The organism is Pseudomonas sp. LS2P72 (assembly GCF_054897865.1).
In genome coordinates this window covers 2788727-2846397 of the sequence record NZ_CM142708.1, presented here as the reverse complement: position 1 = coordinate 2846397, position 57671 = coordinate 2788727, and the positions used below count along the sequence as shown (strand labels likewise).

Sequence of the window (57671 nt, the reverse complement as noted above, 5' to 3'; positions counted from 1 at the left end):
GCTCCACTGTCAGGCCTTGCTCAATCACCGCTTGGGGCAAGCGCCCGACTACCCGTTGCAAGCGGTTCTGGACGTCGACCTGCGCCATGTCGGGATCGATGCCCGGCTTGAAGGTGATGGTGGTTTCGGCACTGCCATTGGCACTGTTGGATTCGTAATACAGCAAATCCTTGAGGCCGTTGAGCTCCTCCTCGATCAGACTGGTGATGTTCTGATTGATGATCTGCGCCGAGGCACCGGGGTAGCTGGCACTGACACTGATTTGCGTCGGTGCCACGTCCGGGTATTGGCTGACCGGCAAGGTGCCCAGGGTCAGCACTCCCGCCAGCGCAATGAACAACGCGATGACCCAGGCGAAGTTCGGACGGTTAATGAAAAAATCGGGCATCGGTAAGATCCTGGCTGACAACCGTGGGTAAAAGCGTCACGCCCTCAGTTATGGGCCTGCTGTTCGGCCAAGGTGATTATGTTGACCTTGGTGCCGGCACTGAGCTTGTCGGCGCGCTCGATCACCACTTGCTCACCGGCCGCTAGTCCCTGGGTGATCTGCCAGTCGGAACCGAGCATTGCGCCGGTGCTGACCACGCGTTCGCGCACCACCCCTTGGGCGTCCACCAGCATTAACCTGGCCTGGCCGTCGGCACCGCGCTGCACCGCTTGCTGCGGCACGAACAACGCTTGCGGATCGATCCCCGCCGGCGCTACGACCCGCACATACATGCCCGGCAGCAGTACGCTGTCCGGGTTAGGAAACTCGCCGCGCAAGGTGACTTGGCCGGTGCTTCGATCGACCGAAATATCGGAGAATATCAGCTTGCCTTGTCGAGTTTGTGCCGGATTGCCGACCTGTACCGTAACCTTGGCTGCACCCGCACCAGTGAGCGTCAGACGACCACTGGCCACGGCTTGCTGCAAGGCCACGATCTGCTCGACGGACTGGGTAAAGTCAGCGTAGATCGGGTCCAGTTGCTGAATCCGCGCCATTTGCGTGGCTTCGTCCTGGCCTACCAGTGCGCCCTCGCTGACCAGGGCGCGGCCGATACGGCCACTGATCGGCGCTCGTACCTGACAGTAACCGAGGTTGAGTCGGGCGGTCGCCACATCGGCTTGAGCGGCCAGGCGGTTAGCCTTGGCGCTCTTGAGGTCAGAGACCGCGTCGTCGAATACCTGCGGGCTGACGGCGTTGATTTCCACCAGTTGTTTGTAGCGCTGTACGTGAGCGTTGGCGCGATAGACATCCGCCTCAGTCTTGGCCAGGGCGCCTTCGACCCGCATTAATGCAGCCTTGAGCGGCGCAGGGTCGATGCTGAAGAGCAGTTGACCAGCCTTGACGTCGCTGCCCTCTTCAAAATGACGAGTCAACACAACACCGGCAATCCGTGCGCGCACCTCGGCGATGCGCACCGGTTCGATTCGGCCAGGCAGGTCTGAGGTCATGGCAAACGGTCGGGGTTGCACGGCAAGCGTCTTGACCTGCGGCGCCGACGTACTGTGTTCAGCGGACTGATCCTGTGCTCCACAGCCGTTCAATGCCAACACGGTCGCCAGCACCCACGTCGGTTTTATCGTCGCTAAAGCCTTACGCATTATCAGTCCTTGTTCAAAACAAAAACGGGCTTGCCGTTCCATGTCGGCAACCCTGTGCATCGGCAGATCATTAACGTGTGGAGCGCTCATTGATCGAGCTCGCTGCCTGGAACAGGATTTGTGCGACGAAATCGATTTCCTGTTCGGTGATGATCAGCGGCGGCAAGAAGCGTACGGTCGCACCGTGGCGTCCGCCGAGCTCGACGATCAGACCGTACTTCAGGCAAGCCTGCTGGAAAGCCTTGGCCCGGACCGCGTCGACCGGCGGGTGACCCTGTACATCGAGTGCGCCTTGCGGGTCGACGATTTCCATGCCGAGCATCAAACCACGACCGCGAACATCGCCAATCCAGGCGAATTCGCTTTGCAGCATCTGTAACTGGTTACGCAGATGCGCGCCAGCGGTTTCGGCGTGCGCCACCAAGCCTTGATCGCGGATGAAGCGCAAGGTCGCGGTGCCAGCGGCCATTGCCAGTTGATTGCCACGGAACGTGCCGGCGTGGGCACCCGGCTGCCAGACATCCAGCGAATCGTTGTAGACCATGACCGACAGCGGCAGACCGCCGCCGATCGCTTTGGACAAGGTAATGACGTCAGGCGTGATACCCGATTGCTCAAAGCCGAACATCCGGCCGCTGCGGGCGATGCCGCACTGGATCTCGTCGACGATCAGCGGAATTCCGTGGGCCTTGGTCAATCGACGAAGCTCCTGAAGCCAGCGATCCGGCGCGGCAATCACCCCGCCCTCGCCCTGGATCGGCTCCAGAATCATTGCTGCCGGTGCGGTGACACCGCTTTCCGGGTCGTTGAGCAAATGTTCGAGGTAACGCACGTTCAACGTCACACCCTGATCACCGGCCACACCGAACGGGCAACGGTAATCGTGGGGGAACGGCAGGCGCTGAACACCTGGCATCAAGGCGCCGAGGGCATTCTTCGGCGACAGGTTACCGCTGATCGCCAGCGTCCCTAGGGTCATACCGTGGTAAGCCCCTTCAAACGCCAGCACCGAATGGCGTCCGGTGGCGGTGCGAGTCAGTTTCAGCGCTGCTTCGACCGCGTCGGCCCCGCTTGGGCCGCAAAACTGGATGCGTGCATTACGCGCGAATTCTGTAGGCAGACAGCCAAAAATTTCTTGTACAAAGGCGTCCTTGACCGGGGTCATAAGGTCCAGGGTATGCATTGGCACACCCGCGGCCATGACCTGGGTGATGGCTTCAATGATCACCGGGTGGTTGTGGCCCAACGCCAGAGTGCCGGCGCCGGCCAGGCAATCGACGAACACTTGTCCGCGACTGTCCTGCACATAAATACCATGGGCTCGTTCGAGCACTAGCGGAATGCGCCGAGGGTAACTGCGGGCGTTGGATTCCTGCTGTTGCTGACGTTCCAGCATCGGCGTCGAATCAAGGCAGTAAGGGCTCGCCAGACCGGTGTGCAACAGGCGTAGCTGTGGCGCGCCACCCGACGTGACATTCGAAAAAGCACTCATGATTTCCTCCAGGGAGGCTGGGTTTGGAAAGGAACAGGGCTGCCTGAAAACGAACGTTTCAGGGAACGACAGCCGTGAAACCGGACGCGGGGAATCAGCTTCCCCGCGCCCTTGGATTTACATGTCGTAACGCAGAACCAGACCCACAGTGCGCGGTGCACCGACATCGATGATGTCGCCGCCGCGGTTGTTGGTGATGTATTCCTTGTCGAAGGCATTTTTCACGTAACCGGATACGGCGACGTTCTTGGTGAGCTTGTACTCGGCATTGAAGTTGGCCAGCCAGTAAGCGTCGCTCTTGCGCTCATTAGTGACTTGACCCGCGTCATCGAACTCATACTCCGACGGCGAGGTGCTCTGGTAAATGACGTCGGTGTTCAGGGTCAACCGGTCATTCCAGCGATAGGTACCGCCCAGCGACATCTTGTACTTGGGCGAATAGAGGAAGTCCTCGCCACTCATGTCCCTGCCATCGCCCGTGACGAAGTCCTTGTACTTGCCATCGGTAACGGAGGCACCGGCCGTCAGGGTCAGCTGTTCGGTGAAGTCCTTCTCGACGGAGACTTCCAGGCCCTTGATGTCACTGCGCCCGGCGTTGAACACGTGAACGGACTCGGTGTTCGGATCCAGCACACTGACCTGCTGGTCTTTCCAGTCGGTGTAGTACAAGTTAGCGCGGGTACGCAGGGTCTGATCGAAGAACGAGCCGCGGTAGGACAGTTCGTAGTTGGTGGTGTATTCCGGATCGTAAGCTTCGTGACCGGTACCGGTACGAACGTTGACGCCACCGCCGCGATAGCCCTTCTGCACCATAAAGCCTACGTACTGATTGGCAGCCAGTTCATAGTCGATACCCAGCTTCGGTAATACGGCATCGAACGACTTGCTGGTTTTGCCCGAGGTGGAGAAGTCGTCCTGTTCAATATCGGTGTCGTTCGTCTCGTGGTCGTAGCGCAGCCCGGTGATCAGTGTCCAGCGCGGGGCGAACGTCCAGTTGATTTCACCAAACACCGCCTTGTTTTCTATCGTCGTATCGCCCTTGACGGTGCCTACCAGTTCGTTGTCAAACAACAACCGGTCGTGGAAGTTGTTGGTGTTGTGGCCGTAGTAGACACCCATGAAGCTCTTCACCGTGTCACCGGTGTAATTCAGGCGCAGCTCCTGATTGAACAGGTCACCATCCTGCTTGCGCAGAACGACCTCGTTGGCATCGGCTGTCTGGTCGAAGTCCAGGCGGGAGTCATAGTCCGAACTGGTATTGGCGGTGAGGCTGGTAATGGACCAGTTGTCGTCCAGGCGGTAATCCACCTTGGCGCTGACGGTGTCTTGTTCGAGTTTGTCGAAAGCCTTGGTGTCGGACGACACGTCGTAATAGCGGACCTTGCCGTTTTCGCGCATGACCGAGTTATCGCCCTTGCGGCTTTCACCGTGGGCGTAAGTCAGCAGCACATCCAGATCGTCGTTCGGCAGGATCAGCAGCTTGCCACGGGCATTGTAGGTGCGGGTCGGGTTGGCATCATTATCGAGTGCGATGTTGTCGATGTAACCGTCACCGTCCTGGTAATCCACGGCGATACGACCAGCGATCTTGTCATCGACGATCGCGCCACCACCGGCAAGCGCCCCTCCGCTCTCACCGTAGTTGCCCATGTTGCCCTGTAATGAAAGGCTCGGTTCGAAAGTCGGGTTCTTGGTCTGGATGACGACCGCACCGGCCAGCGAGTTGCGGCCCTGGGTAGTGGACTGCGGACCGAGGAACACTTCGACCTGCTCGACGTCCCACAGCGGCATCGGGCTGAGGGTCAGTGCGCGGTTCGGTTGCACGGCGCCGTCGACGAACACCGAAACCGCACCGTTGAGCGTGGCCGGGCCCTGGTCTTCGAAACCGGATACCGGCACGCCTCGAATACCCCAGTTTTCGTTGCCGGACTGGTTGTAGACACCCGGCGTACGGGCGAACACATCAACCAGGTCGTGGTCCTCTTTCTCGCGCAGTTGCTTGCCGGTCACCACAACGACACTCGACTGGGTTTTCTCCAGGGAGCGGTTGATTTTTTCACCCGTCACCGTGATCGGAGCGATCTCCATTGTGTTCGACTGCTCGGCCGCCCATGCGCTGTTAGCCAGGCAGACCGCCGAACCCACAGCCAACGCAATTGTGTTCTTTTTGAAATTCACGCCCCGCTCCCATGCGACAGATATTTTTTGTTTTTCCGGCTGACCACATGCTCATTCGGGCCAGCGGTGCGGAGTCTAATCCAAAAAAAAACTTAAAGAAATACTATTGATAATCTATCTCATTAACATCTAATATGCCGCCGTGTATCAGAGCGAATACATTTCAGTCGAACGCTGCAAAGGCGGCCTCTGCCCTGTTTTCAAGGCCTGCCCAAGCCGTCCGACTGGCCGAATAAAGATAAAAAAGGATGCGCAAAGGATGACCTCAATCGAACACCTGAGCGAGCGCTCCGAGTCTTTCTCCATTGCTCCAGCGGATGGCAACGAGCAGTCGTTACCCGTGTTGGTGCAGGCGACGCCGGGGCAGTCGATTCATAATCTCGACCCGTCAGTTCGCGACGCGTTGCCCCATGCGCTGACCACCACTGGCGGCGTGCTGTTTCGCGGCTTCACCGTCGCCACACCCATCGACTTCAAGCGCTTCGCCGCCAGTTTCGGCGCACCGCTGGCCAGTTACGAATTTGGTTCCACGCCGCGCAGCAAAGTCTTCGCCGGGGTCTATAGCTCTACCGAATACCCGGCCCATCAATTCATTCCCTTGCATAACGAGCAGGCCTACACCCGACCGTGGCCTTCGCGAATCTGGTTCCACTGCATCAAGGCCAGCGAAACCGGTGGCGAAACCCCGATCGCTGACAGCCGCCTGATCTACCAGCGCATGCCCGCCGAGATCCGCGAACTGTTCGCCAGTCGCGAGCTGCTTTATGTACGTAACTACAGCGACGCGCTGGATCTGCCGTGGCAGAAAGTGTTCAACACCGAAGACCGTGCCCAGGTCGAGCGCTATTGCCGGGACAACGACATCGAGTGGGAATGGAAAGCCGACGGCGACCTGCGCACACGCCAGCGTTGCGCGGCCGTGCTGCAGCACCCTGATACCGGTGAGTGGGTCTGGTTCAATCAGGCACACCTGTTTCATGTCTCGGCCATCGAGCCGGGCGTGCGCGCCAGCCTGCTCGCCGCGGTGGGCGAAGAAAACCTGCCCCGCCATGTTTACTTCGGCGACGGCTCGGCGATTCCCGATGAGGTGCTCGATACCGTGCGCGAGGTCTATCGCCAGACCGCCATCAGTTTCCCCTGGCAACCCGGCGACATCCTGATGCTCGACAATCGACTGGTCGCACACGGCCGCAATCCTTACACCGGTGACCGCAAAGTCATCGTTGCCATGGCGTGAATCCCACCATGTTTTCATTCAATCACTGGATCGAAGTGCTGGAAGCCAATGCCCGGCACTTCCCGCAACGTGCTGCCCTGCACTTCTTGCCGGACGGCGTCGAGATTGGCGAAACCCTGACTTTTGCCCAACTGCACGAACAGAGCCAGTCGCTGGCGGCGGCACTGCAAGCGCGCTATGTGCCGGGTGATCGTGTGCTGTTGATGTTGCCCAGCAGCCTCGACTACGCCCGTGCGTTCTGTGCCTGTTTGTATGCCGGCCTGATCGCCGTGCCGTTGTTCCCGCCACCGTCGCGCAAACCGCGCCACCTGGATCGCGTGCGCAACGTTGTGGTGGATGCACAGCCGGCCCTGATTCTGGCACCCGCGGATCATTGCCAGGGTTTGCTTGAACTGGTGGAAGGCAAGGTCGACGTGTCGACTGTTCAGGACCTCGGTCTGCCGCCGGCCAGTGAATGGATGCGTCCGGATGTCGACGGTGCAACCGTGGCTTTTCTGCAATACACCTCGGGTTCCACCGGCACACCCAAAGGCGTTGAAGTGCGTCAGCGCAACCTGATCGCCAACGTCGAACTGATGCGCCAGGCCTATGGTTTCGATGAGCATGGCGGCATGGTCAACTGGCTGCCGCTGTACCACGACATGGGTTTGATCGGCGGCATGCTGGCCCCGCTTTACAGCGGTATGCCCTGCTACCTGATGGCTTCACAGACTTTCGTCAACGCGCCGTCGACCTGGCTTCAGGCGTTGAGCCGCTACCGCGCCACCGTCAGTTTTGCCCCCAATTTCGCCTATGCCCTGTGCAACCGGGTGGTCAGTGACAACCTGATCGCCCAGCTCGACTTGAGTACCTGGCAACACGCAATCAACGGCGCCGAGCCGATCCACCCCGGCACCCTTGAAGCCTTTGCCCAACGCTTTGGCGCTTGCGGCCTCAACCCATTGGCGATCAGTCCTGGTTATGGCCAGGCCGAAGCCACGCTGTGCGTCAGCGCCACGCCAGCCGACGCGCTGCCGGTGGTGCTTCGCTTGGATAAAGCAGTGCTGGAAACCGGTCGTGTTGCTCTGGCGGCCACCGATGCCGCCGCCGTGGAATTCGTCGCCTGCGGTTACCCGCAGGCTTTGCATGACATTGCCATCGCCGATCCTCAGAGTCACGAGCGCTGCGCCGACGACCGCATTGGCGAAGTCTGGCTGAGGGGCCCGAGCAACGCCGAAGCCTATTGGAAAAACCCTGAAGCCAGCCGCGAAGCCTTTGAGGCGCAGATTGTCGGCGAGCCGGGACATTACTTGCGTTCCGGTGACCTGGGCTTCATGCACGAAGGTCAGGTGGTGATTTGCGGGCGTCTGAAGGACCTGCTGATTCTCAACGGACGCAACCTGTACCCCCACGATATCGAATTCGCCATTACCGATTCCGAGCCGGGCATTCGTACGGGACGTATCGCCGCGTTTTCGGAAATGGACCCGCTGCTGGGCCGCGAGAAACTGGTGATCGTCGCCGAGCCACAACGCAAGTTCGTCGACCCGGCGCATCACCCGACGCTGTTTGCGTCGATGCAAAACGCCGTGCGCGAAGCCGCCGACTGCAGCATCGATCAAATTGTGCTGGTGGAAGCCGGCACCATCCCGATGACCACCAGCGGCAAGATTGCACGTCAAGGCGCGCGCAAACAATTGGCCGCCGGCACGTTGAGTGTCATCGCCCAGAGCGGTGGGCAGACCGCACCAAACAGCGAAACCCTTGCCCTCAATCAACTGAAGCACCTCGTGGGCACGCCGCAACGCGCGCAAACTGCTTGCCGCCAATGGCTTGAGCAAACCTTGCGCGAGGTCAATCCGTACCTCGCGGCAGACTTCGATCTCAGCCTGATCGGTCTGGGCCTGGATTCCATCAGCGTGGCCGACTTCGCCGCCCGCCTGCACAAGGATCTGGGCTGGAACCTCGATATTCAAAGCCTGTTCGGTGAACAAACCCTGGCCGAATGGGCGCTGGCCTTGCAGGTATACCTGAGCGAATCGGCCCCGGCGCCCAGCGCCTCGACTACCCTTGCAAACGTCAGCCAAAGTCGCCAATCCTTCGCCCAAAGCCGCCTGTGGTTCTTGCGTCAACTGAACCCGGACGACACTCGGCACAACCTGGTGTTGCGCCTGAGTCTGCAAGGCTCTCTGGATATCGAGACCCTGGCACTACGGCTGAACACACTGGTCAACCGTCACAGCGTATTGCGTACGGTGTATCGCGACGGGGTCAATGGCCCGCAGCAACAGGTGTTGCCGGCCAGCGCCGTGCCACTGACCTGGCACGACCTGCGTAACCAGAGCGAGCCGCAGCAACAGCAAGCACTCCACGATTGTCTGGCCAATGAACACGCCACGCCGGTTGCACTGGAAACCGGCCCGCTGCTGCGCGCGCAACTGCTCAGCCGCGACGACGAGAGCCACGACCTGCTGCTGACCCTGCATCACATCGCTTTCGACGGCCGCTCGGCGCAAGTGTTGCTGGCGGAACTGGCCGGTGTCACCGACACCGGCCAACCCGTGCAGTACCTGGATTTCGCCCACTGGGAAGCCGAACACTGGAGCGCACAACGTATTGCTGCCGAACAGGACTTCTGGCGTGAGCATCTGGCGCATGTACCGCAAACCCTCGACCTGGGTGGCAGCGGCCAGACTCAGGGCGAGCACAGCCTGAACTTCACCGTGCCTCAGGCCACCTGCGATCACCTCGCAGCCATGGCCCGCGAACACGGCATGACGCTGTTCATGCTGTTGCTGACCAGCTATCAACTGGTGCTCAAACAATTGGGTGGCCAGGAGCAATTTCTGCTGGGTACCGACGTCAGCGGCCGGCCGTTGGCGGAACACAACGACGTCATCGGTTTCTTCGTCAACCAGTTGACCCTGCGCTGCGACCTGCGCGGTGAGCCGACCCTGGCCGGTTTTCTTGAGCGGGTCCGCGATGGCGCGCGACAGGCCTACGCCCATCAGGGCCTGCCTTTCGATCTGGTGGTTTCGGCACTGGCCCCGGAGCGCCGTCCCGGTCACTCGCCGCTGTTCCAGGTCAAGCTCAACTATCAACCATCGCGGGTAACACCGACCGATATCGCCGGTGCGCACATGACCACGCTGGACGTGGCGCAGGCACCGGGCGATTTCCACCTGGTGCTCGATCTGGTGCATGGCGCCGAAGGCATCGACGCAACTCTGAAATACCGCGGCGACTGCTTCGATCAGGATCGCGCCTTGCGCCTGCAACATCTGTGGACGCGTCTGTTGGGCGAAACCCGCAACCTGCTGGACGAGCCGCTGCCGGCACTGGCCGTACACCTCGACGCATGGGATCAAACGTTTCAGCGCGAGCGCCAGCAGTCCCAAGCCCTGGCCGGGCGCAGCCAGCTGATGCAAACCAAACGTCGCTCCTTGTCCCTTTAACCCAGATCCATTAACCCAGTTGGATGCCTTTATGACTATCGTGCCCCCATCGTCTCGCGCCCTCGGCGCTGTGCGCCGCAAAGCCATGAACGTCTCGGAACAGCAACTGGTCAGCGAGCGTTTGCTCAGCCCCGAGCACGCCTTGCCGCTGGTGATCGAGCCGGCGGTCAGCGGCGTCGATCTGGTTGCCTGGGCAACCCGGGAACGTGAAAGCCTGGAGAAGAAACTGCTGCAATACGGCGCCCTGCTGTTTCGCGGCTTCTCCGTATTGTCTGTGGAGCAATTCGATCAGGTGATCGCCGCCCTCTCCCCCGGCGCGCTGGAATACATGTTCCGCGCCTCGCCGCGCACCCGGGTCGGCGGCAACATCTACACCTCGACCGATTACCCGGCCGACCAGATGATTTTCCCGCACAACGAACATTCCTATTCGCCACGCTTTCCGCTGCGTTTGTTCTTCTATTGCCATATCCCGTCCGAAACCGGTGGCGAAACGCCGATCGGCTCGACGCGTGCCGTGAAGGCGGGCATCAGTCCCGAGATCGAAGCACGTTTCCGTGAAAAAGGTGTGCTGTACGTGCGCAACTATGGCGACGGTTTCGGCCTGCCGTGGCAGACCGTGTTCCAGTCCGAAGACCGCAGCGAAGTGGAAGCCTACTGCGCCAGCGTCGGCATCGAAGTGGAATGGAAAGAAAACAACCGCTTGCGCACCCGCCAGCGCGGGCCGGCGTTGGTGCGTCACCCGCGTACCGGCGAAGAAGTCTGGTTCAACCACGCGACCTTCTTCCACATCAGCACCCTGCCCCCGGCGATCCGCGATTCGCTGCAAAGCAACTTCAACGACCTCGACCTGCCCACCAACACCTTTTATGGCGACGGCGAACCGATCGAACCGCCAGTACTGGAGTCCCTGCGAGCAGCCTACCTCGACTCGCTGGTGCGGTTCAGTTGGCAGCAGGGCGACGTGTTGTTCATCGACAACATGCTCGCGGTACACGGTCGTGAACCCTTCACCGGCAAGCGCGCGATCATGACCGGCATGGCCGAAGCCCTGCTGCAGAGTGACGTTGCCGTCTGACTTTCAACGGGTACACCAACTGCTCGCCCGAGGCTTGCCTGACATCTGTCCGGCGAGCCTCGGCGCCGCTGTCGTGGCCCAGTTTCAAGCCCCATTTTTAGTCGAGTTGAACATGAGCGGACTTCAAGGTTTTCGTATTTCGCCGCAACAGGCATCCGTGTACCCGCACATCAACGACGCGGTCGAACACTCGTTCAGTTGCCATTTGCAGTGGTCGTTATCCCGGCCGGTGGACGTCGACGCACTGAACAGCCGTCTACTGACATTGATGGCCGACAGTGAAATCCTGCGCACGCGCCTGACGCCGGTGCCGGGCCTGCGCCACCCGGTGCAAGTGATTCACGACAACTGCGCACTGGCCGTGACCGTTCAGGACTTGCGTCAGCACAGCTGCGCCGAACAGGAAATCGAGCTGACCCGCCTTGCCATGCAGGCCCGCGACTGGACGAATCCGCTCGCCGTGACGCTGGTGCAACTGTCGAACGAACAATCGGTGCTGGACCTGGCCGCAGCCAGCAGTCACTTCGACCTTGCCAGCCTGAAACTGCTGGCGGGCATCTTGCTGCAAGACACCCAACCCGACCTGTCCGAAGCGCTGCAATACGCCGATTACGCCGAGTGGCGCTGGAGCCTGACGGAAGACGAGCCGGACCATCCGGGCGTGAACTTCTGGAAACCATTGAGCGAAACCGAACAGCCGACCTTGCAGCTGTCGCTTGAAGCCACCCTCGGCAGCGGATTTGCGCCGGCACACATGGAGATCGCAGTGCCCACCGATCTCGCCCGCCATCCGTCCCTGACCTCAAACCTGATGCTGACAGCCTGGGCCACAGTACTCGGACGACTCGCCGGCCAGCAGCAGGTCCCGATCACATTGATCCATGAAAGCCGTGGCCCGGAACTGGAAAACGCCTTGGGCTTGTTCGAGCAGTGCCTGCCGGTGCGCATCGATCTGGATGCTCAGACGACCCTGCTGGAGCAAAGTCAGCACGTCGGCGCGATGATCGAACGCACGGCTGGCTGGCAGGACTATTACAGCCAAAGCCTGACGGGAGGTTACGCCTTCGCCTGGCGCTCGGGCGATATCCAGGAGCGTCATGCCAGCGCAGTACTGAGCCCGATAAAGGCTTGCCTGGATGTCCGTCAATTGCCCGACAGCCTGCGCGTTCAAGTGGTTTACGACCGCCACACGTTAAGCCGTGAAGCGGCGGCCTGTCTCGCCGAACAATGGCGGCAACTGCTGCTGGGCGCGCTGGCCGAGCCGCAGCAAGCCTGGGCTCATCTGCCACTGAACGGACCGCGTCAGGCACAGATTATCGGTGCCCAATCGAGCTTGCCGTCGATTGAACCGGTGACCTTGGTCGAGCTGATTTCCCGTCAGGTTCAGCAGCAACCGAACGCTATCGCGCTCAGCGACAAGGACGGCGACCTGAGCTACGCCCAGCTCGATGCCTGCGCGACTTACCTGGCCCATCAACTGGCGGCGGCCGGGATCGGTCCGGGCGTGCCCGTCGGCATTCTGTTCGCCCGCAGCAACGCCGCCATCGTCGCCATGCTCGCGGTATTGAAGGCCGGTGGCGCTTACGTGCCGGTTGATCCGACCTACCCGGCGGATCGCCGCGCCTACATGCTCGCCGACAGTGCCATCGCACACATCGTGGTCAGCGCCGAGCTGGCCGACAGCGTGCCCGCCAGCCTGCAACGCTTCGTGCTGGATGACCTGACGACCGCCAACACCAACGACCTGCCGCCTCTGCCCATGCCCGGTGCAGACGACTTGGCGTATCTGATTTACACCTCCGGTTCCACCGGCGCACCGAAAGCCGTGGAAATCAGTCACGGTGCACTGAGTTTCTCCACGCAGGTACGCATGGCCGCTTATGAGGCGCCGGTGCGCGCCTACCTGCTGCTGTCATCGTTTGCCTTCGACAGCTCGGTCGCCGGGATCTTCTGGACCCTGGCCCAGGGCGGGCGTCTGGTATTGCCGGCGACGGGTGAAGAATTGGAGATGGCCCGTCTGGCGCAGCTCATTGCCCAGCATCGGGTCAGCCACGGTCTATCGCTACCATCGCTGTATCAGGCGTTACTCGATCAGTTGCAGCGGGCCGGGGCAGCCGACAGCCTTGAGTGCTGGATTGTCGCCGGTGAAGCCTGCCCGCCATCGTTGATCGCCCAGCACAGCAAGACCTTGCCGCACGCGCGACTGGTGAATGAATACGGCCCCACCGAAGCCACGGTCTGGGCCACTTATGAGGTGCTGGACCCGAGCCGGACATTGACCATTGGCCGGCCGATTGCCGGCATGGACCTGCGCGTACTGAACGAACACGGCGTCACCAGCGGCATCGGCGAACCGGGCGAAATCGTCCTCGCCGGCCCCACCCTGGCGCGGGGTTATCGCAATAAGCCCGAAGAAACCGCCAAAGCCTTTGTCACCCTGGCCGATGGCACCCGCGCCTATCGCACCGGCGACCTGGCCTGCTGGCTGGCGGACGGACGCCTGGCGTTCCTCGGCCGCAAGGACCATCAGGTCAAGTTGCGCGGCTACCGCATCGAACTCGGGGAAATCGAGCGTCAACTGTGCAGCCATAGCGACGTGCGCGAAGCTGCGGTGATCGTGCAAGAGCACGCCGCCGGCAAGCGTCTGCTGGCCTACATTCTGGCGGCGCATGGCTACGCGCCGGACTCGGAAGCGATCAAGCGCTTCCTCGGTGAACGCCTGCCGTCATACATGGTGCCGGCCCGGGTGCTGACCCTGTCGACCTTCCCGCGCACGCCCAATGGCAAGCTCGACACTCGCCAGTTACCCGACCCGGACCAGTTCGACGAAGGCGCCCACGTAGAACCGCGCAATTCGCTGGAAGCCACCCTGCAAGCCATCGTCGCCAAGGTCCTGAAACTGCCGACGGTGAGTGTCACCGAGAACTTCTTTGCCATCGGCGGCGACTCGATCCTGAGCCTGCAAGTGGTGGCCCAGGCCCACGAGCAAGGCATCGCGCTCTCCGCCAAACATGTGTTCGAGCGCCAGACCATTGCCGCCATGGCCGAAGTCGCACAGCCACTGGCCGCCGTCGCCGCCGAACCGCAAGCCGACAGCACCGAGTTCAGCGCTTCGGGTATGTCCGATGACGAAATGCAAGCGCTGATGGCTGAACTGAACGAGGCCGACCTGTGACCGGTTTCCCTCGCCGCCGCGCCATCGCCGTTGCCCCTTCTTTTGCAGGACGCTTTCAATGACCACCGAAAAAACCACCGCCAATCCGATTGAAGACATCTACCCGCTGTCGCCGTTGCAGCAAGGGATGCTGTTCCACTCCCTGCTGCACGAAGATTCCGGCGTGTACCTGATGCAGGATCGCTACCGCATCGGCGGTGCCATTGATGAAGTGGCGTTCCTTGAATCCTGGCGCCAGGTGGTGGCGCTGCACCCTTCCCTGCGTGCCAGTTTCCAGTGGAAAACCCAGAAGCAACCCGTGCAGGTGATCCATCGCGACGTCAAGGTTCCCCTGGACACCCTCGATTTGCGTGGGCTCGCACCGCATGAACAGGAAGCGCGGATCCGCACGTTGCTGGAAGACGAGCAAAAAGTCGGTTTCAACCTGTCGAAGCCTCCACTGATTCGCTTCCGTCTGGTGCGATTGGCCGATGAGTCCTACGAATTCATTCGCAGTTTCCACCACATCCTGATGGACGCCTGGTGCATTTCCCTGGTGACCGTGGACTTCCTCAAAGTCTACGAGGCGCTGTGCAACGACCGCACACCGGAGCTCAAGAGCCCGCGCCCGTTCCGCGATTACATCCAGTGGCTGCAACGCCAGGACGCTGGCAAGGCCGAGCAGTTCTGGCGCGGTCAGTTGCAAGGGCTGAATGCACCGACGCCATTGACCGTGGACAACGGCGTGGCCCGCGACCGCTACACCGACGCGGTGCTGGTGGACGATCAACTGATTCACCTGACCGAACCAGAAACCCAGGCGCTGGCGGCATTCTGCCGTAGCCGCAGGATCACGCCGAACACCTTCTTCCAAGGTGTCTGGTCGCTGTTGTTGTCACGTTACAGCGGTCAACGGGACGTGCTGTTCGGCGTCACCGTCGCCGGTCGTCCGGCAGAGCTGACCGGCGTTGCAGAAATGATCGGCCTGTTCATCAATACCTTGCCGCTGCGGGTATCGGTGGACCCGGAAGCATCGTTGGGCAGTTGGCTGAGCGCGCTGCAAGGGCTGAACGTCGACATGCGCGACTTTGAGCACACCCCCCTGACCGACATTCAAGGCTGGAGCGATTTCCCCCGGGGCGAAACCCTGTTCGACAGCATTCTGGTGTTCGAAAACGCCCCGATCGACGAGCAGATTCTGGAAGGCGGTTTCCAGTTCAGCCTCGAAGGCATGGACCACAGCGTGCACACCCACTACGGCTTGACCGTGGTGATCCTGCCCGGCGAGCAGCTAGGCATTCGAGTGTCTTACGACCGCGAGCGTTTCGAGGCTCCGACCGTGCAGCGCTTGCTCGGCCATATCGCCAGTCTGGTACGCAGCATGCTTGCCGCACCGGAGGCGTTGCTGGGCAGTTTCGAACTGCTGGCTGCCGATGAGCGCCAGCAACTGCTGGGTGAGTGGGCGGTCAATCCCCACGACTTCCCACTGGATCATAGCTACGCCGAACTGTTCGCCGTCCAAGTCGCCCAACGCGGCGGGCAGATTGCCGCGATCTGCGACGGTGAGTCCCTGACCTATGCCGAACTGGATCAGCGATCCACTCGCCTGGCCCACGCCTTGCGCGAATCCGGTGCCGGTGAAGATCAACTGGTCGCGCTGGTCGCCCCCCGTGGTCTGGCGCTGTTGACCATGATGATTGCCGTATTCAAGGCCGGCGCCGCGATGCTGCCGCTTGAAATCAATCATCCGCCGGAACGCCTGCGGGAAATCCTCAGCCTGTCCCGCGCGCCATTGCTGCTGGCCAGTGAAGGGTGCAGCGCGCTGCTCGATCAATTGCTCAGCGGCCTCGATCAGGCGCCAAAGGCCCTGTTCGCTGAAGCCTGCTGGATCGATGGCAACGATACGTCGCTGCCATTGGCGGGCAGCCCGGACAGCCTGGCCTACGTGCTGTTCACCTCGGGTTCGACCGGTACGCCCAAAGGCGTGATGATCGAACAACGGGGCATGCTCAATAACATCTTCGGCAAAGTGCCGGCGCTGGGGTTGAGCGCCGAAGACCGGATTCCACAGACCGCTTCGGTGGCGTTCGACATTTGCGTGTGGCAGTTCCTCGCCGCGCCAGTACTGGGCGCCACGGTACACATCCTGCCGGACGACGTGGCGCATGACCCACAACGCCTGCTGCAAGTGATCGCCAGCGAACGCCTCAATGTGCTGGAAATCGTCCCGAGCCTGATGCGCACACTGCTTGCGCTGTGCCCCTGCGATCTGCAACTGCCCGACCTGCGCTGGGTGCTGCCCACGGGTGAAGCGCTGCCGCCGACCGTGGCCCGGGACTGGTTTGCACGTTTCCCGGATATCGCACTGATGAACGCCTACGGCCCGGCCGAATGCGCCGACGACGTGGCCTTCCAGCCGATCTTCGAAGCACCGGACGCTAACGTCAGCCATATGCCCATCGGCCAGCCGACCGCCAACAACCGCTTGTACGTGCTGGATGAAGCGTTGCGGCCGGTGCCAATGGGTGTGCCTGGGGAGATCTGTGTGGGGGGCGTCGGTGTCGGCCGCGGCTACCTGCACGATCCCCAGCGCACCGCTGATGCGTTCATCGACCATCCTCAGCTGGAAGGTCGCCTGTACCGCACCGGCGACCTCGGGCGCTGGCGTGCCGATGGCGTGATCGAATACCTCGGCCGCCGCGACCAGCAGGTGAAATTGCGTGGACACCGGATCGAACTGACCGAAATCGAACACCGTCTGGCCCAGCACCCGAACGTGCGCGAAGCCGCCGTGCTGCTGCGCGAAAACAGCGTTGGCGAAGCCTGGCTGGTGGCCTACTGGTCGGCCCATGACGATACGTTGGGCAACGACGGGCTAACCGAACACCTGCGCGCACAACTGCCGCCATACATGGTGCCGGCCGCGTTCGTGTGCCTGGAGCGCTTGCCGCTGAACAACAACGGCAAGGTCGATCGCAAGGCCCTGGCCGCCCAGGAACTGAGCTGGCAGGCCGACACCCAGGAAAGCATCGCACCGCGTAACGAGCTGGAAGCCGCCGTGGCGAAAATCTGGGCCGAGGTGCTGGGGCGCGACACCGTTGGCGTGGAAGACAACTTCTTCACCCTCGGCGGTCACTCGCTGCTGGCCACTCAGATCGTCGCGCGCCTGCGCAGCCATTTCAAACTCGACCTGCCGTTGCGGGTGCTGTTCGAACAACCGACGGTAGCGCTGCTGGCCGTCGCCATCGCCGCGCGCCAGGCTGACGCCGCCGCACCACAAGCCGTCGCGATCAGCGTGCCAAAGGCCCAGGTCCGTCCAGCGCTGCTGCCGTTGTCGTTCTCGCAACAGCGCCTATGGTTCATCGAGCAACTGACGCCGGGCACGACGCTGTTCAACATCCCGTTCGCCCTGCACCTCAAAGGTGAACTCAACGTCGCAGCGCTGCACGCCAGCCTGAATGACTTGCTGGTGCGTCATGAAATCCTGCGTACCGGCATCCGCAGCACCGATGGCGTACCCAGCCAGCACATCAGCGAATCGCTGAACATTGCATTGCCGTTCGATGATTTGTCGGGCCTGGGCGCGACGGCTCTTGAAGGTGCGCAGTTCAATGCCCTGCAAGAAACCTTTGAGCAACCGTTCGACCTGACTTCACCGCCACTGCTGCGGGCGCGTCTGCTACGCGTGGCGCCGGGTGAACACGTGCTGGGTATCGCCCTGCATCACCTGGTCTCTGACGCGTGGTCGGCGACCATCGCCCTGCGCGAGCTGGCCCTGGGTTACGAAGCCCGTTGCAACGGCACCCCCGCTCAACTGCCGGCATTGCCGGTGCAATACGCCGACTTCGCGCTGTGGCAGCGCGAACACCTACAAGGTGCCGAGCTCAAGCGCCAGCTCGATTACTGGACCACCACGCTGGATCGACGCAACAGCGAAGGCAGCCCATTGCTGGCACTGCCGACCGACCATCCACGGCCGTCGATGCAAACTTACCGTGCCGGGATCGTACAGCGTGAACTCAGCGCCGACCTCAGTGGTCGGGTGCAAGCCTTCGCCAGTCGCCTGGGCACCACGCCGTTCACCGTGTTGTTCGCCGGTTTCGCGGTGTTGATGCACCGTTTGAGTGGCGATGCCACGGTGCTGATCGGTACCCCGGTCACCCACCGTGAACAACCGGGCACCGAAGGCCTGCTCGGCATTTTGCTGAACAACCTGGCGATCCGTGCCGACTTTGAACCACAAGCAGATTTCACCGCGCTGGTGGGTCAGGTGGCCAAGCGCTTGCGCGAAGGCTTGCAGCATCAAGACCTGCCATTCGAGCAACTGGTGGACAGCCTGCAACTGCCCCGCAGCCTCAGTCATGCGCCGCTGTATCAAGTGATGGTCGCGCAGCAATTGGCCATGGAGTCGCGCTTGCGCTTCCCGGGGCTGGAGTTCGAAGCCCTCGATACGCCGCTCAAGCACTCCGAATGCGATCTGGATTTGCACGTGCTGTGCCCGGCCAATGCGCCGATTCAACTGGAGTTGATGTTCGCCCTGGACCTGTTCGCCGCCGACAGCGCCCGCCAGACCCTCGCCCGCCTGGAGCACTTGCTCGAGCAAATGCTCGCCGAGCCGCAACGTCCGGTGGCTGCCCTGCCACTGCTGATGGCCACGGAATGGCAGCGCACGGTGGTCGAGTGGAACCGCACCGAGATGGAGGTGCCACAGCACCTGACCTTCGCCCAGCTGTTTGAACAGCAAGCCGAACGCACCCCGGAGCGCGACGCGCTGTGTTTCGAAGGTCGCAGCCTGAGCTACGCCGAACTGAACCGCCGGGCCAACCAGGTGGCGCATTACCTGCGCAGTCGCGGTGTGGTCGCCAATCGTCCGGTGGCGTTGTGTGTCGAGCGGTCGCTGGAGTTGTTGATCGGTTTGCTCGGCATTCTCAAAGCGGGTGGCGCCTACGTGCCGCTGGACCCAACCTATCCGGTGGATCGTCTGGCGTACATGCTCGAAGACGCGCAACCGGCGTTGTTCCTCGGCCAGCAAGGCTTGATGGAACAGTTGGGCGCCGAACTGCCGCGTCTGCGGCTGGACAGCGACGCCGCCCTGTTCGCCGATCAACCGGACAGCAACCTCACGCCACTGGCCGGCCCCGATGACCTGGCCTACATCATGTACACCTCCGGCTCGACCGGTAAGCCCAAGGGCACGCTGGTTACCAACGGCTCGGTGGTCAACCTGGCCTGGGCGCGCATCCATGGTTTGTATCGCCGCTATACCGATCAGCCGATGCGCACCAGTTTCAACTACTCGTTTGCCTTCGACAGTTCGGTGGCCGAGCTCATCTTGCTGCTCGACGGCCATAGCCTGTACCTGACTCCGGAAGACGTGCGCTACGACCCTGAGGCCCTGGCGCAGTTTTTCCGTGAAACCCGCCTGGAAGCCTTCGAATGCACCCCGGCACAGCTCAAGGCCCTGCTAGAAAGTGACGGCGTGCGTCGTGGTGAAGTGTATTTGCCGCGCTTCGTGCTGTTCGGTGGCGACGCGGTGGATGCGCAGCTTTGGCAGCGTCTGCCGTCGATTGCCGGCAGCCGCTTCTTCAACACCTACGGTCCGACCGAATGCACGGTGGATGCGACCGGTTGCGCCGTCGATGACTTCCCGCAGCGTCCGATCATCGGGCGGCCAATCGCCAACGTGCGCACGTACGTGCTCGATGCCTTCCTCAATCCGATGCCGGTCGGCGTTCCGGGGGAACTGCACATCGGCGGTGCCGGCGTGACCCTGGGCTACCTCAATCGCGCCGAACAGACCGCGAAGGTGTTTATCGAGGACCCGTTCTCGCCGCTGGCGGGTGCACGGATGTACAAGTCCGGCGACCTGGTGCGCTGGCTGCCCGACGGCCAGCTCGAATACCTGGGGCGCATGGACCATCAGGTGAAAATCCGTGGTTTCCGTGTCGAGCTGGGTGAAATCGAGGCCTTGATCGGCGCCCAACCGGGTGTGCGTCAGGCGGTAGTGCTGGCCCGTGAAGACGTGCCCGGCGACAAGCGGCTGGTGGCTTACGTCACCTGCGATCAGCAGGCCGACGTCAACGCCTGGCGCAAAACCATCGGCGCCGCCCTGCCCGACTACATGGTGCCTTCAGCGTTTGTGCTGCTCGATGAGTTGCCGCTGACCGACAACGGCAAACTCAACCGCAAGGCCCTGCCAGCGCCGGACATTCAGGCTGAACCCGACGCCCAGGACCCGCCACGCACCGTCGCCGAACAGCAACTCGCCACTCTATGGTCCGAGTTGCTGAACGTGCCGCTGACCCAGATTGGTCGCGACAGTCACTTCTTCTATCTCGGCGGTCATTCGCTGCTGGCGGCGGTGCTGTTTGCCCGTCTGCGCCAACAGTTCGCCACGGTTCCACCGTTGCGGGCAGTGTTCGAACACCCAACCCTCGAAGCACTGGCCGCCCTGTTGGGTGAACCGCTGCAAGCGCCAGCGGCGACCTTCGTTCCGGTGGCACGTCCCGCCCGTTTGCCGTTGTCGTTCGAACAACAACGCTTGTGGTTCCTCGAACAATTGAGTGCGGGCGGTGGCGAATACAACGTGGTCAGCGCCGTGCAGTTCGACGGCGAGCTGAACACCCAGGCCTTGCAATCCGCCTTGAACAGTGTGGTTCAACGCCACGAAATCCTGCGCAGCCGCATCGTGCGCGAGACCGATGGCGAGTTGGGGCTGATCATCGAACCGCAGGTCAACCTCACCTTGTGCGTGGCGGCACTGGACGCGGCCACCGACGACAGCTGGCAACAGCTGACGGACGAGGCCATCCACGCCGAAACCGGGCACCGTTTCGACCTGGCCAGCCAAGTGCCGATCCGCGCCACGCTGATGCAACGCAACGGCCGCGCCCAGGCGTTGCTGTTACTGACCGTGCATCACTGCGCCACCGACGATGCCTCCAGCCAGAACCTGCTGGATGAATTGGCGCAGTTCTACGCCGCGCAATGCCAAGGCGCCGTCGCCACACTGCCGAACCTGGCGTTGCAATACCCGGATTACGCGCTGTGGCAGCGTGAATCAGGGCAGCAGGCGTTGTTCCGCAGTCAACTCAAGTACTGGCGCACGCAACTGGAAGACGGCAACTACCTGTTGGACCTGCCCACCGAACAAGGCCGGCCAAACCAGCTCGACCCGGTTGCCGGCGCGGTACAACTGCAACTGCCGTCAGAACTGGTGGGACGCTTGCGGCAGTTCGCCCAGCAACGCGGCGCCACCCTGTACATGTTGATGCTCAGTGCGGCGCAGTTGTTGTTGGGACGTTACGCCAACCAACGCGACGTGCGGATCGGCAGCCCGGTCGCCCAGCGTCCGCTGGCCGAACTGCAGCCGCTGATCGGTTGCTTCGTTAACACACTGGTGATGCGCGCCGATCTCGATCCGGCGCTGGATTTCGAAGGGTTGCTGAGCCAGGTGCGCAACAACGTACTGGACGCCCAGCAGCATCAGGACGTGCCGTTCGATCAGGTCGTTGAGCACTTGGCGCCGGAACGCAGCCTCGCTCAGACGCCGTTGTTCCAGGTGTTGTTCGTGATGCAGAACGCCGACACTTCGGCCAGTCACTGGCCACATTTGCAGGTCCGCGAACGAGCGGTCACCGCTCAGGCGACCAAGTTCGATCTGAACTGGGAAGTGCATGACGGCGAGGTGCTGTCGGTGTTGCTCGAATACCGTGCCGCGCTGTTCAGCGAAACCACGGCCCGCCGTTGGTTGGCGCAATGGCAACAATTGCTCGAAACCATGCTCGATGCTCCCCAGGCCCGCCTTGGCGACTGGTCACCGTTGACGGTGCCGGAGCGCCAACGCCAATTGGTTGAGTGGAACGCGACCGAACGTCATTACAGCGGCCCGACCAATCTGCACACGGCCCTGACCCAGCAAGCGGCCCTCAGCCCCAACGCCCCGGCGCTGGTGTTCGAAGGCCAGCGCCTGAGTTATGCCGAGCTGGATCAGCGCGCGCAAACCGTCGCCCGGGCCTTGCGTGCGGCCGGTATTGGCAGCGGCGCCATCGTGCCGGTGTGCATGGAGCGCTCCGTGGAGATGGTTGTGGCCTTGCTCGGCATCGTGCATGCCGGCGCGGCGTGGTTGCCGCTGGATCCGGAATTGCCGGCGGCGCGTCTGGCATTTTTAATCGCGGACGCTGATGCCCAGGTCACCTTGACCCAGGCGCAGTGGCTGGCGCGCCTGCCGGTCGGGCACACCGCCTGGACGCTGGATGCGTTGCCAACAGCAGAAAGCGCTGAACCGATCAGCGTCAGCCCGAGCGATCTGGCCTACGTGCTTTACACCTCCGGTTCCACCGGCCAACCGAAAGGCGTGATGAACGAACACGGCGCCTTGATGAACCGTCTGCACTGGATGCAGGACGCCTTCCCGATTGGCCCGAATGACCGCGTCTTGCAGAAAACCCCGTACAGCTTCGACGTGTCGGTGTGGGAATTCTTCTGGCCGTTGATCACGGGTGCCACGCTGGTGGTCGCTCGCCCGGACGGCCATCGTGACCCGGCGTACCTCAGCCAATTGATCCAGCAAGAGCATGTCACCACCCTGCACTTCGTACCGTCGATGCTGCGTGCGTTTGTCGAAGAGCCAAGCCTGGTCAACTGCCGCAGCCTGCGTCAGGTGTTTGCCAGCGGTGAAGCCCTGCCGGTGGACCTGGTGCGCCGCTTCATGAGCCAACACCCGGCGGCACTGGTCAACCTCTACGGTCCGACCGAAGCGGCGATTGACGTCTCGGTATGGCGTTGCTCGGCGGACGACCTGATCGTGCCAATCGGCAAGCCGATCGCCAACCTGCGCCTGTACATCCTCGACGAGGCCATGCAGCCACTGCCCATCGGCAGCATCGGCGAGTTGTACATCGGCGGGGTCGGCGTGGCGCGCGGTTACCTGAAACGTGCGGACCTGACCGAGGAACGTTTCCTCGCCAGCCCGTTCATCGACGGTGATCGCCTGTACCGCACCGGCGACCGCTGCCGCTTCCTCGCCGATGGCAACATCGAATACCTCGGCCGTCTCGACCATCAGGTGAAACTGCGCGGTCAGCGGATCGAACTGGGGGAGATCGATGCTGAACTGCTGGCACAGTCCGGTGTTCGCGACGCTGCCACACTGTTGCTGGATCAGCGTCTGGTGAGTTTCTGGTGCGGTGTAGCCGAAGAAGCCTCGCTGCGTGCGGCATTGAGCGACAACTTGCCGTCGCACATGCTGCCAAGCCTGTGGGTGCAACTCGACAGCTTGCCGCTCAACAGCAACGGCAAACTCGATCGCAAGGCGCTGGCCGCCCTGCCATTGCCGCAAACCAAAAGCGACCAGCCACGCAGAGCGCCGCGCAACACCACTGAAACCGTGCTGTGCGAGTTGTTCAGCGAAGTGCTGGAATGCCCGTTGGTGGGGATCGACGATCATTTCTTCCACCTCGGCGGCCATTCCTTGCTGGCCACCCGACTGGTCGCCCGGGTTCGTGAACGCCTCGGTGCCAGCCTGCCGCTGGCGCTGGTGTTCGCCCAGCCGACGGTGGCGGCGCTGGCCGGTCATCTGCGCGCGGCGATGCCGGGCGAACTGATCACCGCCCAACCGCGTCCGGCACAGTTGCCGCTGGGCCTGGCGCAGCAGCGGTTCTGGATGCTCAGCCGTCTGGTACCGGATTCGCGTGAATATCACATGCCGTTCGCCCTGACCTTGCATGGCGAGCTTCAGGTTCAGGCCTTGCGCGAGGCATTCGAACAAGTCAGCGAGCGCCATTTGGTGCTGCGCAGCCGCATCGTCGAAATTGAAGGCGAGCCGCAGTTGCTGATCGACAATCAGGGCCCGGCGCTCGCGGTCACTTCGGTCACCACACAAGACTGGGCGGCAGCATGCGCCGATGCTCAGAACGAGCTGATGGCACCGTTCGAACTGGCCACCACCGCACCTTGGCGTGCACACCTGTTGCAACGTCAAGGCAGCGACGAAAGCCTGTTGCTGGTGTGTCTGCATCACAGCGCCACCGACGGTTGGGCGATGCAGTTGCTGATCGACGAACTGGCCCAGGCCTACAGCGCCGGCCTGAACGGGCAGTCGCCTGCCTGGACCGCGCTGGACGTCGACTATGTTGATTTCGCCCTGTGGCAGCAGCACCCGGACACCCAGGCTCGGCGCAATGACAGCCTGGATTACTGGAAAAACCATCTCGGCCAGGACGACTACCAACTCGATCTGCCCCTCGACCATCCACGCGGTGCCGAAGCGGATCGTCGTGCCCAACTGCTGACAGTCAGCCTCGGCGCTCAGCGAGCGGAAGCAATCCGTCAGTTCGCCCGTCAACGCGGCACCACCACTTATGTCGTACTGGCCACTGCCTTGAGCGCCTTGCTGGCGCGCTATAGCGGTCAGCGTGAAATTCGCCTCGGCACCCCGGCCGATCAGCGCGATCAGCCGCAAACCCAGGCACTGCTGGCGTGTCTGGTGAATACGTTGGTGATTCGCAGTGAAGTCGATCAACAGGCCCCGGCCGAGCAATTGCTGGCCAGCCTTGAAGCCGATTTGCGCGCCGCCCAGGCCCATGCCGACCTGCCGTTCGCCACATTGGTCGGCGCCGTGGCCCAGCGTCGCGACCTCAACCGCACACCGCTGTTCCAGGTGATGCTCTCCCTCAACCACGGCCGCATGGACAGCAACCAATGGCCGGGCCTGAACATCGAAGAGCAGACGCTACCGGTGATCGACGCCAAGTTCGAACAGAGCTGGGAAGTCCAGGACGATGGCAGCGACATGATCCTCGCGCTGGAATACCAGGCAGCGCTTTTTGACGAGTCGACGATGCAGCGCTGGAGCACGCAATGGTGTGCGCTGCTGGACGCGCTGGTGGCGACGCCGGCCCGGACGCTGGTCGAGTTGTTCCCGCAACAACAGGATCAGCAGCAACTGGATCGCTGGAACGCGACCGAACGTCATTACAGCGGCCCGACCAATCTGCACACGGCCCTGACCCAGCAAGCGGCCCTCAGCCCCAACGCCCCGGCGCTGGTGTTCGAAGGCCAGCGCCTGAGTTATGCCGAGCTGGATCAGCGCGCGCAAACTATGGCCAAAGCCTTGCGCGCTGCCGGTATTGGCAACGGCGCCATCGTGCCGGTGTGCATGGAGCGCTCCGTGGAGATGGTTGTGGCCTTGCTCGGCATCGTGCATGCCGGCGCGGCGTGGTTGCCGCTGGATCCGGCATTGCCGGCGGCGCGTCTGGCATTTTTAATCGCGGACGCTGATGCTCAGGTCACCTTGACCCAGGCGCAGTGGCTGGCGCGCCTGCCGGTCGGGCACACCGCCTGGACGCTGGATGCGTTGCCAACAGCAGAAAGCGCTGAACCGATCAGCGTCAGCCCGAGCGATCTGGCCTACGTGCTCTACACCTCCGGTTCCACCGGCCAACCGAAAGGCGTGATGAACGAACACGGCGCCTTGATGAACCGTCTGCACTGGATGCAGGACGCCTTCCCGATTGGCCCGAACGACCGCGTGTTGCAGAAAACCCCGTACAGCTTCGACGTGTCGGTGTGGGAATTCTTCTGGCCGCTGATCACCGGCGCCACGCTGGTGGTCGCTCGCCCGGACGGCCATCGCGACCCGGCGTACCTCAGCCAATTGATCCAGCAAGAGCAGGTCACCACCCTGCACTTCGTGCCGTCGATGCTGCGCGCCTTTGTCGAAGAGCCAAGCCTGGCCAACTGCCGCAGCCTGCGTCAGGTGTTTGCCAGCGGTGAAGCCCTGCCGGTGGATCTGGTGCGCCGCTTCATGAGCCAACACCCGGCGGCACTGATCAACCTCTACGGTCCGACCGAAGCGGCGATTGACGTCTCGGTATGGCGTTGCTCGGTGGACGACCTGATCGTGCCAATCGGCAAGCCGATCGCCAACCTGCGCCTGTACATCCTCGACGAGGCCATGCAGCCACTGCCCATCGGCAGCATTGGCGAGCTGTACATCGGCGGGGTCGGCGTGGCGCGCGGTTACCTGAAACGTGCGGACCTGACCGAGGAACGTTTCCTCGCCAGCCCGTTCATCGACGGTGATCGCCTGTACCGCACCGGCGACCGCTGCCGTTTCCTCGCCGATGGCAACATCGAATACCTCGGCCGTCTCGACCATCAGGTGAAGCTGCGTGGCCAACGGATCGAACTGGGGGAAATCGACGCGGCGCTGTTAAACCAGCCTGGTATCACCGGTGCCTGCACCCTGGTGATCGACAACCGCTTGGTGGCGTTCTACAGCAGCAGCGCCGCGCAATCGGAGCTGGGCGCGCTGCTTGCCGCCCAACTCAAAAACCAGTTGCCGGCGTACATGGTGCCGGCGGTGTGGGCCGAAGTGCCGGCCCTGCCCCTGACCACCAACGGCAAGATCGACCGCAAGGCCCTGGCCAACCGGCCACTGCCGCAGACTCAGGCAGATCACGTCGCACCGCGCAACGAACTGGAAGCCCTGCTCTGCCAGTTGTTCGGTGAACTGCTTGGCGAAGCCTTGACCGGTGGCCGTGAAGTCGGGACTTCGGACAGTTTCTTTGCCTTGGGTGGTGATTCGATTCTCGGTCTGAAACTGATCTCGCGACTGCGTGAACAGGGTTATTCGCTCACGCCAAAAGACCTGTTCCGCTCGCCGACCCCGGCGGCATTGGCTCAAGTGGCCAGTCCGTTGCTGACGCTGGCCGAACAAGGCGATGTGACCGGTGCGATGCCGCTGATGCCGTTGCATCAGTGGTTCTTCGACCAGCAACAGCCGCAGGCCGCGCACTGGAACCAATCGGTGCTGGCCGACAGCGACCGGCGTCTGCAGCCGGCCCTGGTGCAAGCAACGCTGGACCGAATGGTCGCCCACCACGACGCCTTGCGCCTGCGCTTCACCGAGGTTGACGGGCAATGGCAGGCGCACATCGCACAGGTATCGCCCGCTCAATTGAGCTGCTGCGAACACCCTGAGCAACTGCAGCAAGTCGCGCAAAGCCTGGACCTGCAACATGGCCCGCTGTTCGCCGCTGCATTGCTCGAAGGCGAGCCGCAACGTTTGTATCTGGTCGCGCATCACCTGGTCGTCGACGCAGTGTCATGGACGCCGTTACTGGAAGATTTCCAGCAGCTGTATCAAGGGCTGGAACGTGGCGAGAACCCGCGTCTGCCGGCGAAAACCACGTCCTACCGGCAATGGGCCGAGCACCTGCACGCCCATGCCGCTACGGTCAGCGCCGAACAGCGCTACTGGAACGCCCAAACGACCATGAACGTCGCGCCGGTGGCCACGGTCGCCGAGCGTCAGACGCTGTCGGCCCGTTGGGATGCGGCCCGCACCCATCAATGGCTGACCGAGTCCCACGCCGCCTACCGCACACAGCCGGAAGAACTGCTGATCGCCGCCCTCGCCGCCACCTTGGCGGAAGCCGAAAGCCGCGCCGACATCGTGGTCGATCTGGAGCGTCATGGCCGTGATGCGCAGTTTGAAGGCCTGGATGTCAGCCGCACCGTCGGTTGGTTCACCACCCTGTTCCCGCTACGGGTGAACGCAAGCGGTGCCCCCGGCGATCGGGTGCGCAACGCCAAGGAAGCCTTGCGCGCCGTGCCGGGTCAGGGCCTCGGCCACGGACTGCTGCGTCAGCGCGGCGAGTTGCCGTCGGGCCGTGGCGATGTGTTGTTCAACTACCTGGGGCATGAGCAAACGCCACCGGGCTGGTTGCGCGCCAGCACCTTGACCCCACCGCCGGAAGTGGCGTTGGCCAACCGGGTGACCCACGCCCGTGAAGTGGTCGCCTGGCTGGAAGACGGTGTGCTGCGTGTCGAATGGCACAGCGTCACCCCGACCGCCGACAGCCGCTTGCCCGCTCGCCTGCTGGAACACCTGCAAGCACTGGTCGGGCATTGCCTCGACCCGCAGGCCGGGACGCTGATGCCGTCGGACTTCCCGCTGGCCAAAGGCATGAACCAGGCGACCCTCGACACCCTGCTAAAACGCCTGGGGCCGAAGAAATGAGCCCCGACCTCGACCTGAATTTGACTTCGGAGTGCGCCGCTCGCGGCGCACGTGCCTCTACGATTTTCTGGATTGAACACTGCTGCCATGCATGACCAAATCGAAAACATCTATTCGCTGACGCCGTTGCAAAAAGGCCTGCTGTACCACGAGGCCTATGCGCCCGAGTCGCGGGTCTACTACCAGCAAATGAGCATCGGCCTGGCCGGTGAGCTCGACCTCGACGCGTTCCGCCAGGCCTGGATTGCGCTGATGCAGCGCCACGCGGTGTTGCGCACGGCGTTTCTCTGGGAAGAGCTGGACGACGCTTATCAGGTCATCCTCAAGGAAGTCGACCTGCCGTTGCGCGAAGTCGACTTGCGCGGCAACCCGCAAGGGCTGGCGGCCCTGGCGGCGGAAGATCACGCACAAGCATTCGAACTGGGTGCCGCGCCGCTTATGCGCTTGACCCTGGCGCGTCTGGACGATGTGAACGGGCAAGCGCAGTGGTCGCTGGTGTGGACGCACCATCACCTGTTGCTCGACGGCTGGAGCGTCGGTTCGCTGCTGGCGGATTGGCGCGATCTGTATCGCGCGGCCCGTCGCGGGCAAAATGCGGCATTGGAAGCGGTGCGACCATTCCAGGATTACGTGGCCTACCTCAGCGAACGCCCATCCGCCGATGAGTTCTGGCGCAGTCGCCTGGCGGATTTCGCCAACACCACCCGCGTGCCCGAGTCGGACCCGCGTGGCCTGCTTGCCGACCCCGTGGACGCGCACCTGCCCTGCACCGAACACCAGCGCGTGCTGGATGCCGCAATGACTGCGCGCCTGAGTAGCTTCGCCCGTGACAACAACCTGACCGTCAACACCCTGCTGCAAGCGGCGTACGCTTACTTGCTGGGCCGCCATAACGGCAGCGACGAAGCCCTGATCGGCGTCACCGTGGCCGGGCGTCCACAGCGCCTGAGCGGTGTCGAGCGCATGGTCGGTCTGTTCATCAACACCTTGCCGCTGCGGGTGCGCTGGGACGAGGCGCCGACCGTTGGCCAATGGCTGGCGGGCATCCAGGACTGGAACGCCGAGATGCGCGAGCATGAACACACGCCGCTCGCCAGTCTGCGGGTCTTGACCGCGCTGCCGCCCGGTGGCGAGTTGTTTGAAGCGATCATGGTGTTCGAAAACTTCCCGTTCCCCCGGGAGCTGGATCAGATCGACGAGGGCCTCGTCGGGCTGCCGGACGCTGAACACACCGCGCCGTTGCGCCACACCGGCGGACGTAACAACTACCCGATGTCACTGATCGCTTCGATGGAAAGCGACAGTTTGCACCTGCATTTGGTGCATCAGCGCAAACGCTTGTCCGACGCGGCCGGCACTCGCCTGATGGAGCAATTGATAACGCTGCTCGACGAACTGAGCCGCGACGCCAATCGGCCGCTGGCCGAGGTGCCGCTGTGCCCGACGCAGGAACTGAACCTGACTCGCACCTGGGGCAACGGCGCGACCCTTGCAGTGCCCGATGCTGCGCTGCATGAACTGATCGCCGCTCAGGCCCGCCGCCATCCCGAGCGTGAAGCCGTGCGCGACGCCCATGGCGCATTGAGCTACGGCGAGCTGCTTGAAGCCTCGACCGGACTGGCCAACGCCTTGCGCCAGCGCGGTGTGCAACACGGTGATCGCGTCGCGTTGGCGCTGCCCCGTTGCAACGACGCAGTGATCGCGTTATTGGCGATCATGCAGGCCGGCGCTTGCTTCCTGCCGCTGGACCTGGGCCAACCGGCCTCGCGCCTGGGCGCACTGATGGCCAGTGCCGATGTGGATTTCATCATCGGCACGCCGACCTTCGACACCGCCGCTGCGCAGGTGATCGAAGCCTCGGCCCGCGCCACCGGGATCGACCTGCAAGCGGTGGATCAACAGGCCTGCGCCTATGTGATCTACACCTCAGGGTCCACCGGGACGCCGAAAGGTGTGCGCCTGTCCCATCGCGCCATCGTCGCTTATGTCAGCGGCATTCTGGCCGAACTGGGTTGTGCCGAGGCTGAACAACCGTGGCGCCATGCGCTGCTTTCGACCTTCGCGGCGGACCTCGGTTACACCCAGTTGTTCGGTGCGCTAGTCAGCGGTGGCAGCCTGCTGCTGGTAGATGACGACACCCGCGCTGACCCGAACGCCCTGGCCCAGTGCTTTGCCGACTTCACCCCGGACCTGGTCAAGCTCACGCCCAACCACCTGCACGGTCTGCTCGCCGCGCATCCTGACGTGCGTCTGCTGCCGCGCCGCGCCTTGTTGCTCGGCGGCGAAGCGCTACACGGCTCGCTGCTGGACACTGTCCGTGCGCTGCGCCCGGAACTCGCGGTCTACAACCACTACGGCCCAACCGAAAGCGCCGTGGGCATTTGCCTGTCGCGCATCGAGCAGCCACTGACCGGCGTACAACCGCTGGGCCATCCGCAACCGAACCGGCGACTGCGGGTACTCGACAGCCACGGTCACACCGTGCCGGTCGGTGTGCCGGGTGAATTGTGGGTCGGTGGCGAAGGCCTGGCCATCGACTACCTGGGCGATCCGGTGCAAACCGCCGCACGCTTTACCGCCGTTGCCGACCTGCCCCGCGCCTACCGCACCGGCGACCGTGTGCGCTGGCTGGAATCCGGTGAACTGGCGTTCCTCGGGCGCGTCGACAACCAGGTCAAATTGCGTGGCTACCGCATTGAGCTGGGCGAAGTCGAAGCGCAAATCAAACGCCTGTCGAGCAACATTCAGCAAGTGCTGGTCCGTGTCGTGCAACCGGCCAACGAGACGCCGCGCCTGATTGCCTGGCTGGTGGCCAGCACCTCAATGTCGGTGGACAAACTGCGTTATGACCTGGCCCTGCGCGTACCGGATTACATGGTGCCGGCGGACTTCATCGCACTGGATGCGATCCCGCTGAACGCTAACGGCAAACCGGACATCGCTCGCCTGCCACTGCCCGATGCCCCTACCCGTCAGGACAATTACGAAGCCCCGCGTGACGCGGTGGAAATCGCCTTCGCCGAGATTTGGCAGGACGTGTTGCGGGTCGAGCGCGTGGGGATCCACGACAACTTCTTCGCCTTGGGCGGCGATTCTATTCTCAACCTGCAAATCATTGCCCGTGCTCACCAGCGCGGCATGAAGCTGACCCCCAAGCAGTTGTTCGAAAACCGCACCATCGCTGAAATTTCGGCGGTCATCAGCCAAGGCGCGAACTACAGCCGCGACACCACCAGCGCTGCGCGCAATGTTCCGTTGACCGCAGGTCAACACGCCCGTCTCGAAGTTGGCCCGTTGGTGGCGGACTGGCGCTGCGTGGCGCTGAATACGCCGATCAGCCTCGAAGTGCTGAACCGCGCCGTGCAGGCTCTGCAACAGCAACACCGCGCACTGCAACTGGGCCTGACCCAACAGCCGGACGGAAGCTGGGTGCAAACCCTGCCGAGCACACTGAAACCGGTCAGTGCCAGCCGTCAGCCGTTAGACACTGACAACCTGAGCGCACTGGCCGAAAGCACTCTGGCCACACTGGATCACGCGGCGGGCGAAGGCTGGCACGCCTGCCTGTCGGAACAGCGCGACGCGGTGTTGTTGGTCGCCCATGCGCTGCGCCTGGATGCTGCTTCCTGGGCATTGTTGATGACTGACCTGGCGCTGGCCGTGGCTCAAGCGCAATACGATCGTACGATTGAATTGCCGCGTCACGGTGGCCATCTCGATGAATGGGCCGAGCATCAAAACCTTTGTGCCCGCGATGAAGACGAGCTGGAATCGGCCTGGGAATACTGGCTGCAATACGCCGGTGAAACCCTACCGTCCGCCCCACACCCGGATGGCCTAGCCACTGAAAGCCGCGTACAGATTTCGCCGTCACTCAGCGCCCGTCTGAACCTGTTGCAACGCCGTAGCCACGCGCCTTGGGCATCACTGGTGGCCACCGCTGTCGCTGCGGAACTGGCGCAACAAAGTGCCGAACAGGACGTCTGGCTGACCCTGGATCGCGGTCGCTGCGAGCGGGCCCGTCTGCCGCTCAGCAGTGCGCTGAGTCGTACCGACTTCAACCCGGCGACGGTGATCGGTGCGCTGAGCCATGCCGTTCCGCTGCGTTTGAACGTGACACCTGGCGCCAACGCCGCGCAATTGCTTGCACAGGTCGACGCGCAACTGGCTGCCGCCCCGCACACCGGTGACGACTACGGCGTGCTGCGTTACCTGGCCGACAACGACTACTTGCGCGAACCGCTGCTGAGCCTGCCGCAGCCAACCGTGCATATTGTCATGGCCGGCGAATGGCAAGCCCTTGAAGGGCCGTTGGGCGAGGTCATCGCGGCCAGCGCGCCAATCGATGGCGCCGGGCTGACCCTGTCCGTCAGCCTGCAACACGGTCAACTGCAAATCGATTGCCGTGGCCCAGGCGCAGACCACTGGGCCGAGGCACTGGAGCAGCGTCTGGCCCTGCTGGCTGCCGACGCCGAGCAAGCCATCCCGGGGGCCCACGCGTTCCCGTTGTGCCGCGCCGCCGGTCACGACCTCACGGCCTTGGGTGCTAACTTCGACTGGGCCGGCATCGACGACTTGCTGCCCCTGTCGCCGATGCAGGAAGGCATGTTGCTGCACACCCTGCTACGTCCCAACAGCGGCATCTACCTGATGCAACAACGTTATCGCTGGGACGGCGAACTGGACCGCAGCGCCATCGAATTCGCCTGGGCGCAGCAACTGGCCCGGCACCCGATGCTGCGCACCGGTTTCTGGTGGCAGGACGGCAAGGCCGCGCTGCAATGTGTCTACCACGACACCGACCCGGCCTTCGCCTGGTACGACTGGCGGCACCTCGACGAAGCGAGCCGCCAGCGTCAACTGGACGCCGTGCTGGACGCCGAATGCCGGCAGGGTTTCGACATGCGCCGCCCGCCGCTGACCTTCCTTCGGGTGTTCCAGGTGGCCGATCAGGAATTCCTGATCGTGCGCAGCTTCCACCACATCCTGACCGATGCCTGGTGCTTCGGCCTGTTGATGGCCGACCTGTTCGCCCATTACCAGGCCCGCGTACTTGGCCAGCCTGTGGCGCGTCCGTTGCTGCCCTCGTTCAGCAATTACATCCATTGGCTGCAATGTCAGGACACGTCCATCACCGAACAATTCTGGACCCGCGAACTGGCTGGTTTCAGCGCGCCGACGCCGTTGGTGGTGGATCGTCCGGCGGTGACCGAGCAGGCGGTCGAAGCGGTGGCCAACCTGGACGTCACCCTGTCGATTGCCGACACCCGTGCCCTGACCGCGTTGTGCCAACAACACCAGCTCACGCCCAACACCTGGATTCAGGGGGCCTGGGCTTTGCTGTTGTCCCGCTATAGCGGCAGCGATGACGTGCTGTTCGGCGTTACGGTGTCGGGACGTCCGACCGATTTGCCGGGCGTGGAAGACATCGTTGGGTTGTTCATTAACAGCCTGCCGCTGCGGGTCAAGGTTGACGACTCGCAAACCGTGGTGCCGTGGCTACAAGCGTTGTTCGCGCACAACTACGAGTTGCGCGCCTACGAGCATGCACCGCTGGTGGACATTCAGCGCTGGAGTGAAATCGAGCACGGTCGCTCGCTGTTCGACAGCCTGGTGGTGTTCGAAAACGCGCCGTTCGACGCAGGTCTGTCTGATCGTCAGGTCGACTTCAACGTCGACATCTACGAAGACCGCGTGCACACCAACTACCCGATGACCGTGGTGCTCTATCCTGGTGATCGTCTGGGCATTCGCCTGACTTACGACGCCGCGCGTTTCGACACCGACACCGTACAGCGCATGCTCGGCCATTTGCGTCAGTTGCTCACGCAAATGGTCGCCCAGCCTGACGCACCACTGGCCTCACTGTCGTTGTTGACGCCGGATGAACGCCAGACCCTGCTGGTGGACTGGAACCGCAGTGAACTGGACTTCCCGCTGGATCAAACCTACGCCGAACTGTTCGCCCGACAAGTGGCGGAGCATCCGCAGCGCAGTGCTGCCGTGTGTGGTGCCGACAGCCTGAGCTACGCCGAACTGGATCAGCGTTCGAACCGACTGGCTCGGGCGCTGATCGAAACCGGGGCCGGTCGCGACACGCTGGTGGCGCTGGCCGCTGAACGCGGCCTGCCATTGCTGAGCATGATGATCGCCGTGCTCAAGGCTGGCGCGGCCTACCTGCCGCTGGACATCAAGCATCCGCCTCAGCGCCTGAGCGAAATTCTCGAACTGTCCGGGGCGACGATTCTGTTGACCAGTGACAGTGCCGACTCGGTCATCGACCCGGCACTGGCCGCGAGCACCGCGACCCCGCGCCGCCTGCGCACCGAAGCCCTATGGATGGCGGGCGATGCAACGCCACTGAACGTGGCTGGCAGCCCTGATGATCTGGCTTACGTGATCTTCACCTCAGGCTCCACCGGCACGCCCAAAGGAGCCATGGTCGAGCAACGGGGCATGCTCAACAACATCTTCGGCAAGGTGCCGACCCTGGGCCTGTCGAGCGAAGACCGGATTGCCCAGACCGCCTCCCCGGCGTTCGACATTTCGGTCTGGCAGTTCCTCGCCGCGCCGATCCTTGGCGCCACCGTGCACATTCTGCCGGACGTAATCGCCCACGATCCGGAGCGACTGCTGGAAGCGCTCGAGCACCAACAATTGTCAGTGCTCGAAGCCGTGCCGACGATGATCCGTGCCCTACTCGACCTCGCCAGCACCGACACGCAACTGTCGGCGCTGCGCTGGTTGCTGCCGACTGGCGAAGCCCTGCCTCCAGCGCTGGCCCAGGCCTGGCTGAGCCGCTTTGCCCATGTGCCGCTGATGAACGCCTATGGTCCGGCGGAATGCTCGGACGACGTGGCGTTCCACCCGCTGACCGCTGTGCCGGAAGAAGGCGGCAACGCCATGCCGATTGGCCGGCCGACCGCCAACAATCATCTGTACCTGGTGGATGCCGCGTTGCGACCAGTGCCAGTGGGCGTGCCGGGGGAAATCTGCGTCGGTGGCGTCGGCGTCGGTCGTGGTTACCTGAACGATCCGGAGAAAACCCTGGCTGCGTTCGTCGCACATCCATTCGAACCCGGCGCGCGTTTCTACCGCACCGGTGACCTGGGTCGCTGGCGTGCAGACGGAGTGATCGAGTTCCTCGGTCGCCGTGATCAGCAGGTGAAAATCCGCGGTCACCGCATCGAACTGGGGGAAATCGAAGATCATCTGGGACGTCATTCCGCCGTGCAAGCCGTGGCCGTGATCGTCAACACCGACCAACGTGGCGACTTGCAACTGGTCGCCTACTGGACCGGCGATGACACGCCGGTGGCGGTGCTGCGCGAATGGCTGAGCCAACGCTTGCCGTCGTACATGGTGCCGGCGCATTGGCAACAGCTGGACGCACTGCCGCAGAACGCCAACGGCAAGGTCGATCGCAAACGGCTGACCGCACGTGCGCTGGACAGCAACGACCTGAGCGAGCAACGGCCGCTGCGCAGCGACACCGAACGGCAACTGGGCGCGATATGGGCGCAGATTCTTAACGTGTCGACGATGGGTGCTGACGACAACTTCTTCGCCCTCGGCGGACACTCGTTGCTGGCGACGCTGGTGGTCTCGCGGATTCGCAGCCAACTCGCGGTGGACCTGCCACTGCGTGCAGTCTTCGATCATCCGGTATTGGAAAACCTGGCCCGCGCCATCGACAGCGCCCGTTTGCAGGCGGCACCCTTGGCCCTGCCCGCGATCATCGCGACAGACCGTTCGCAACCGCTGCCGTTGTCGTTCGCTCAACAGCGGCTGTGGTTCCTTGAGCAACTGAACCCTGGCTCCAGCGGTTTCAACATTCCGTTCGCCTTGACCTTGACCGGGGCGCTAAATGTCGAGGCCTTGCGCCTGGCGTTCGAACAATTGATCGCCCGGCATGAAGTATTGCGCAGCACCGTGCACAGCGATCACGGTGAACCCTGGCAGCGGATTGAAGCGGCGCAGGTGTTTGCCTTGCCGGTCGCCGATCTGCAAGCGGTCTCGGTGCAGGAACAGGAGCCGGCTATCCAGGCGCAATTGGCTGAGGTCTTCGGCCAACCGTTCGACCTGACGCAGGCGCCATTGATTCGCGCGCGGTTGCTGAAACTGGACGCGCAGACTCATGTGTTGGCCATTGCCATGCATCACATTGCGGTGGACGCCTGGTCCATTGCGCAATTGGTGGACCAACTGGCCACCGACTACATCGGCTTCGGCAGCACCGCTGCCCGCATCGACACCCCGGCCCTGCAATACGCCGACTTCGCCGTATGGCAACGCACGCACCTGCCGGGCCCGGTCTGGCAGCAACAGCTGGCCTACTGGCGGCAGCAGTTGCAAGCCAGCCCGGCGCCGCTGTTGTTGCCGGGCGCTCAAACTCGCGATCACGGGGGTTGTGCGCGGCATCGCCGTCGCCTGCCGACGTCGCTCGCCCGGGCCATCGGCGAGTTGGCGACGGCTCGCGAGGCTTCGCCGTTCATGGTGTTGCACAGCGCGCTGAACGTGTTGCTGCATCAGCAGACCGGACGCGAAGACCTGCTGGTCGGCACCGACATTGCCAACCGTCATCAGCAACAGACCGAAGACATGGTCGGCTTCTTCGTCAACCAGTTGGTGCTGCGTTGCCGCGTAGCGCCGCAGCAGACGTTCGATCAATTGCTGAGCGATGCCCGCCGCGTGGCGCTGGATGCCTTTGCCCATCAGGATTTGCCGTTCGACGCCTTGGTGGCCGACCTGCTGCCACAGCGGGACGCGCGTTTTACGCCGTTCTTCCAGGTCAAACTGGTGGTGCAGAACACCCGTCAGCAAGACCTGCATTTGCCGGGTCTGGCGATCAGCGAGCGGGAACTTGAGCCGCAAGCTTCGGATGTGGACTTGCTGATCAACGTCGTGGATGACGGCGAAGGCTTGCTGGTGGTTTACGACTACGACACCGGACGTTACGCCAGTGCCTACATCGAACTGTTCGACAGCCTGTTTGTTTGCCTGCTGGAACAACTTGTGCTGAACGCTGACACCAGCGTCGCTCAGTTGTTGGTGTCACTCAATCAACTGCAACAGACCCGCCGCGAGCTGGCTCAAGCTGCGCTGCGTGAAGCCGGCAGCGCGCGTCAAAGCACTCTGGGCCAGGCTCGTCGCCGCAGTGTTGTGAAGGATGCCGAACAATGATGGTCATCGGCCAATGGACGCTCATGTCCCACTTTTTTGCACAGGTCTCAGCATGACTCAGACTCACGAAGACGCGCCGTTCGAAGGCTTCGAGCTGTCGCCACAACAGTCGCACCTGTGGCGCCTGCAACAAACTCGTCTGGCTCCGTCAGCGCAGCGGGCCACACTGCGCATTCGCAGCGGGCAACCGCTGGACAGCGCACGACTGAAAAACAGTTTGCTGGCGTTGATGCAACGCCACGAGATCCTGCGTACCCGTTATCAACAACTGCCGGGGCTGTCGCTGCCGATGCAGGTGATCGACGATTCGGTTGATGATTGGCAAGCGCTGGGCATCGAGCTGCACGTAGATACTCAGTCAGCGACCTTGCACCTGCCGGCCTTGCATCTGGACAGCACCAGCCTGGGCTACCTCGGCGAAGAATGGGCGCTGGGCTATTTGCAAACAGCACCTCAAGAGCCGCCGCTGCAATACGCCGACTATGCGGCGTGGCGCCTGGAGTCGGTGGACGACCAGGGCCGACAGTTCTGGGATGAGCAGTTCAATGCAATGGTCGCGGATGTGCCTTTGCCTTGGCAGCGGCAGAATCCGGCTACCAGAATTGTCGAAATGGCGCGGATGCAACTGTCGTTCGACGACGCCACCCTGCAACGCCTCGATCAGCAAGCGGCCAACCACGGCGGAAGCCCCGGCACGATCGTGCTCGCCGCCTGGGTCACCCTGTGGCAACGCTACAGCGAGGCCGAACGCCTCACGCTGGCCTACGAGAATCAGGCGCGTCCGGACGTGTTGGGTGATGCCCTCGGCCTGTTTTCCGAGCCGTTGCCGCTGACGCTCGACACCGCGCCCGAACTGTCGTTTGCCGCGTTGTGCCAGCAACTGACCGAGCGCGTTGGCCTGCTCAACGATGCCCGGGACAGCTACCCGAGCCACTTGAGCAATGTGCCGTCGTTGTCCGGCGTGGGTTATCGCGAACTCGCAGTCGTGCCGCACAGTGCGCTGAACGATGCCGGTTGGCAGATCGAACAGGCTGACAGTGTCAGCGCTGATTGTGCGTTGCTGTTGCAATACCAGCCGCGTTCGGCCAGTGGTCTGTCACTGCATTTTGATGCCGCGCTCTACTCACCAGCCCATGTCGAGCTCCTCGCCGAGCAGTTGCTGAGCGTGATCGAGCATAGCCTGCGTGAACCGGCCGCCAGCCTGAGCCAACTGGCTACTTGCAGCGCCGCCGAGCAACAACGGGTGACCGGCGCATTGGCCACTTCGCCGACCCTGAGCCCGACGCAAGAACAGCTTTATGCCGCCACTTTTGCCCTGCCCAACCTGGCTGCCTGTTTCGCCCAAGGCTCGGCCTCCAACGCTCAGCGCCCGGCGGTCACTGGCCCAAGCGGCACCTTGAGTCATGCCGAGCTGGATCATCGCGTCACGGCCCTCACCCAGCAATTGCTTGCTCAGGGCCTGGAACCCGGTGCGCGGATCGCGCACTTCCTGCCGCGCGACATCGATGCAGTGGTGGCGCTGGTCGCTATCCTGCGCGCCGGCGCCTGCTACGTACCGATCGACCCGGCCTACCCCACCGAGCGCATCGAGCATATTCTGCGCGACAGCCAGGCACGTCTGGTGCTGACCCATCACGCTCGCGTGCAAGACCTGCCGGCGGACTGGCAACCGAGCGCGATGGCGATTGATCAAGCGATGCCGGCGGTGCCGTTGCGGGAGGAGCCGACCGTCTCGCGGGATCAGCCGGCCTACCTGATTTACACCTCTGGCAGTACTGGCCAGCCCAAAGGCGTGGTCATCAGCCATGCCAACGCCCTGCATTCGCTGGCGGCGCGGCTGGCAGGGTATCCGCAGCCGGTGCAACGTTTCCTGTTGCTGTCGTCGTTCGCCTTCGACAGCTCCATTGCCGGGCTGTTCTGGAGCCTGGCCCAGGGCGGTTGCCTGCACCTGGCCAGCGAAACCGAACAGAAAGATCCGCTGCAACTGGCCCGTCTGATCCGCAGCCACGACGTATCGCACCTGTTGGCACTGCCTTCGTTGTACGCCTTGATCCTGGACGAGTTGGGCGATTTCCCGAGCCCATTGAACACCGCGATTGTCGCCGGTGAAAGCTGCCCGCCAGCGCTGGTCGACAGCCACTATCGGCGCCAACCCGACGCGCAGCTCTACAACGAATACGGACCGACGGAAGCGTCGGTGTGGAGCACCGTCGCTCTCTGCCAACCCGATCAGAACGCGGGGTACGTCCCCATCGGCCGCGCCATTGCCCACACCCGGATGTATTTGCTCGACAGCGACGGCGCCCCCGTGGCCCGAGGGTTCAAAGGTGAAATTCACATTGCCGGACCGGGACTGTCTGAAGGTTATCTGGGCCTGCCGCAGATGACCTCCGAGAAATTCATCCAGGCCAGTCATCCATCCCTCGACGGCCAACGCCTGTATCGCACCGGCGATTTCGCCTGGCAGGACCTGGACGGACAACTACTGTTCCTCGGGCGCACCGACTCACAGATCAAACTGCGCGGTTACCGTATCGAGTTGGGCGAAATCGAAACCGCGCTATGCAACGTCAGCGCCGCCAAACTGGCGGTGGTCTTGTTGGACACCACTCAGACCGAACCGAGCTTGCGTGCGTTCATCGAATCGGCCACTCAACTTCAGGCCAGTGCCGTGCGCGAATCCCTCGGGGCGCTGTTACCGGCGCACATGATTCCCGCCGATATCCAGTGGCTGGCGCAACTGCCGCGCACTGCCAACGGCAAGGTCGACCATCGTACCTTGCTGGCCCGTGCGCCAAATCGCAGTCTCGCGGCTTACGCAGCGCCCGAAGGGCATATCGAGCAGGTGCTCGCAGTAGTATGGCAAGAGCTGTTGGAGGCTGAAGTAATCGGCCGTCACGACGACTTTTTCGCCCTCGGTGGCCATTCGCTGCTGGTGGTGCGTATGACCGCCAGGTTGCGCGCCACGCTCGGCATTGAGGTGCCGGTCAGTGTGATCTTCCAGCACCCGACGTTGATCGGCCTTGCTGAACAAATTACCCGGTCCCACGACCAGGCGGCGATCATTTCCTTGCAGGCCGGCGCAACTGGACAGACACCGTTGTTCTGCCTGCACCAGCCAGCGGGCGGGGTTCACCATTACATGCCGATGGTCGCGGGGTTGCCGAAGGAGCTGCCGGTGTACGGCGTTCCGCTGCCCGAGTCGCTGCGCAGTCAGGACCTTGCTGCATTAGCCCGCGAATACTTGCCGCAAATCCGCCAGATTCAGGCTCAGGGTCCGTATCGCTTGGCCGGTTGGTCGATGGGCGGCTTGCTCGCGCTGGAGTTGACCCGGCAGCTGGAGGCCCAAGGGCAAGCGGTTGAGTGGTTGGGGTTGTTCGACAGCACATTCCACGCCGAGGATGAAACACTGGCGTGGGATGCGCTGCTGGCCATCGTTCAGCAAGAATTGAGCAGCGACAGCCGCCAGCGACTCACCGCGCAATGTCTGACGGAGCTGCGCACGGCGACTGCCGAACTGGGTCGCGTGGAGCAATTGCGTTTCGCCCTGCTGGAATGGACGAGTGCCAACGGCCTGGGGCTCAATGCACCGCTGGCCTATGTCGAACAGACCTTGAATGTGATGACGGACGCTCGTCGTTGGGTCAGCGGCTATTCGGTGCCCGTCGTGCAGGCCACCCTGCAACTCTGGTGGGCCGAACAGACGCTTGTCGAGCACCCGAATCTGCCGGCGCAATGGGACGCGATCAGCCAGCGAACCTGTCATCATCAGGTCGCCGCCGATCACGACTCGATCCTCGGGCAGTCCGCCTTCCATGAACAACTCAACAAGTCGCTGGCCATGGCCTCGACGGAAACCGTCGCATGAACCTGATTCTCTATCTCTACCGCCAATCGGCACGCCTGCTGGCGCTGGCCTCGATCACTGGCGCACTGGGCGGTCTGGCCAGTGCGGGGCTGGTGATTCTGATCAACCGTGGGTTGGCCAACCCGCAGCAATTGCCGGAACTGGCCCTGGGGTTTTTCGGGCTGTGTATCGGCATGCTGCTGAGCAAACTCTGTTCGGAACTGTCGCTGCTGCACCTGACCCAAAGCGCGATTTTCCAGATGCGTATCGACTTGTCGCGCAAGCTGCTCGCCACCCCGCTCAAACGCCTGCAAGGCATGGGCAAACACCGTTTGCTGGTGATCCTCACCGAAGACGTGCACACGTTTACCGCTGCGTTCGAGTGGGTGCCGTTGCTGTTCGTCAACGCTGTGGTGACCCTGGCGTGCTTCGCCTACCTGGCTTGGCTGTCGTGGTCGTTGCTGGCGATTCTGGCATTGTTTCTGATGGTCGGCCTGGTGGCGTTTCACTTGGCCGAACGCGGGCCGTTGAGCCATCTGGAACGGGTGCGCCAGCAAAAGGATGTGCTGTATCAGCACTTCCGTAGCCTGATCGAAGGCAGCAAGGAATTGCAGCTGAACAACGCCCGCGGTGAGGCCTTTGTCGAACGAGTCATCCGTCCGGGAGCGGACGAGTTTCGCGTGCGTTTCCTGCGCGGTATGGCCGGGTATTCGGTGGTGGCCAACCTCGGCACGCTGCTGTTTTACCTCAACCTCGGCGTGCTGCTGTTCATCGTGCCGTTCTGGCTGCCACAACCGATTACCGTGCTGACCAGTTTCACCGTGACCTTGCTGTACCTGGTACGGCCGATCTCCGACCTGATGATCGCCCTGCCCTCGCTGCGTCAAGCCAGCATCGCCCTGAACCGCATTCGCCAACTGGACGCGGAGCTGAGCACCGAAGCCCGGATAGCTGCGCCGCTCGGCAATGTGTTCGCCAGTGAAGGCCCGATGCACCTGTTGCTCAACGGCGTGTGCCACCGCTATCCCGGCGAGCATGAGGATCATCCCTTTATGCTCGGCCCGGTGGACCTGACGCTGGAACAGGGTGAACTGGTGTTTGTGGTGGGTGGCAATGGCAGTGGCAAGACCACGCTGTCCATGCTGATGCTGGGCTTGTATGCACCGGAAACCGGTTGTGTGGTGCTCAATGGTGTGGAAGTGGACGATGACAACCGCGAGCAATACCGTCAGCACTTTGCCGCGGTGTTCGCTGACTTCCACCTGTTCGAACATTTGTTGGGCGACGACGGACCGGACGCCGAATATCGCACCGCCGAAGCGACGCGTTATGTGAAAGCGTTGGGGTTAGGACACAAAGTCAGCATTGTCGATGACCGTTTTTCCACCGTGGAACTGTCCACGGGTCAACGCAAGCGACTGGCGCTGGTGTCGGCGTATCTGGATGACAAGCCGTTTTATCTGTTCGATGAATGGGCCGCCGACCAGGATCCGACCTTCAAGCGGGTGTTCTACATGGAGTTGTTGCCGGAACTGAAAGCCCGGGGCAAAACCGTGATCGTGATCACTCACGATGACGCTTACTTCCAGCAGGCCGACCGGGTGCTGAAAGTAGAGAACGGTCGTCTCACCCAGGTGGAAGCGCACGCGGCTTATGCCTGATGAGGCGCTGTGATGTCAGCGCCCGGCACCAGCGGACAGTTGTCGCAGTACGGGCGTGCATCACCTAATTGATGGTGCAGGCAGCACACCTTGCGCATCAGTAATGGCACGCCGCTCGGACCGGGAGCCAGTTGCAGGAAGCCGTAGAGCGGATTGCGCGTGCCATCGGCCCAGTGCCGCTCCCGGAACAGATGGTCACGCCATTGTGGTGCGTGCGGCATCTGGAAGTAATCGAGTGCGACATCGATGGCGGCCGCCACGTTGTTCCATAGCAAGCGCTGGGCCACCCGCCCGGCGCTGGCCAGTGCCTGCACCAGAGGCGCCATTTCTTCGGTCAACAGGTGCTGCGCGAAGGCCAGCGGATTGTTCAATGGCAGCACCTCACCGGCAGCAAACACCTGAGCCACGGGCATTCCGTTTTCCAGCGCCACATGAGGATCATGCACGATACAACGCAGATGCTGCGCAGCGGCGGCCAGCGGTAAGGCCAGCGTCACGCAGATCAAGTCCATCGACCATTGCGACACCAGTGCAGCCCGAGGCGCAGCGGGATAGTAGTGAGCGTAAAGACTCAACAGGTCAGTGCAGGTTTGCGGATCACGAAACTCAATCAACCCACGGCCTTCGACGTGGCTGCTCAGTCGGCAGGTGCTGCGCAGAAAGGCGCCATCGAAACGAAACAACTGATCGAGCAGGGTTTCGTCGAGCATTCGGGCGGTGGTTTGAAGTGACGTCATGAGGCTTCGTAACTGAGTTTGAGAACTGTTAACCTACCACGTTTTTTGAATTCCGAAGACTCAACACGGCGGGTCAACCCCCGAGTTTGCCAGGCAGGACACTCCGATGTTCATCCAAGATATGAAGTTGCTGGCCGCGCCTTACTGGTCAGCTCAAGGCCGTCGTCGCGCGTGGCTGACACTCGCCCTGGCCATGCTGGCGGTGGCCGGGATCATTGCGATCCAGGTGCGCTGGAACGAGTGGAGCCTGGGCTTTTACAACTCGTTGCAAAGTCTGGACGCCGCCGCGTTCGGTTATCACGTCGTGGAGTTGCTGGTACTCGACGTCGCCTTCATCGCCTGCACCATGGCCAAGTTCCAAGTGCAGCAGCGCTTGCTGATCAGCTGGCGAGAAAAACTCACCCAGGCCTTTCTCGGCAAGTGGCTCGACAGCCAACGCTACTACCGCAGCCGCTTTCACAGCGTGACCTACGACAACCCCGATCAGCGCATTGCCGAGGACTGCAAGATCTTCGTCGAGCAGACCCTGGACCTGGGCTTGAACCTGCTCCAGGCGATCATTCTGGTGGTGCTGTTCAGCATGATCATGTGGCGCATTTCCGGCACGCTGGAATTTGAAGTCGCCGGGCATGCCGTCGCCATCCCCGGCTATATGTTATGGCTCGCCTTGATCTACGCCGTGATCGGCAGCGGCATCGCGCACTGGATCGGTAAACCGCTGATCGGGCTCAATTTCCTGCAACAACGTCGTGAGGCGGATTTTCGTTTCGGCCTGACGCGTCTTCGTGAAGACGCCGAAAACGTCGCCCTTTCCCGAGGTCAGGGCTGGGAAAGCAAGCAGTTACTGGGACAACTGGGACTGCTGCTGAGCAACTACGGCAAGCTGGTTCGCTCGAAAAAACACCTGTTGGGCATTAATGCGGCGTATGAGCGATTCGCCTTCACCTTGCCGCTGCTGCTAGTGTCACCGCGCTTCTTCTCGCGGGAAATCCAACTGGGGCAACTGACACAGATCGCTTCGGCTTTCGGCGAGATTCAGGCTTCTCTTTCGTTTCTGATTCGCAGCTACCCGCAAATCGCCGAATGGCGTGCGACCAAGACTCGCTTATGCAGTTTCTGGCGTGAACTTGACGCACTACCTGCACCGGTTGACCCCGTCACCCGTCGTACAGCTGGCCTGCGGCTGCATGACTTTGCACCGCTGAATGAGCACGGTTTACCGCTGTTCGAACCGCTGACGCTGACCTTGGCTCCCGGCGAACGGCTGCTGCTGCGCGGCCCTTCCGGCGTGGGCAAGACCACCCTGCTCCGCTCGCTTGCAGGATTGTGGCCACGGCACCAGGGCAGCGTCGAACTGGACCGCGAGGGTCTACTTATCCTGCCGCAGAGGCCTTATCTGCCCAATGGTTCGTTGCATGAACTGTTGCATCAAACCGGCGAGACCGGTGCTTTCGAAATCGATGAAGCACGCTTGGAAGCTGTGCTCAAACTGACAGAGTTGCAGCACTTGCCGTTATACAGAACCGATGACTGGAGCCGGCGATTGAGCCCCGGCGAGCAGCAGCGTCTGGCCATGGCCCGCGCCTTGCTGATTCGGCCACCCTTGCTGTTCCTCGATGAAGCCACTTCGGGCCTGGACGACAGTGCCGAGCGACGGTTGTACGAAGCGCTGGCGGCAGCCGACATTACGCTGGTCAGCATCGGCCATCGCGAAAGCCTCGATGCGTACCACACCTGCGTGATCGATGTGGTGCCAGTGGCTTTGCCCTCCGCGTCCAAACCAATTCCCTCCACCACTCTGGAATTTTGAAACGAGCCGCTGCTGTACACCGCCAACGCCGCCCAAGCATTGCCCAGTGACGGTTACAGCCAGGGCTTGATTTTCTTCGGCTGAGTAATCGCCCAGACACTCTGGCAGCAGCGTCACTTGCGTCCGAGCCTCACCTCCAATAAATCGCTTCATGATCGCCCCGATACGATCTAGACGATCACTGGCGTTTTCACACAGCCTAGGCCCATAGCTCCCGGTCAGCATTGTCTGAAATTGGCTGAATGTTACCTTTCGCGATAGCCAGCAATCGACCCCGAGCGGACATTGCTGTTGTAGCTCTGCAACGTTGTTACAGGTAATTCACGATGAACGTCACTTCGGTGTTTGCTGTGCCGGCGGTCAGTCGGCTGTCGGCCAAGCGATAGTAGGTGGCGTGCAAAGGGATGTTGAAGTCGGTCCCCGTGGTGGTGAAGCCATCGAACGGGTAAGGGGCGACGCAGCCGACCTCGCAGACTCCCCGGAGGGGCGGCGGACACTGCCTTTGGGTATTAACCTCTCAACCAAACCTCCTGCGGCTTGCCCTGAAGCAAGCATCGAGAAGGTGATCAACGGGATTCAGGTTCCGCTTTTAACCTTGCTCCAGACCCGGGTACGAATGCGCTCAATTTTGAGAGGGAGTGGCTGGTCGGGGAACAGCGTGGCCAGGGTTGCTGCCGGGGGATAGACGTCAGGATTGTTTCTCAGCCCCTCATCGACATAGAGCAAGGCGCTCTTGTTGCCGTTGGGATAACCCAAGTAGTTGGAGCTTTTAGCGATGATCTCGGGACGCATCATGTAGTTGATGAAGTTCATGCCTTGCTCCGGATGCGGAGCGTCCTTGAGCAACACCAGAGTTTCCACCCATACCGACGAGCCTTCGCGCGGAATGCGGTAGGCCAACTGGCGACCGTTGTTGGCGCGTTCGGCGCTGACCTTCGCGTCATATACCCCACCCGACCAGGCCACCACGGCGCAAATATTGCCGTGGGCCAGGTCAGTGATGAACCGTGACGAATCAAAGTAGGTGATGTAGGGACGGATTTTGAGCAGTAGCGCTTCGGCTTTTGCATAGTCATCGGGGTTCTTGCTGTCGGGTGGCAAGCCGAGATAATGCAAGGCGATCGGAATGATCTCGCTTGGGGAATCGAGCATCGCAACACCGCATTGGCTGAGCTTGGCGATGTTTTCTTCCTTGAAGATCAGATCCCAGGAATCCACCGGGGCAGCCGCACCCAGTACCTTGGCCACCTGATCCACGTCATAGCCGATGCCCGTAGTGCCCCACATGTAGGGGATCGCATAGCGATTACCGGGATCGTTCTGAGCAACCTTGGCGAGAATCTCGGGATCAAGGTTCGGCCGGTTGTTCAATTGGCTGCCATCCAGTTCCTTGAGTACGCCCGCCTTGATCAGGTTGGGCAACGCACTGCTCGTCACCACCACTACGTCGTATCCGCTCCGTCCGACCATCAACTTGCTCTGCATTACTTCAGAGCTGTCAAAGGTATCAAGCACCATGGGCGTACCGGTTTCCTTCTCGAATTCCTTTGGCGCTTCGGGGGCAATGAAGTCATACCAGTTATAAAAGTTCACACTGGGGGCCTGCGCCCAACTGGCGCCCATGCCCAGTCCGAAGAAGGTAAACAGGCTAACGTGCAGCAAACACATAGATTTCATGGGGTGCTCCTGGCGAATCGGCCTTCGATCGGGGATCCGCTGCAAAATTGTTCTTATTTGAAATCGAAACAGCATTTGCCGCTCAGGGAATCAATAACTCGCGGCGACCATCCGGCTGTTCGTTGAGAGTGCCGTGTAATTGCAAGCGTTTCTCCGTGCGATAGTCATAGAGTGCGCGTGCCGGGATGATCCGCGTCATGTCCAATTCCACGACATGCCGACACTCCTGCGATCCGGCTTCAAACAGTCGCTGACCGAACGGGTCGACCACCGTACTGCCCCCTGCGAAGATTTCGCCTGCGCCCTCGCCGACCCGGTTAACCATGGCGGCGAAGACCTGATTTTCCTGGGCTCTGGCGGCAACCGCGGTATGGTGCACGTGGCCGTAAGGCTCCATGTTGCCGTCAGTGATTAGAATCAGCTCAGCGCCGAGTGCAGCCAATGCGCACGCGCTTTCCGGAAATTCGATGTCATAGCAGATCAACAGCCCGATACGCACGCCGCGCCATTGCACTGTCGAAAAACGGTCGCCTGGCAGTACGAGGGAGGGTTCGCCAACCCACAAGTGAGTCTTTCGATAACTGAGCGCCACGCCTTCCGGGGTTATGAACAACGTGGTGTTGTAGAAGCTCTCGCCATCGCGCTCGATCAAACCCACAACCACTGCGATATCTCGCTCCCGGGCGACAGCGCAGATCGTCTGAACGCTGGGCCCGGAAACGAGCTCGGCGAACCGGGCAATATTCTCGTGGCTGAGAAAGCCGGTGATATACGACTCGGGGAAAATTACGATATCGGTGCCAGGTGCGCTTTCGGCAATCGCTCGCAGGATGCGTTCCAGGTTGTAAGCGACATCGCCATCGCGACACGCCAACTGTACGAGTTCAAGTTTCATTATCAGACCGTCAGGTAATTAGCGTCCTGGCCAGGAAGCGGATGACTTTGTCAAAGGCCCAACAAGTATGCGTATCGTGAAAAAAGTTCCTATCACGCGGAATAAGTACCCCCAAAGGGGTAGAAGACGGAAATGACAGGAAAGTACCGCTGAAGAATCCAGGCAATCAGTTGCATCGACCGATTAAATCCACACTCGATTGCAGACCCACCACTCTGGAATTTTGAGATTTTTGATATCGTTGCCAAAAAAGTGGCTGGCGTTTGCGAGCCTGACTGCGTGCCTGCCCTGCGTTGAACACGCTCAGGCGAACGAGCCGCTGCTGTACACCGTCAACGCGGCCCAAGCATTGCCCTGTGACGGTTACAGTCAGGTCTTCGGTGCAACTGGAACCGATGCCAGCCTGTGTCGGTGATCCAGCGTGATAATCAGGCTCAGCATCGATTGAGGGCGCACTGAGGTCTGTCCCCTTTCTTGGCTTCGCTTGTCTTTCAAGGTAAGCGAACGAAAAAGAACGTTCTCGCTACAGAACGCCTTGACTGACGTCCTTCTGCATTGCGGATAAACCCCCAGGACAAATTCCACCTTTGGTATCCGCTGAAGACTCCACCCCAGGGCCAGTCGTTTTGTGGGGGTAAAAACGACCAAAAATAAAAAAGGGTCGCGAGATAAAATCTCGCAACCCTTTGAATTATATGGTCGGGACGGAGTGATTCGAACACTCGACCCCTAGCACCCCATCTCCTTTTTCATACTTCTTGAAAGACTCCAAAATTTTACTCTAGATTTTTCTAAGCTAGTATTTACTTGAGCTCCAGCGGTGTTCTGCTCTACGAGAGTCCAGGAACGTCCATCAAGAGCCGGCGTTTTTGTGGGGGTAAAAGTAGGGGGAACCTATTTTATGGTTAAAATCACCATCAAAGAACTCGAGTCGCTGACCGTTGAAGATGCCGGCCGAATACTCAGGGAGGATGGCAATCTGGCCGGTCGAATCTCAGTGCGCAAGAACGGCGTGTCGGTCAGCTTTTTCTATCGCTATCGGTGGGGCGACCAAAACAAAGAGTACTCCTGCGGGTCCTGGCCGCGCAAATCCCTGACGGACATCCGCAAGGCCCGCAACCAGGCCCGTGCGCTCATCGATGAGCAGATCAATCCCAACGAGCATAAGAAGACCGCCAAGGCACAGGCGCATGCCGCTGCTAACGTTGAGGCCGAACAGGAGAGGACGCGCAAGGTGCAAATACTGACCGTCCAGGATCTGGCCAAGGCCTGGCTGTTGGATGGCGTGGCGCGTAAAGACGGAAATGCCGAGTTGCAACGACGCTTTAACAAGGACCTTTTTCCGGCACTCGGCAAGACAGCGGTGAACAATGTTTCCGAACACGATGTTCGGGCGCTGATCCGGGCCGTGGTCAACCGCGGCGCTCACCGGCAAGCCATCAGCTTCTTCGCCGACCTCACCCAGATGTTCAGCTGGGCTAGAAAGCGCCAACCCTGGCGGGCCTTATTGATCGAGGGTGATCCAACTGAGCTGGTCGACATCTCCCCCCTGATCCCGGCCGACTACGAGGCCGAAAGAAGCAGGATCCTTTCGTCGGCTGAGCTGTTGGAACTGCACAACCGCTTCCAGCAAATGACCGCCGACTACAACGCCCTCCCCGCGGGTCAAAAGTACGACGGCATTCGGCCGCTAAAGAAGGAAACCCAACTTGCGCTCTGGATCAGCTTGGGCACCCTGTGCCGGATCGGCGAGTTGCTGCAGGCCGAATGGAAAAATATCGATCTGGACCGGCAGACCTGGTTTCTCCCCAGCGAAAACGTCAAAGGCACTCGCGGCAAAAAGCAGGACCACCATGTCTTCCTCTCCCCCTTCGCCCTGCATTTCTTTCAAGAACTCAAGACCCTGACGGGAGACTCACAATGGTGTTTTCCGAACAAGCAGGATGATGGGCATGTGGACGTGAAAGTGGTGAGTAAACAGGTCGGTGATCGCCAGGCCCGGTTCAAAAACCGCAAGGCCCTCTCAAGAAGGCGTCACGACGACACGCTGGTCCTTGCCGACGGCCAAAACGGCGACTGGACGCCGCATGATCTGCGCCGCACGGGCGCGACCATGATGCAGGCTTTGGGGGTCAGCCTGGACGTCATCGATCGCTGCCAAAACCATGTGTTGGCCGGCTCTCGGGTGAGACGCCACTACCTGCATCACGATTATGCCGAAGAAAAGAAGCGCGCCTGGAACCTGTTGGGTGATCGCCTCAGTGCAGTGCTGTCCTCAACCTATGAGCACACACCGACTGAGTCGATGATGTCTTTTCCAGACTACGCCGCCAATGGATCCCAGACGCCCTCAATCGGATAATCAAAGTGGGTTTCCCGAAGATTCCAACTAAAAACGGACGGAGGAATGCTCAGGGTCTTCAACCATCCTAGGAAAAAAACGAGCCGGGTTGATGGACAGAGATCGACTGCCCCGTAATTTTCTCCAGAAACTGTTCTGGAAGAATGCGCTCAACTGCTGAGAGAAACGTCTCGATCAGTGACCTGAAATGATCAAGCTCCCCTTCCTGTATCTGCCGCCATAGGCTTGGACGATAGCGAACCAGAATGGACAACGCATAGAGCAACACCAAACATGTCGCTCGATACTCATTTATCGTTCCAAAGAGAGGCAGCATTAGCGCATGTCTTTTAAATGGACTGTGATGTAGCTGAAGTGCATCCCACCAAATACTCGACTCCGGATGATCAATTGCCACACGGAAATGGCTTGCTGATGACCTAGACGAAACTTGGATGATCTCGCGAATTGCCCCAGGAAAAGCAGCAATATCATCCATAGTCATTCGCCCAGACTCATCTATCAAAAGAGCGTAGGTCGTCGTCGCACGGTGGTGTCGACCATTACTTTCTTGATCGTAAGCAGGAGTAACCCAAGAAGGTTTACCTTCAAATATGTCCTCAAAAAGATCCGCAACCTCAGGTATCCGAGAAAACAGCTGCTCCATCGTAAGCCAGCTTTCAACGGGCAGTGCTTTCAGTGCATCCAGACCGTCTGGTTTCCGTTTGGCAGCGACAAGTGAGTTTGCAGTCATCGATTTAACCCAACTTGGGAAAAAACCCGAGACGAGCGCGCCAATGGCCAGACTCTCAAATCGGTCATCTAAACCATCATGGGTGTAAAGGCCATGCCCTTTTTTGGTTGTTGCCTCCAACTCTGAAAGGGTTTGAGGACCACCTGGTGAAGCAAGCATCTCGGCAAATGCGAACGACATTGTGCCGTAATACAGATTGAGTACACGTTGACTGACATTTCTTCGATCAATGGCACTGAAATAATCGGTGGCATTTCGGAGCGCGAAAGCAACGCCCTCTCCCTTTGACACAATGGTCGACGGCTCAAGACTTAGGCTTTCAAGTTGAGCGCGACGGTCGACCATCTTTCGAGCAAGAGTTGCACTTTTTAACTGAGAAAGCCTCGCCCAGACTGCTTCTATCGGAGTCTCTGAAAGCAGCACTCGCCGCGGTGCTTGCAACTCTTCAAGGCTCGTCTCTTCTGCTTGCGTTGTCGTAGGAGCAAACTTTCCAGTGCTGCTTTCACGGTTCCATTCGATGAGAAAGGGTTGAAAATCGTCAATCGGCTTCACGGGAATGGATACCCCCATAGCGAATGACTCAACCATGTACGGCTGTCCGTTAAAAAAGATAACGGACACCTCTCCAGCCAGTTGCTTGTATACATTGTTGCTCGTCGCTGACGAATAGAGTACTGCGGCCGAACGCTCCGCCCCGCCTCTAGACGCCTTTACGACCACATACTCTCCTGCGGCAACCTCACGGACTATGGACGCTTCCCAGCCATGTCCGACTAGCTTATCAAGCATATTTCTTTTCACTGCGTCCCGCAGAATATCTAAGCGCGCCTTCCATCCGCTGTCTTGCATATGCCTTCTCCTTGCTCTGTCTCTCTACCAAACACTATCGCAGCTTCATTCATAGCATTGATCGATCGAATCCACAGCCAATAGCGGCCATACACGCTCCGTTACTGAATAATTGGTTTTCGTAAAAAGCGGGTGGCAGAAGCCGACGCGACATTACGCTCCGGCTACTTCCATTACCGTCATTTCACTTTTTGATGGATACAATCGTGGCTCGGCCACCCTCTAACCGAAATGAAAACGACACTCGGTCTCCGGCCGTCAGCCCTGTCAGCTGATCTTCCGTTACGGAAAAAGCCATGGTCATAGCAGGCCACTGCACGGCTGGCACGGCGCCATGAGCGATAGTCACTGTCTGCTTCTCGGAGTTAATTGACTTGATCGTGCCCTCCGCTTTGGCTATCGGAGCCTGCTTTACGTCCTGCTTCATCTCCATGCCCTCCATACCGTCCATTTTCATGCCCGGCACGTCCTCTGCCAGGGCAGAAAGAGACAGCGCAAATACGGTGATTGCAACTGCAATCAGGGTCAGTTTCATAGGACGTTTCCTTGAGAGTTAATGGGTTCAACTGAGAGGTGCCGGCGACGCATCAGGCGATAGGCTGCCGGAATGACAAACAGCGACAGCAAGGGTGCGGTGATCATGCCGCCCACCATGGGCGCGGCGATGCGACTCATCACCTCGCTGCCGGTGCCGCTGCCCAACAGGATGGGTAACAGGCCGGCAATGATCACGGCCACGGTCATGGCCTTGGGTCGAACGCGCTGCACGGCCCCTTCACGAATGGCCGCAATCAGCCCACGCTCAGTGTTGTCACCGAGGTCTTCACGTTCGGCCCAGGCGTTTTTCAGGTAGAGCAGCATGATCACGCCAAATTCGGCAGAAACACCGGCCAAGGCGATAAAGCCGACCCCGGTGGCGACCGACAGGTTGAACCCCAACAGATAGAGGAACCATGCCCCGCCAGTCAGGGCGAATGGCAGAGTGGCCATGATCAGCAGGGCCTCGTCGAAGCGGGCAAACGTCAGGTAAAGCAATACGAAGATGATCAACAGCGTGGCAGGCACCACCAGTTTGAGTCGTGCGTTGGCCCTTTCGAGAAATTCGAACTGTCCTGAGTAACTCAGGCTCATGCCGGGCTGAAACTTGACCTGCTCGCTGACGACCCGGCGTAGATCGGCGACTACCGAGGCAATGTCCCGGCCACGCACGTCGATGTATACCCAACCAGAGGGCCGTGCATTCTCGCTCTTGAGCATCGGCGGGCCGTCGCTGACCTTGACCTTCGCCACTGTGCCGAGGGTGATCTGGCTCCCTAGCGGGGTGTAGATCGGCAATTGCTCCAGGGCGCCGAGCGAGTCACGCCACTCCCGAGGGTAACGTACGTTGATCGGGAAACGTGCGAGCCCTTCAATGGTCTCCCCGACGTTCTCACCGCCGATAGCACCGGCCACGATGGATTGCACATCGGCGATGTTCAGCCCGTAACGAGCGGCTGCCTTACGATCGATATCCACATCGATATAGCGACCTCCCGTCAGACGCTCGGCCAGCGCCGAACTGACGCCGGGCACATCCTTGGCCACCCGCTCGACCGCCTGGGTAGCGGCATCAATCTCGGTCAGGTTGGTGCCGGCAACTTTCACCCCAATAGGACTCTTGATCCCCGTGGCCAGCATGTCGATTCGGTTGCGAATCGGTGGTATCCAGATATTGGTCAGCCCAGGAACTCGCACCACTCGATCCAGCTCTTCCACCAGTTTTTCCTGAGTCATACCTGGGCGCCATTGCTCCTGTGGCTTGAACTGGATGGTGGTTTCGAACATCTCCAACGGCGCCGGGTCGGTGGCAGTTTCAGCACGACCGGCTTTACCAAAGACATGTTCGACCTCCGGCACGGTCTTGATCAGGCGGTCGGTCTGTTGCAGCAGTTGCGCCGCTTTCTGCGCCGACAATCCCGGCAGAGCCGAAGGCATATAGAGCAGGTCGCCCTCGTCCAAAGGCGGAAGAAACTCGCCACCCAAGCGCGACATTGGCCATAGTGCGCTGATAAAAACCAGCAACGCGACCAGCAGCGTGATCTTCGGTCGTCGCAAGACTGCATCCAGAGCCGGCTGGTAGATCCGGATTAGCCAGCGGTTCAACGGGTTCTGTTGTTCACTGGGAATTCGTCCCCGAATCCAGTAGCCCATCAACACCGGCACCAAGGTCACTGACAATCCCGCCGCTGCGGCCATGGCGTAGGTCTTGGTGAAAGCCAGCGGGCCGAATAGCCGCCCCTCTTGGGCTTGCAGGGTGAACACCGGAATGAACGACAGGGTAATGATCAACAAACAGAAGAACAGTGCTGGTCCAACTTCAGCCGCCGCTTCGGTCATCACGTGCCAATGACGTTCACCCTTCAGTTCCTCCCCCGGATTGGCCACGTGCCAAGCCTCAACCTTCTTGTGCGCGTTTTCAATCATCACCACGGCAGCGTCGACCATGGCACCGATGGCGATGGCAATTCCGCCCAGGGACATGATGTTGGCGTTGATCCCTTGATAACGCATCACGATGAAGGCGATCAGCACCCCCACCGGCAGGGAGATGATTGCCACCAGAGATGAACGCAGGTGCCAGAGGAAGATGCCACACACCAACGCGACGACGATGAACTCTTCGAGCAGTTTGTGGCTGAGATTTTCCACCGCGCGGTCGATTAGTTTGCTGCGGTCGTAGGTGGTGACGATTTCCACCCCCGCCGGCAAGCTGCTTTTCAACTCGTCGAGTTTGGTCTTGACCGCCGCAATGGTTTCGCGAGCGTTCTTGCCGCTGCGCAGAATTACCACACCGCCAACCGTCTCGCCTTCGCCGTCGAGTTCGGTGATGCCACGCCGCATTTCCGGACCCAACTGGATCGTGGCGACATCGCCAAGGGTCACAGGCACACCACCCGATCCCAGCTTGAGTGGGATCGCCCGAAAATCATTGAGCGTTTTCAAGTAGCCGGAAGCACGCACAATGAACTCGGTCTCTGCCATCTCCAGGACGGCGCCACCGGTTTCCTGATTGGCCTTGCCGATCGCTTCGGTCACCTCAGCCTGAGTGATACCGAGGCTGGCCAGTTTGAGGGGATCAATCTGGACCTGGTACTGCTTGACCATGCCGCCCACGGTGGCCACTTCCGCAACGTTGGGCAGGGTCTTGAGTTCGAACTTGAGGAACCAGTCCTGAAGTGCGCGTAGCTGCGCCAGATCGTGTCCTCCACTGCGATCCACCAGTGCGTACTGATAGATCCAGCCCACTCCCGTTGCATCCGGCCCCAACGCCGGTTTGGCGCTGGCCGGCAAGCGACTTTGTATTTGGCTCAGGTACTCCAACACCCGCGAGCGGGCCCAATACAAGTCCGTACCGTCTTCGAACAGCACATAAACAAAGCTGTCACCAAAGAAGGAGTAGCCGCGCACGGTCTTGGCGCCAGGCACCGAAAGCATGGTGGTGGCCAACGGATAGGTCACCTGGTTCTCGACGATCTGCGGTGCCTGTCCCGGATACGGGGTTCGGATGATCACCTGAACATCGGAGAGATCCGGCAGCGCATCGATGGGCGTGCTCTGCACCGACCAGATGCCCCACGCCGTGACAAACAGTGTCGCCAGTAGCACCAGGAATCGGTTGGCTACTGACCAACGAATCAGGGCAGCAATCATAGCTGGCCCCCTGATTTCTCTAGACGCTCAACACGCAAGCCATCGTCGGTTTGACTCACTGCAATCCGGACCTTGTCGCCCGTTTTGAGGCCCTGCATCAGCGCCGGATTGGCGAGCGGGAACGTCATCGTCATGCCAGGCATGCCCAGCGTTTTGAAGGGGCCATGGGCGAGTGTGACTTCTTTGTCGTTGATCTCAACGATCTGCCCATCCGCCTCATGAAAACTGGAGGCTGGCGCGTTGATTGGTGACTGTTCCTCTGAGTTTGCAACGATGCCCTTAAGACTGGCCTCCGAGTCGAGCAGGAACTGGCCAGAGGAAACCACCTTCTGGCCCTCTTCCAGACCTTTCAAGATCGCCGTCTTGCCATCGTTTTCCTGCCCAATCAACACTTCAACAGGACGATAGCGGCCAGCGTCTTCAGCGAGCATCACCAGGGCACGTCGACCGGTGCGAATGACGGCCTCGCTCGGCACCCACAACACACTTTGCTCCGTTGAACGATTGAGGCTCACTCGTGCGGTCATACCCGGCCTGAGACGGCCTTCTGGGTTAGGTAACTCGACGCGTACGCGAAGGGTGCGGCTATCCGGATTGGTTTCCGGAAGAATCGCGCCGACGACGCCCTTGAGCACAACCCCAGGGAACGCGGGCAAACGCGCCTCTGCCGCTTGCCCCATGAGGATTGATCCAGATTCAGTCTCCGGAACGGCCAGGGCCAGCCAGACGCTACTCAAACCATTAACGCGTGCCAGTGTCTCGCCGGCGGCCACCGTCATACCCTCGCGCACATTGAGCTCTTGCAGCACACCACTAATAGGGCTGGTGAGGGTCAGGTTTGGTTGGACTTTGCCACTGCGCTCTACTTGAGCAATTAATGCCGCCGGCATCCCGGTGAGCCGCAAGCGCTGGCGAGCCGCTGCCAGCAAGCCCGCATCGCCACTGCGCTTGAGTGCGAGAAACTCCTCCTGAGCCGCAGCCCACTCAGGTACAAGGATATCCGCCATGGCGGCATTGGCTTTGATCACGTCGCCAGGAGCATGGGCATACACGCGCTCGACGAAACCCGCCGTACGGGCTTGAATGACGGCGACGTCCCGCTCGTTGAAAGCCAACACACCGACAACGTCCAGACTCGAAGCAAACACACCTCGACTGACGGTAGCCAGTCGCACACCGAGATTCTGAGTCAGGCTTGGATCAATGCGAACGGCTGCGCTGTCCCCTTTGATGTCGGCGTACTGAGGGACCAACTGCATGTCCATGAAGGGCGACTTACCCGGCTTATCGAACTTTTGCTGCGGGGACATAGGGTCGTACCAATACAGCACTTTGCGTTCGTCCAGAGAGGGGAGGCTCTGCTCCGGGGCTGCCCCAGGTACTTCGCTCATGCCCTGCTGAGCGAACCAGTAACCACCGGCAACACCCAATACCAGCGAGAGGCCTACCAGCAATGCCCCGTTCCACTTTCTAAGGTTCATTGGCTGGACTCCCCGTAAGCAAAATACAGACGCGCACTGGTCAGCGCTCGCTGCTCTTCCACGTCAATCTGTTTGAGGCGGGCTTCGATGAGCTCGCGCCGAGCGGCCACGACGGAGCTCAAATCGCCTTTGCCGGCGCGGTAGCTGGCCATGCTGAGCTCGACCTTCTCCTTGGCCAAGGGCAGCAAACTGTCCTGGGTTCGATGGACGGCACGATTCAAGCGTTCATAGTCGGCCAGCTCGTCCTCCAGTTGCTGGGTGTGCTCGCGTGACAGGGCTTCACGCTCAGCCTCAAGCTGGTTGAGTTCAGCGTGCTTGGCCGCAATTTTGGGGTTTTGCCGAGAGTCAGGAAACAGTGGTAGATCCCAGGAAAATTGCACGCTGACCATGTCGCCGAACTGTCGGCCGCGATTCTGATAGTCGACTTCCCAGCTCCAATCCGACTGTTTTTCCGCTTCGGCTTCACGGACCTTGGCTTGCGCTTCGCGGGTCATTGGCGCAAAAGCAGCCAATTCTGGGTGATGTTGCAGCTTATGAGAGTAGTCAGAGGCTTCGACAGG

The 57671-nt window shown here is 61.2% G+C and carries 22 protein-coding genes (2 of these 22 running past the window's edge); 10 read left to right on the top strand and 12 right to left on the bottom strand.

Annotated features, from left to right (window positions below):
- The 4 genes from ACYZUA_RS13085 to ACYZUA_RS13070 form a co-directional block, all read right to left on the bottom strand.
- A protein-coding gene (locus ACYZUA_RS13085; protein WP_461963408.1) for a multidrug efflux RND transporter permease subunit crosses the window boundary here: on the bottom strand, window positions 1-388 show its beginning. The gene continues 2753 nt to the left of window position 1, outside the view; 388 of the gene's 3141 nt are visible here — the first part of the coding sequence; its start codon is at window positions 386-388; the stop codon falls past the left edge of the window.
- Window positions 389-432: 44 nt separating this feature from the next.
- Window positions 433-1587: an efflux RND transporter periplasmic adaptor subunit gene (locus tag ACYZUA_RS13080; RefSeq protein WP_461963407.1), complete on the bottom strand. Its 1155-nt coding sequence runs from the start codon at window positions 1585-1587 to the stop codon at window positions 433-435.
- A 70-nt stretch (window positions 1588-1657) separates the two neighbouring features.
- A complete protein-coding gene (locus ACYZUA_RS13075) occupies window positions 1658-3079 on the bottom strand; it encodes a diaminobutyrate--2-oxoglutarate transaminase (RefSeq protein WP_461963406.1) in 1422 nt (473 codons plus the stop codon).
- A 117-nt stretch (window positions 3080-3196) separates the two neighbouring features.
- Window positions 3197-5257: a TonB-dependent receptor gene (locus tag ACYZUA_RS13070; protein WP_461963404.1), complete on the bottom strand. Its 2061-nt coding sequence runs from the start codon at window positions 5255-5257 to the stop codon at window positions 3197-3199.
- 259 nt (window positions 5258-5516) lie between these two features.
- On the opposite strand from ACYZUA_RS13070, the gene ACYZUA_RS13065 reads away from it, so the two are divergent.
- The 8 genes from ACYZUA_RS13065 (at window position 5517) to ACYZUA_RS13030 (ending at window position 42877) form a co-directional block, all read left to right on the top strand.
- Entirely contained in the window at window positions 5517-6494 is a 978-nt protein-coding gene (locus ACYZUA_RS13065) for a TauD/TfdA family dioxygenase (protein ID WP_461963403.1), read from the top strand.
- A gap of 8 nt (window positions 6495-6502) precedes the next feature.
- Window positions 6503-9928, top strand: coding sequence for a condensation domain-containing protein (locus tag ACYZUA_RS13060; RefSeq protein WP_461963402.1), 3426 nt, complete (start codon window positions 6503-6505; stop codon window positions 9926-9928).
- A gap of 31 nt (window positions 9929-9959) precedes the next feature.
- Window positions 9960-11006, top strand: coding sequence for a TauD/TfdA family dioxygenase (locus ACYZUA_RS13055; RefSeq protein ID WP_461963401.1), 1047 nt, complete (start codon window positions 9960-9962; stop codon window positions 11004-11006).
- Between the two features lie 112 nt (window positions 11007-11118).
- On the top strand, window positions 11119-14181 hold the full coding sequence (locus ACYZUA_RS13050) for a non-ribosomal peptide synthetase (protein WP_461963400.1): 3063 nt from the start codon (window positions 11119-11121) through the stop codon (window positions 14179-14181).
- A gap of 58 nt (window positions 14182-14239) precedes the next feature.
- On the top strand, window positions 14240-28186 hold the full coding sequence (locus tag ACYZUA_RS13045) for a non-ribosomal peptide synthase/polyketide synthase (RefSeq protein ID WP_461963399.1): 13947 nt from the start codon (window positions 14240-14242) through the stop codon (window positions 28184-28186).
- An 87-nt stretch (window positions 28187-28273) separates the two neighbouring features.
- Entirely contained in the window at window positions 28274-37369 is a 9096-nt protein-coding gene (locus tag ACYZUA_RS13040) for an amino acid adenylation domain-containing protein (RefSeq protein WP_461963398.1), read from the top strand.
- 52 nt (window positions 37370-37421) lie between these two features.
- Window positions 37422-41237: a non-ribosomal peptide synthetase gene (locus ACYZUA_RS13035; RefSeq protein ID WP_461963397.1), complete on the top strand. Its 3816-nt coding sequence runs from the start codon at window positions 37422-37424 to the stop codon at window positions 41235-41237.
- Entirely contained in the window at window positions 41234-42877 is a 1644-nt protein-coding gene (locus ACYZUA_RS13030; protein ID WP_461963396.1) for a cyclic peptide export ABC transporter, read from the top strand. Before ACYZUA_RS13035 ends, ACYZUA_RS13030 begins: the two co-directional genes overlap by 4 nt.
- On the opposite strand, the gene fhuF is transcribed toward ACYZUA_RS13030, so the two are convergent.
- Window positions 42868-43614, bottom strand: a complete 747-nt coding sequence (gene fhuF / locus ACYZUA_RS13025; protein ID WP_461963395.1) for a siderophore-iron reductase FhuF — start codon at window positions 43612-43614, stop codon at window positions 42868-42870. The two genes, ACYZUA_RS13030 and fhuF, sit on opposite strands and share 10 nt — an antisense overlap.
- 106 nt (window positions 43615-43720) lie before the next feature.
- Here fhuF and ACYZUA_RS13020 point away from each other — a divergent pair, with 106 nt between their 5' ends.
- Window positions 43721-45424, top strand: coding sequence for an ABC transporter ATP-binding protein/permease (locus ACYZUA_RS13020; protein WP_461963394.1), 1704 nt, complete (start codon window positions 43721-43723; stop codon window positions 45422-45424).
- A 576-nt stretch (window positions 45425-46000) separates the two neighbouring features.
- Here ACYZUA_RS13020 and ACYZUA_RS13015 read toward each other — a convergent pair.
- Window positions 46001-47101 (bottom strand): polyamine ABC transporter substrate-binding protein, encoded by a 1101-nt coding sequence (locus tag ACYZUA_RS13015; RefSeq protein ID WP_461963393.1) that lies wholly within the window; start codon window positions 47099-47101, stop codon window positions 46001-46003.
- Window positions 47102-47183: 82 nt separating this feature from the next.
- Window positions 47184-47996 carry a carbon-nitrogen hydrolase family protein gene (locus ACYZUA_RS13010; protein WP_461963392.1) on the bottom strand — a complete coding sequence of 271 codons (813 nt, stop codon included), beginning with the start codon at window positions 47994-47996 and terminating at the stop codon, window positions 47184-47186.
- A gap of 901 nt (window positions 47997-48897) precedes the next feature.
- Here ACYZUA_RS13010 and ACYZUA_RS13005 point away from each other — a divergent pair.
- Window positions 48898-50358, top strand: coding sequence for a tyrosine-type recombinase/integrase (locus tag ACYZUA_RS13005; protein WP_048377702.1), 1461 nt, complete (start codon window positions 48898-48900; stop codon window positions 50356-50358).
- A gap of 67 nt (window positions 50359-50425) precedes the next feature.
- Here ACYZUA_RS13005 and ACYZUA_RS13000 read toward each other — a convergent pair whose 3' ends face one another.
- The 5 genes from ACYZUA_RS13000 to ACYZUA_RS12980 all read right to left on the bottom strand — a co-directional run.
- Window positions 50426-51940 carry a YaaC family protein gene (locus tag ACYZUA_RS13000; protein WP_461963391.1) on the bottom strand — a complete coding sequence of 505 codons (1515 nt, stop codon included), beginning with the start codon at window positions 51938-51940 and terminating at the stop codon, window positions 50426-50428.
- Between the two features lie 184 nt (window positions 51941-52124).
- A complete protein-coding gene (locus tag ACYZUA_RS12995; RefSeq protein ID WP_461963390.1) occupies window positions 52125-52475 on the bottom strand; it encodes a copper-binding protein in 351 nt (116 codons plus the stop codon).
- Complete coding sequence (locus tag ACYZUA_RS12990; protein WP_048377696.1) at window positions 52472-55630, bottom strand: efflux RND transporter permease subunit; 3159 nt, start codon at window positions 55628-55630, stop codon at window positions 52472-52474. The genes ACYZUA_RS12995 and ACYZUA_RS12990 overlap by 4 nt, the downstream gene beginning before the upstream one ends.
- Entirely contained in the window at window positions 55627-57111 is a 1485-nt protein-coding gene (locus ACYZUA_RS12985; protein ID WP_461963388.1) for an efflux RND transporter periplasmic adaptor subunit, read from the bottom strand. The genes ACYZUA_RS12990 and ACYZUA_RS12985 overlap by 4 nt, the downstream gene beginning before the upstream one ends.
- Window positions 57108-57671 carry the end of a TolC family protein gene (locus ACYZUA_RS12980; RefSeq protein ID WP_048377698.1) on the bottom strand. It continues 693 nt past the right edge of the window, so the window shows 564 of its 1257 coding nt (coding positions 694-1257); its start codon lies beyond the right edge, outside the window; the stop codon is at window positions 57108-57110. The genes ACYZUA_RS12985 and ACYZUA_RS12980 overlap by 4 nt, the downstream gene beginning before the upstream one ends.

Excerpts from the sequence above, each read along its gene's own strand:
- ACYZUA_RS13080 (WP_461963407.1), bottom strand. The coding sequence starts at position 1,587 with ATGCGTAAGGCTTTAGCGACGATAAAACCGACGTGGGTGCTGGCGACC.
- ACYZUA_RS13075 (WP_461963406.1), bottom strand. The coding sequence starts at position 3,079 with ATGAGTGCTTTTTCGAATGTCACGTCGGGTGGCGCGCCACAGCTACGC.
- ACYZUA_RS13065 (WP_461963403.1), top strand. The coding sequence starts at position 5,517 with ATGACCTCAATCGAACACCTGAGCGAGCGCTCCGAGTCTTTCTCCATT.
- ACYZUA_RS13060 (WP_461963402.1), top strand. The coding sequence starts at position 6,503 with ATGTTTTCATTCAATCACTGGATCGAAGTGCTGGAAGCCAATGCCCGG.
- ACYZUA_RS13055 (WP_461963401.1), top strand. The coding sequence starts at position 9,960 with ATGACTATCGTGCCCCCATCGTCTCGCGCCCTCGGCGCTGTGCGCCGC.
- ACYZUA_RS13050 (WP_461963400.1), top strand. The coding sequence starts at position 11,119 with ATGAGCGGACTTCAAGGTTTTCGTATTTCGCCGCAACAGGCATCCGTG.
- ACYZUA_RS13045 (WP_461963399.1), top strand. The coding sequence starts at position 14,240 with ATGACCACCGAAAAAACCACCGCCAATCCGATTGAAGACATCTACCCG.
- ACYZUA_RS13040 (WP_461963398.1), top strand. The coding sequence starts at position 28,274 with ATGCATGACCAAATCGAAAACATCTATTCGCTGACGCCGTTGCAAAAA.
- ACYZUA_RS13035 (WP_461963397.1), top strand. The coding sequence starts at position 37,422 with ATGACTCAGACTCACGAAGACGCGCCGTTCGAAGGCTTCGAGCTGTCG.
- ACYZUA_RS13030 (WP_461963396.1), top strand. The coding sequence starts at position 41,234 with ATGAACCTGATTCTCTATCTCTACCGCCAATCGGCACGCCTGCTGGCG.
- fhuF (WP_461963395.1), bottom strand. The coding sequence starts at position 43,614 with ATGACGTCACTTCAAACCACCGCCCGAATGCTCGACGAAACCCTGCTC.
- ACYZUA_RS13020 (WP_461963394.1), top strand. The coding sequence starts at position 43,721 with ATGTTCATCCAAGATATGAAGTTGCTGGCCGCGCCTTACTGGTCAGCT.
- ACYZUA_RS13015 (WP_461963393.1), bottom strand. The coding sequence starts at position 47,101 with ATGAAATCTATGTGTTTGCTGCACGTTAGCCTGTTTACCTTCTTCGGA.
- ACYZUA_RS13010 (WP_461963392.1), bottom strand. The coding sequence starts at position 47,996 with ATGAAACTTGAACTCGTACAGTTGGCGTGTCGCGATGGCGATGTCGCT.
- ACYZUA_RS13005 (WP_048377702.1), top strand. The coding sequence starts at position 48,898 with ATGGTTAAAATCACCATCAAAGAACTCGAGTCGCTGACCGTTGAAGAT.
- ACYZUA_RS13000 (WP_461963391.1), bottom strand. The coding sequence starts at position 51,940 with ATGCAAGACAGCGGATGGAAGGCGCGCTTAGATATTCTGCGGGACGCA.
- ACYZUA_RS12995 (WP_461963390.1), bottom strand. The coding sequence starts at position 52,475 with ATGAAACTGACCCTGATTGCAGTTGCAATCACCGTATTTGCGCTGTCT.
- ACYZUA_RS12990 (WP_048377696.1), bottom strand. The coding sequence starts at position 55,630 with ATGATTGCTGCCCTGATTCGTTGGTCAGTAGCCAACCGATTCCTGGTG.
- ACYZUA_RS12985 (WP_461963388.1), bottom strand. The coding sequence starts at position 57,111 with ATGAACCTTAGAAAGTGGAACGGGGCATTGCTGGTAGGCCTCTCGCTG.